The organism is Methanobrevibacter millerae, assembly GCF_001477655.1.
In the GTDB taxonomy this organism is placed as follows: domain Archaea; phylum Methanobacteriota; class Methanobacteria; order Methanobacteriales; family Methanobacteriaceae; genus Methanocatella; species Methanocatella millerae_A.
The window spans coordinates 660,343-718,013 of record NZ_CP011266.1; the positions used below are offsets into that span (position 1 = coordinate 660,343).

A 57,671-nucleotide genomic window follows, 5' to 3' on the forward strand; every position below is an offset into this window, starting at 1 on the left:
ATTATAATGTGCTGGGCCGTAGATGGCTGCACCAATTAGCAGAAATACTAATGCAAGCACAATATTTACAACAGGTCCTGCAATTGAGATTATTCCATTTGTTTTATCGTCTAAGTTATGTCCAGCATAGGTATATACAGCTCCTGGCGCTGCAAATACGAAACCGAAAAATGAGGATATTAAAGCAAATATTAATCCTGTAGGCCATAATTTAAATTCAGCCCAATATCCATAATGCATTGAAGTAAATTTATGTCCTAATTCGTGTAATATAAAACCTAAACCTAATCCGATCATCACGATAGGAAGAATGCTCATTAGTAAGTTTACATTACGGCCTGAGTAAAGAATTGAAAAACTCAGTGAAATAAAAATAAATGCAATAATCAAATCTCTTAATTCACTTGCGGTTACTTTAAACATACTTTTTAAATATCTAATTCTATATATAAAAGTTTTTTCTAAATAATTAAATATGCATATAAAAAATATTTTAAATGATATGGAAAAAGATAATATTCAAGCTTATTTACTTACTCAATTTACTAATGTGGAGTATATTTCTAATTATAAGCCGACTAGCTTTGCTTTTTGTGTAATAAAAGAAAATCCTATTATTTATGCTTCACAAATGGATATGGAAATTGCAAATAGGGATTCTTCAATTGAGGTTAAACAATATGAAAAATTTGAAACTATGATTGAGGAATTGAAAAAAGAGGGCATCAGAAACTTGGCCATTGAACCTAGCCTTGTTTATAGCAATTATGAAAAATTTAAGGATGATTTCAAGATAGAATCTAAAAATTATGTTGATAAACAAAGAATGATTAAATCATCCTCAGAAATTGAAAATATTAAAAAAGCAACACAAATTGCACAAACAGCTTTTAAAGAGTTGGATGTTGCCAATAGGAAAGAAACAGAAGATGTTTTGGCATTTGATCTGGTTCGATTAATGATTGAAAATGGAGCATCAGGCGAATCATTTGATACAATTCTTGTAAGCGGGTCTAATACAAGTCTTCCTCATGCAATTCCTCAATCTAAAACTTTAGAAACACCAATATTGGTTGATTGGGGTGCAAAATATAATGGCTATTGTTCGGATAATACAAGAACTATTGTTTACAACGAAAAGGAACAGGAAATATTGGATATTGTTCGCGAATCTCATGACAAGGCCATTAAAGCTATAAAACCTGGACTTAAATGCTGTGAAATAGATAAAGTTTCAAGAGATATTATTAAGGAATATGGATATGGTGATAAGTTTATTCACTCAACTGGCCATAGTTTGGGTTTGGATATTCATGAAACTCCAACATTCAATGCCCGTGATGATACAATTATTGAAAAAGGTATGGTGATAACGGTAGAACCTGGAATTTATTTGGAAGGGGAATTTGGAGTTCGTTTGGAGGATACGGTAGCTATTGGTAATAACGCTAAAATTATCGGAGATTTGCCTATTGAATTATGATTATTCATTAAAATGTAATTTTTATACATTATTTCTTTTTATTTAAATATAATGTCATGTTAAATATAACTATGTAAAATATTTAATTTATGGGATGTAAAATTATGGTTTCTGTAAATGAGTTTCCAATATCAACTGCAAACAATATTCCAGGATTTCGAATTGTTGAAACAAAAGGTTTTATCTACGGATTAACTGTTAGAAGTAGGGGTGTTGGAGGACAATTTGGTGCCGGTATCAAATCCATATTTGGTGGTGAAATCACTCAATATGTTACTATGATGGAAGAATCAAGAGATGAAGCATTAAATAGGGCAATTCAACATGCAAAGGAATTGGGCGCTAATGCTATTGTTGCTATCAGATTTGATTCAAATGAAATTTCTGATGTAATGCAAGAAATTTTGGTATACGGTACAGCAGTTATTGTTGAAAGAGAATAGGATTATATTCCTATTTTTAACTATTTTTTTTATTCATTAATAATCTTATAATAACCAAATAATTTTGATTTAACTCATAACTAGGGTTTTATATACTTTAAAATTAATAATAAATCTATGAAATTTAAAAGTATAATTGTAATATCTGAAATTTTAGAAAATCAAATTCCTGAAAAATTTTTATTATCTTTAAGGGAATTTTTACTTAGCGGGTCTATTTTTACCGAAGCATCTGAATTTTTAGCGGGAATAATAATTTTCATCATTGTTACTGAAACTGTTCTAGTAACTATTTCTTTTATATTTAATCTGCCATCATCTTTATTATTTGCGCCTTTTTTAATTTTTCCAGCAGTTTATACATATGTTTCTGTAAAACATGAAAAAAATGTGGCGGAAATCGAACAGTCAGCCCCGGATTTCTTAAGGCAGTTGTCTTCGATGTTAAAGGTGGGTCTGAGTTTCGAAAATGCAATGGAAGACATATCTAAATACGGTAAAGGACCTCTTTACGATGAAATGCGTAGGGCAATCTTGGAAATAAGGATGGGAAGAAATTTTGATGAGTCATGGATTGCAATGAGCAAGAGATTGAAGTCTCGGGAACTTGAAAGAATTTTTATCATAATTCTTGATGGCCGTAAAAGTGGATCCAGCATGGCTGATGTAATCATGAATGTTTCTGATGATTTGAGGGAGCTGCTTGCAATCAAACGTGAGAGAAAATCTTCAGTTATGATGGCAGTCATGTTTTTAATCATTTCTGCTGTTATTGCAACTCCATTTGCTTTGGGTATGGTTAGTGTCTATTCCGGATTCATGGAAAGTTTCGGTCAGGTAACTGATTTGGTAGCTATTGCGCCTCTTGCAGGACAATTTTATTTAATTATCCATTCTTTTTTGGTTGGGATGATTATAAGCGTTATCATGTATGGAAGTTTTAGGAAAGGCATTAAGTTTTCTGTACCTATTGTTGTGGTGGCTTATGTAATATTTTATTTTATATCTAATTTTGGCAGTGTAATGCTTACTGGAGGATTTTAATTAATATTACTTTTTTAGGCCAATTTTTATCTAAAGAGGTTATATTGTATCTAAAATAAGCAAAAACTTATATTTTTCTTTTTATTATAATTTATAATGGTGATTAAATGGATAATAATGCTCAAGCTTCGGCAGAATTAATTTTATTATTTGGTGGTATTATGGTGGTGGTATTGCTTGCAGTTTATATGTACAAGAATTACATTAATGATTTGGGTGGTGAAATCCAATCCAGGGAAACTGCTGAGTTAAATAATAAATTAGAAGAAATTTCTGAACTTTTTACCTAAATGCATATTTGCCAATAATCCATAAGGAAGGTATTGAAATTAAACAGAATAATGTTATTGCAGGAGGGTAAACGAAATAACCTAGGATATAACCAATAAGCATTAATGCTAGCATGCAATATAATGATTTATTGTCTTTAAAAGCAACTTGCAAAGCAATATTTCCTTTGTCTGATCTTTTAAGGGCTTCGGCAATGAATATTGATATTATTGCAGTTGTTACAAAGTCAAGGCCATATGCTGCATGCGCGATAAATGAATTGAAGTTTTCTGCGACAAATATTGTTAAATACGGAAGCAATGATAAAACAAATAAAGATAATGCAGTTAACCAAATGACTTCACGACTTACCTTATTTACAATGCTGAATAGGTTGTTGTTATAATTCCAGAAATTAAAAATGACTAAAAAACTTAAAGCATAAATTATAAATTCAAGATGAATTTCAAATAATGCTTGCCAGCTTCCATCAGCCGCCATAGGTATTTCCAGGACTATAATAGTTAATATGATAGCTAAAATCGCATCAATCAACGCTTCGAACCTTTCGCTATTCATTGTCCTGACCTCCATCCAATAATTATCCAGAATATTATGGAAAGTAAGCATGAAATGTAGATTCCTGGTCTATAAACTGTGTATGTTAATATAAAACCTATTATAATTATGAATAGTGGGGAAATCTGATAGTATATTTTTGAATTTGTTTCTTGCAGTTCTTTATTGTATGGATTGCTTCTGTAAATTGCTTTGACAGATAATATGTAAAGAATATTTGTTATAATAAATAACAATCCAAACATTGTTTCTGCAGCAATTGAATTAACATTTCGTGCCACCCATATTGTGAAATATGGCACTAATGAAATAATAAATGTCATGATTCCAAAAATCCATACTGCAGTATTGTCAATATTATTTACTTTTTTGAAAAGGTTGTGGTTATTATACCATATATTGAATAATGTTAAAAAACTTATTAAATAAGCCAGATAAGATACTCTCAAAGCCCATATTGCAGATAATGTTGGTTCTGCAGGTTGGGATATTTTTAACACTAAAACAGTCATTATGATTGCTATTATCGCATCAAAAAATGTTTCGAATCTGTCGGTTTCCATATGATAATATTTTAATTTTAAAATATAAATAGTTAAAATAAAGGTGATAAAATGGATATGCTAATTGATGGTGAATATGTAAACGACATGGATAGGGAAGATGTAATAAATCCTTACACTGGTGAAGTAATAGATACGGTTCCAATTTCTCATTTAAATAATGTTGATAAAGCTATTGAAGCAGCAAATAATGCTAAAAAATTTTTACAAGAAATGTCTGCTTTTAAAATTTCAAATAAACTGTTTAATGTATGTGATAAATTAAAAGAAAATCGTGATGATTTTGCAGAATTATTGACAAAAGAAGTTGGAAAGCCAATAAATGAATCTTATGTGGAACTGGACAGATCTGTTGAAACATTAAAGCTTGCGGCTGAAGAAGCTAAAAGAATCTATGGTGAGTCTGTACCTTTGGATGCGGGGTTAAATGGGAAAGGATTTTTCGCATTCACTCAAAAATTGCCGTTGGGGGTAGTTGCAGCAATAACTCCATTTAATTATCCATTAAATTTAACTATTCATAAAATTGCACCTGCAATCGCAGCTAAAAATACAGTTATCATTAAACCTCCAACAAATGCACCACTGACAGTCATGAAATTTGCCGAGCTTGTAAATGAGGAGTTTCCTGATGGAGTAATTAACGTAATAACAGGATATGGCTCTGAAGTAGGTGATGCATTGGTTGCATCAGATAAAATTGATAAAATTTCATTTACTGGAAGTGTTCTCACAGGTTTATTGATAGCTCAAAGAGCAGGAATGAAAAAAGTAACTCTGGAACTTGGTGGAAATGATCCTCTGGTTGTTTTGGATGATGCAAATGTTGATGCTGCGGTAAAAGGAGTAATAAATGGAGCATATTTAAATGCGGGTCAAGTATGTATGGGTGTTAAAAGAATCATTGTTCAGGAAGGAATTTATAATAAATTCAAGACTAGATTGGTTGAAGAAACTTCAAAAATTAAGATGGGAAATCCAATGGATAAATCAACCCAGCTTGGAACATTAATCAGTGAAAAAGCAGCTATGCAAGTTGAAGAAACAGTAAATAATGCTGTTAATGCCGGTGCGGAAATTTTGACTGGTGGAAAAAGAAATGGTGCATTCTATGAAGCTACAGTAATTGACAAAGTAACTCCTGATATGGATTTGGTTGTTAATGAAACATTTGGTCCTGTAGCCCCTTTAATCAAAGTTAAGACAGTGGATGAGGCAATTCAAATTGCAAATGCAACTGAATACGGTCTTCAGGCGGGTGTATTTACGGAAAATTATATGAATGCTATGCGTTGTGCAAATGAAATTGAGGCAGGAACAGTATTTATAAATAAACAATCCACTTTCAGAACAGATAATATGCCTTTTGGTGGATTTAAAAATAGTGGCTGTGGAAAAGAAGGAATAAAATATGCTGTTGAAGAAATGACAAAAACAAAATTGATAGGGTTGAATTTAAGATAGTTTTCACTATCTTTTTTTTAATTTTTCGAAGCTTAATCAAGATAAGCTTCTACTAAATTGCGTGTTTCGTTTAATGATTCCATAGGAATTCCTTTAGGCATTCCACCAAGTTCACCATCAACTTCTTTTAGGATACTTCCATCCATTCCTAAAAACATTCCTTCACTTACAGTATCCATAAAGCTTTGTGGAGGTAATAATGAGACACCTACACGATTTTCTTCTTTCACATTCAAATCGTTGGTAACAACTGTAATTGCACGCTTACCTAAATTGACGTTACATATCATTAGAGAATCTGCTTTTGGATGTTTTGTAACACTCATTACCTCTCCGACTTTAATATCAATTCCAATAATCGGGTCGTTAATAGGTCCAAGTGCTAAGCGGTCTTTAAGGCCTAATAATGTATCAATAAAGAATCTTACTTTTGCAATGTTTTCTGCAGTTTTTTCTCGTTCTTCTTTAGGTGCTCCATTTAAAAATGTTTTATTCCAACCTTCTCCACCTAAGCACTCTACAATCTTTTCTGTTTTTTCAGTTAAACTCGCAACATCTGGTGAGTTGACGAGGTCTTCTCCTTCAAGATAAGAATAAAGTAATGATTGAAAATCACTATTCATTTGTTTTCCTGTTTCAACAGCAAGTTTCTTATTCCAATTTCCTCTAAATGATGCAGTTGGAATAAGATTCAAATAATTTTCTCTTGCCTTATTTGCTACTAAAATTCTATAATCTTTCGTTGTATCCCACAATGTTTAATCTCCTTAAAATATAATTAATATAATATTTGACTCGAAGTTTTATAAGTTTTATTAATTTTTTCTATCTAATAAATGTATTTTATAATAATTCGCTAGTTTTTTAATTGTAATTAGCTTTTAAATCACAAACTATTTATATAAACAAATAATATAAAGTTATACATATTTATTTAATTATATTAATTATTAATTAATCTGTGGTGTTATAATGGTAGAAGTTTCAAATTTACGTAATTTAAGTATATATACAAACACTGGTCATTATGTAGGTCAAGTAGAAGACATTGTTTTAAATATTAGATTAGGAACTATTTCAAAATTACAAGTTAGGGCAGTCGAACCAGAAAGAAAACAAATTGGTTTACTTGATAATATTAAAGGTGCTTTTCAAGGAATTCCTGAAGAAAATGTTGGTGCAAGGTCTTTCCAACAGGATTTATTAACCGTTGATTTTGATAAAGTACAAGCAATTGGAGACATTATGTTAATCAATCCAAGAGATATTAAAAAAGTTAATCCTGAACCACCTATGCCTGACACAGTTGCTCCAAATCATGCTCCACAACAACCTCCAAAACCTGAAACTCAACCACAATTTGAAGATAAACCTAATTTTGGCTCTGAAAGATTATAATTTCAATCTTTCAACTTTTTTTATTTAATTATTTTTTTGCAGTGATTTTAATGAATGTAGGAATTATAGGCTGTGGAGCTATTGCTAATATTATTGCAAGTAGAATAGTTCCTGAAGACAATAATATTGAAATTAAATACTTTTATGATAAAGATGTGGAAAGAGCAGAAAATTTAGCTACCTTTGCTGGGGGTGTTGCTGTTCTTGATTTTGATGCGATGCTTGATGATGTTGATTTAGTATTGGAATGTGCTTCTCCGGATTCTGTTAAACTATTGGCTCCTAAAGTATTGGAAAAAGGAATTGATATGATTGTTATGAGTATTGGGGCTTTTATGGATACTGGCTTTTACACTAAAGTATTAAATATTGCTCGTGAAAATGATGCGCACATTCATTTGCCTTCCGGTGCTATTGTTGGATTGGATGGTATTAAGGCTGTTGCAGATTTCGGTTTAAAAGAGGTTACATTAGTTACTCGTAAATCCCCAAAATCTTTGGGTAAAGATATTGGTACTGAAGAAATATTATTTGAGGGTAAGGCTTCACAGGCGGTGAAAGAATTTCCATTAAATATTAATGTAGCAGCAACAATCAGCATGGCATGTAATCGTGACATTGATGTTAAAATCATTGTTGATCCGAATGTTGACCGTAATGTTCATGAAATTACTGCAAAAGGAGATTTTGGTGAGTTTAAAACAATCACTATGAATCATCCGTGTGCAGCTAATCCAAAGACCAGTATGCTGGCTGCAATTTCTGCAATTAAATTGCTTAAAAGTTTTGATGAAACTATATCTGTTGGATTATAATGAAAGAATATGAAATTTTCTCTGATTTGAGAGTTCCTGTTAATTCTAAAATCATTGTTCGGTTAGATGGTAGAAGTTTTCATTCATTTGCAAAAAAGATGGAACTTGTAAAGCCATATGATGATGCTTTTTATAATGTAATGGTGAATGTTTCAAAGGAACTGTTTGAAGAGTTTTCACCACTTTTTATTTATACTTTTTCTGATGAAATCAGTGTTCTTTTAGATAAAGTTCCTTTTAATGGTCGTGTTGAGAAAATAAATTCTGTTTTTGCCAGTTTCGCTTCATCTTCATTTACATTAAACTATGATAAAAAGTTTTCCAAGCCAGTTGCTTTTGATTCAAGGGTTATTCCCATTAATGATGATGTTTATGATTACTTCAAATGGAGGCAGGATGAGGCTTGGAGAAACTGTGTTAATGGATATGGAATTCATTTTTTAAAGTCCAAATACTCTTCTGATGAAGCAAATCAAAAGATTAATGGTTTAGGATTATCGGATATTCATGAATTATTGTTTCAAAACGGTTTAAATTTGAATGATGTTGAAACATGGAAAAAAAGAGGTATAGGTGTATATAGGAAAAATAAGGAAGTGATTGGATTCAATAAAAAAGAATCAAAAGAACAAATCTCATATCGTAGTTTTGTTCATGTTGATTGTAATCTTCCGATTTTTTCAAAAGATTTCTTTAACAGTCTTTTTTGAGGTGATTTGGTGGGTTTTTTATCAAGGATATTTAGCAGTGATGGTGATGAGGAATTTGATGAAATATGTGTTGATAGGGAAGTTCTTGACGCTGTAATTTATTATGCTAAAAAATCTTATCCAAATGAGTTTTTATCATTTTTTGATGGGGAAATCATCGATAAGAAACTTTATATTAATAGTCTTATTTTTATTCCTGGTGAAACAGGTGCTACTGGTGCTGTTGTTCACACAGAAATGTTGCCTCCAACCATGAAGTATTGGGGTTCTGTTCATTCACATCCAGGTCCTAGCGCTCAACCTTCTGGTGCTGATTTAAAAACTTTTTCAAAACATGGGGTTTTTCACATGATAGTATGTTTGCCATATAGCTATGATACTTTCAAATCTTATGATAAATATGGTAATCCTTGTAAATACACTGTAGGTGATTACAGCAGCATGTTCGATGATGACATTGATGATTTCTTTGATGAAAGTGATGTTTTAAAAGAAGGTGAAGTTATTAAGCCAGGATTCTTTGATGAGGATGCAAACTTTGATGATGATCCAAATACTGCATATGAAGAATATGAAAAAAGACAAAAACCTAAAAACAATCTTAAGATAATTTCTAATAATTCATTAGAACCGATATTCATTACAAATGATTCTTCTCTTAAAATAGAATTTGATGAAAACGGCAACATTAAAAAGATTCATAAAAAATAGTTTTTTTGATGGTTAGGGTGTCCGCCAAAATTAAATTTTAGTTTTGAACCCTATTTTTTTTAGAATATGGTTGCTGTGAGTTGTAATTGATTTTTAATGGATGTACTTTCACAGAAATCTTCTAAATCTTCCGTTGTATTTTCTATTTCTTGTTTTATGTTGTATAATCTGATTAGATTGTATGCTAATGCATCTAGGTTTATTCTTTCTTCTGTTTTTATCATTCCGACGACTACTTCTTTTTCTATTTGGAATTGTTCTTTGAATATTCCGAATGGTCCTTCAACGCTTGATCTTTTTGCGTATTCGTCTTTATATTTTTGTTTTTCCATTTTGTGGTTCATTGCTTTTTGTAATTCTGAACCGTATTCTGTGATTGTTTTGTGTGTTTGTGAGGATGCACAGCATTTTGTTCGTGCATTACAGTTTTTACATGCATTGTAATTGTTGTATATCCTTTTTACTTTGACTGGTTTTTTTGAATCTTTGTGTGGTTCTGTGTATTTCGCGTAGAAATGTAAGTATTGGTTTTCTGGGCATTTAAATGCATCTTGTTCATAATCGTATTCAAAGTGGTCTTTATGGTATGGATTTTCGTTTAATTTTCCTATTTTTTCTTTTGATTGTTTTCTTGTTGGTATTAATCCTTCTATTTTTTCATCTGCTAGGTATGATAGTGATATTTGATTTAAATATATTGTATCTGCGCTTATGTATTTTGGTTTGGTGTTTACGTTTTGTATTGCTTTTTTAGCGATTGCTGGTAGTTCATAATGGTCTGTTGGGCTTTGTGTGACGTTTATTGCGCAGATTAGTTTGGTGTCGTAATCGACTGCAGATTGGATATTGTAGGCAACCATGTAATTTCCTTTCTTTCCTTTCATAAAACGTGCTTCAATATCGTTTACTGGTATTCTATCTTGTCCTGTGAATGTGAATTGTGTTTCTATTCCATACAATAGTTCTAATTTATCTTCATCACTCATGTCCTTTTTTTCCAATATTCTTTGGGCAGGTTTATGGAGTTTTTCAAGGCTTTCAGGACTAACTGGGCGTCCTTCGTAGTAATCAACTAATATTTTGGTTTCTTTTTTGGAGATTGTGTTGTTGTTGGAATTATATGCTTTTTTGATGGTTCCATCAATAGCAACGTGATTAAATTCCGTAAAACCTTCATCAAATGCCTTTTTCAATGTCATTTGTAATAATACTTCGAAATAACGACCGTATTCTCTTCGATACCTTTGAATTGAACGTTCAGATGGTCTAATATCGTCACAAACGAACCTAAAAATATCATGGTACCTTGCCATGTCCGCAATTATGGATGTTCTATCAATATGCTGGATTTTAGCATAAACAAGCAATTTTAACATTGAATCTAGAGGTAAAGGCTCTCTTCTTTTCTTTTTCTTAGGTTCATCAATTTCCAAAAGAGGAAAAACATCTTCAATAAAATCACCGACAAAACGAGAAATATGATCCTTCGGAACATTCCAATCTAATGTACTAATGCCTAATTTCGTTTGATTCTTGTCAAATTTTCTTTTAACCATAAACAACAACACCAAAATAACTTATACCTAATATAAAATATGTATAACAAAGTATATAAACTTAACTATTTAAAAAACAGTTAAATCCAAAACAAAAACTCATAATTAATTAAAAACAAATAAAACAAAAATTTAATATATAAAATTAAAATTTAAGAATAATGAATTAAAATATTTAAAAAATAGTATAAAATAATGTTAAAATTTTTTTGCACAAAATTCAAAAATTAATTTTGGTGGACACCCGTTAAAAAATAAAAATAAAAAACAATATGGTGAAATTGTTTTTTATAATTCTAATCCAATAGCTTCATATACATTTTTTAAAGCTTGAATTTCTTTGATTACATCAGTTGGAATTTCTTTATCGAGAGTTAAAATCATAATTGCTCTTCCACCTTTTTCGTCTCTTCCAACTTGCATAATTCCGATATTGACGCCGTATTCTCCTAATTTTGTACCGATTGATCCGATACTTCCAGGAACATCTTCATATTTTGCAATAAACATGTGTCCTTCAGGGATAACATCGACCCAATAATCATTAACTTTTAATATTCTTGCTTCATGTAATGTTGTTCCTTCAGCAGAGAATTCATCATTTTCAGTTTTTGCTTTTACTCTGATTAATGAATCATAACCTTTTGCGTTAGTTTTTCTGCCTTCGGTTATGTTAATTCCACGGTCTTTAGCAACAAGTGATGCATTAACTGTATTTACTGGTGAGCTCAAGAACGGATTAACAACACCCTGAATAACTGTTCTTGTTAAAATTTCTAAGTTATCTATTTTTGAGAGTTCTCCACTGTAAACAATTTCCAAATCTTTGATTTTACCATTCACTGCTTGTGAAATGAAACTACCTAATTTTTCACAGATTTCAAAGTAGGGGGATAATTCTTGATAAGTTTTATTGTCAATTCTTGGCATGTTTAAAACATTTTTAGGAGTTCCGCCTTTGAATAATTCTATGATTTCATCAGCAACAATAATTGCCGCATCTCTTTGAGCTTCTTGGGTTGATGCTGCAATATGTGGAGTTAATACAATGTTGTCTAATTCAAATAATTTTGAATCTTCTGCAGGTGGTTCTTCTTCATATACGTCTAAAGCTGCTCCACCAATCTTTTCATTTTTCAATGCATCATATAATGCATCTTCATCAATGATTCCTCCACGTGCACAATTTGTAATAAATGCGGAGTCTTTCATTAATTCAAATTCATCATGTGAAATTAAATGTTTGGTTTCGGGAGTTAAAGGTACGTGAATTGTAATGAAATCTGCTTTTTTAAGTACGGTTTCTAAATCTGTTAATTCCACACCCATTTGTGTAGCTACTTCTTCTGGTAAATATGGGTCGTATGCGACTGCATCCATTTCAAATGCTTTACATCTGTTAACTACTTGTGAACCGATTCTTCCCATTCCGATTACACCAAGAGTTTTGTTTCTAAGTTCGACTCCCATGAATCTTTTCTTTTCCCATTTTCCTTCTTTTACAGATTTGTCTGCAATTGATAATTTACGGGCCATGGAAAGTAATAATCCCATGGTATGTTCAGCTACAGTAATGGAAGTTGATTCTGGTGAGTTGACTACCATGATACCTTTTTCAGTAGCGGCATCTAAATCGATGTTGTCCACTCCAACACCTGCTCTTGCGATAATTTTTAAATTATCTGCATTAGCAATTACTTCTTTTGTAACTTTTGTTCTACTTCTTACAATAATTCCATCATATTCCTTGATGGTTTTGACTAAATCTTCTGGAGTAATGCTGGTATCTACAGTAACATCAGCTACTTCCTTTAAATTTTCTATTCCTTTCTCATTAATTGCATCTGCAACGAGTACTTTCATTATTTCACCATATTATATAATTTTTTAAATATTATCATTAATACTAACTAAATATATATATCTCTTTATATTTAAAATTATAATTAATTAATTATATAAAGGTGAAAATTATGGTTTCTGTTGATGAATTTCCAATTTCAAGTGCTAATGAAATTCCGGGTTATAGGATTATTGAAACTAAAGGTTTTGTATATGGTTTAACTGTAAGAAGTAGGGGTGCCGGTGGACAAATTGGTGCTAGTGTAAAATCCCTATTTGGTGGAGAAATCAAACAATATGTGACAATGATGGAAGAATCTCGTGATGAAGCTTTAAATAGGGTAATTGAACATGCAAAAGAATTAGGCGCAAATGCAATTGTAACTATCCGCTTCGATTCGAATGAAATATCTCAGGTCATGCAGGAAATTTTAGCTTATGGAACTGCTGTTGTAGTTGAAAAGGAATAGGGGCGGTATTATTTTTGATAAAAATTTAGATTTTAAAGATAAATCAATTCCTGAGACTATTCTGGGTTATGGTCCGTTTATGGCAGAACCTTATTATGGCCATAGGGCCAGGTTATACTATGAGGATTTGTACACACAGCCTGAAAAAATGGCTGAAATTATTCTAAAGGCTAATGATTGTGGTGCAGGAGCAATTAATCTGGTTAATGATAAGAATATTTTAAAAGCTTTTGATTTGGCATGTGATAATGGTTGTGACATGAAGGTAATTGCAACCATTGGCAAATCTGATGTTGATTATTTAAATCCTAATTATGATGTTGCATGTGAAGTTGACTGGGAAGAGGATATTGAATTATTTTCTGCTTATGATACTCCAGTAATGCTAGTTGATGAGTTCATTACTGATGCTTATAAATGGAATTTGACTTCAAAAATCTTAACACATATTAATGATATCGGTTCATTATCAGGTATTGTAACCGCATTTCCTTATCGTACAACAGATCTGCTTAAAGATAATATTGATATGGATTTATTTGATTTTTATATGATTCCTTTAAACAGTTTTGCTTATATGATGGATACTCCTTCATTTTTAAAGGCACAAAGAGAGGAGTTCAGACAAAAAATTTTGGATTTAAACAAAAAAATAATTGCCTGCCGTGTTTTAAGCGTTGGCATTCAAACGCCGCAGGAGGGTTTCACTTTTCTTAATTCTTTGGATTTTGTTGATTTGATGACATTTGGTGTGGCTAGTGTTGATGAAATAAAAAAAGATATGGAAGTTTTAAAAGGTCTTTAGAATTTAATAACATCATATTCTTCGAAAGGAACAATATTCATTATTTTAAATTCTTCATTTAAACTTTTTAATCCTTCATTTAAATCTTTTACATTTTTATTTGATGGTTTTTTCCCAGTAATCTGCAGATATTGTCTTGGTGTTATTTCGCAGTATTTGCAATCAAAATTGCAGCATCTGTCTTTTTCTTCACATCCGTAGCCTTCCAAATCCTCATGTGTTCCGATTACAATATCCTCTAAAATTCTAGATACTCTTTCATCGGATGCAAACATTGCTATTTTTTGTGAATAGCCACATATTCCGATAGCTTTCTGACCTCTAAAATTACAGACCCATTTAATTGGATAATTTTCCATATCAGGAATTCTTAAATCTTCCATATTATCACTGATTTTCCTTTCTTTCTTTAATAAGTTTTAATAATTCTTGTGAACGTTCAAATTCTTTCAATTCCCAGGATTTGATTACTGGAATTGTTCCCAGAGATTCTTTAATTTTGTCGTTGTTTATAATGAATACCGGTTCGGATGAAGTAATCATTGATAAGTCTTTTAATGGAACCGCCATTCTTTTTAAAGTTTTCTGACTTCTATTTTTTTCGACATTTGCTATCAATGAGGAATTTTTATCTTTTGCAACTGCATCGAATGGACTTTTGCTAGTAGAAACAACTCCATATCCGAGTTTTGATAAATCTTCAGTTCCTTCACCAGTTGTTTGAAATTGAATTTGATCTTCGGGGTTGTATTTTAATATATCGATATCAAGAGTGACTTTTGTATTCAATATTTCTTCCAGTATCATAGCGGTTTCAGCATTCGCCCTAACTATTTCATTTTCATATTTATACATTGTAGCTCTAGAAACATGGGCCAAATCTGCAAGGTCTTTAAGTGAAAGTGAATACTCTTCTCGGTATTGTTTAATAACATTTCCGTCAATTTTAACAAAGTATCCCCCTCTATCAGCCAATATTTCAGGATATTCTTTGTACAAAATCATATTTTTTAGAGTTTCAAGCCCTATTGTTGGAATATCGTATCTTTCATAGATTACTCCTTCTTCCAAAAGACCGTTCCTTGATTTTGCTCCAACTATTATTGGTGATGCTAAGAATATGTTGGCTAACTGTTTCATTTCATGAGCATTTTTCTCATTCACACTATCAATATTAACAAATGTTTTTAAAAGTAAAATCAGTAAGTTTTTACGAGCAACAATATCAAAAGAACCTTGGTCATAGATATCTGATGTTTTATATCCCTCAGATACTAACAATCTTTCTATTTCTTGCAACATTCTACTTCGAGTTAACATATTGATACAACCATTTCTACTTTGTTTAAAAAATTATATATTACTTTTTGTTAAAATAATTTAATGTAGTAAAGGTGATTAGAATTAATTATTTATATATTGGGATTGATGATACTGATTCTCCGGACGGCATGTGTACAACTTATTTGGCATGTCACATTATCAAAAAATTAAAAGACAATGGGATTGATCTTGTTGATTATCCTCGTCTAATAAGACTAAATCCTTTTGCCCGTTTCAAAACTAGGGGTAATGGTGGAGTATCATTTAAGATTATTAATGATGAAAAAGCATCTCTAGCAAAGAAAATTGTCTTGGATGAAGTGTCCAAACTTTCCATGTTTGACTGTGACAATACTAATCCTGGTGTGATTTTTTATGATGGCGAAATTACAAAGGAAATGGAAGATTATGCATTTAGGGCTATTTATTCATTTATAACTATAGATGAGGCTGAAGAATTTGGCAAGTCTATTGGATGTGAAATTCATAAATTTAAAAAAGGTAGGGGCATTATTGGCTCTATTGCAGCTATTAGCTTGCCTTTAGATGATTATACCTATGAATTGCTCACTTATAGGGTTCCTGAAAATTATGGAACCAAACGCCAAATTGATTATGATTCCGTAATTAAAATGGATAAGGAAACTTATCCGGATACTTTTGAAAATGTTGATTATTCTGAAAATTATATCGCTATTGAACCTAAAACTCCTTGTCCGGTTTTATATGGTGTCAGATCAAATAATGTTTCAGTTTTGGATAAAGTACTTGAAATTGTAAAAGTATCTGAACCGATTGAAGATTATTGTATTTTTTTAACCAATCAGCATACTGACATGCATATTCAAAAGGCAGATAATATTTCTCAGATGAATCAGTTTGGATGTTATGAAATCACTGCTACCGTAAAGGATAATCCTCATGTCATCGATGGAGGACACATGTTTTTCACAATTTTCGATAAAAGTGGTGAAATCGAATGCGGTGCTTATGAACCGACTAAAAACTTTAGAAAAACTGTTTCTCTTTTACGTTCCGGTGATATAATAAAGTTTTATGGTGGAATCGGTGAGCATAATACATTCAACATTGAAAAATTCCAGGTCATAGAATTAAATGATGTTGAGTATAAAAATCCAATTTGTGAATGTGGAAAAAGGATGACCTCCGCAGGAAAGAATAAGGGTTTCAAATGTAAAAAATGTGGAAATAAAATTAAATCTTCACAAAAAGTGATGATAAAAATTGAACGTTCATTGAATAATGGTGAATTTTACGAAACTCCGGTTAGTGCCCGCAGACATTTATCAAAACCTCTTTGTAGAATGTAATTTTTATTTAATTGATTTTTATTCTTTTATTTTTAAAAATTATTGATGATTAATCCTTTAATTTTTTTCACTTTTTAGGAATTAATTTGATGAAAATTTCCTATTTTTATTCGTATTTGATGAATTTTTAACTTTCAAATAATACTCATTTAAATAGTAGTAAATTAGTATTATAATTTATGGGAATGATGTTATGGGGGGATGTTTATTTCAAAGGAGAATAAACAAAATGTTGAACACATTTATCGTGAAAAGACAGATAGGCGAATTTTAAAGAAGAATCCTTGGAGAGATTATAGATTACATGGTACTGTTCTTATTTTGGTTATTATTGCTCAAATTATTGGTCCTAAACAGATTCCTATTGCAAATGGTGTTGAAGTTTCAATAATGCCTTTGCTTTATACAATGGTTTTGGGTTTGATTTTTTATTTAGCCAAGCCTATTACTTGGATTCAAAGAAGACAGGCCCGTATTGCTGAAGGAGCAATGATGCTTTTTATAGGTATATTGATTGCTAAACTGGCAGTGGCTAGTGGTCAATCTATTCATCTGATTTTTGAAATGGGTCCCGCATTGTTATTGCAGGAATTCGGACACTTGGCTACAATTCTTATTGCACTCCCTGTTGCTTTGATTTTAGGATTTAAAAGAGAATGTATCGGTATGACTAGTTCTATCGGTCGTGAACCGGAGGTTGCAGTCATTGTTGATAAATATGGATTTAACTCAGCCGAGTCTAGAGGAATATTTGCACTTTTTATTGTTGGAACTATTATTGGTACGGTATTCATTAGCTTTTTGGCTAGTATTTCTGTTTCACTTATTCCATTGCATCCGTTTGCTTTTGCTATGGCTAGTGGTGTTGGTAGTGCTAGTATGAATGCTGCTTCATTGGGTCCTACTCTTGCAGCATTTCCTGCATTGGAAACCAGTATTGAAGCATTTGCGGGATTCAGTAATCTCCTTTCATTTTCTATTGGTATTTATATAGTAATTTTTATTGCTGTTCCTTTAACTGAAAAATTATATTCTTGGTTAGAGCCTAAAATTGGAAGGAAAGCTATCGTTGAAGAAGATGGGGGTGATGAATAATGCCTGATTTGATTGATGGATCTGAAAATGTTTCTGTTCATGGTATTTTCAATTGGATTTTATTATTGGTTATATTTTCAGTTATCACAGTTATTGGGAATTTTATTGGATATAAACATCCTATGACTGATTCATTGGTTGGTATGGGTATATTGTCTCTTATTACTCTTATTGGTGTGTGGTTAGAGAGATATTTGCCATTTAACATTTCATCTATTCTTTATATAAGTGTAATCGGTATAGTGATTGCATTGCCTGGAATGCCGACATCTGATTTTGTTCTTTATTATGTTTCCAAAGTTGAACTTTTATCTATCGTAACTGTATTTTTGGCTTATGTCGGTATTGGTATGGGTAAAAGTTGGGATGAATTTAAGGCATTAGGTTGGAGAGCTGTAGTTGTGACTGTTTTAGTTATTGCAGCTACTTATTATGGTGCAGCAATCGTGGCGCATGTCGTGCTTGTTGCAACAGGTGTGCCTGCAATCTAATTTTTATTCTTTTTTTGTGAATTTTATTATTCTTTTTTATTCTCATTTTATGAACTTTTAAAAATTAAAACTTAATAATTTATATAATATTTTTAAGAAAAATAAATTCAATGAATAATTGTGGAATTTTTGGGGATGATTTGTATTCCTAAAAGAGCTGATGATGGTCATGTTGAGCATATCTATCGTGAAAAAACTGATAGAAGGATTTTAAAGAAGAATCCTTGGAGAGATTATAAACTACATTTGACCGTGTTTTTTTTAGTTGTTATTGCTGAATTAATCGGAACTATTTATATTCCTATTTCTAAAAATGTTACCATAACAATAATGCCCTTGATTTATACTATTGTCTTGGGTTTGATTTTTTATCTGGATAAACGTATTACTTGGATTAAAAGAAGGCAGGCTCGCATTGCTGAAGGGGCAATGATGCTTTTTATTGGTATTTTAATTGCAAAATTGGCTGTGTCCAGTGGTCAGTCAATTCATCTGATTTTTGAGATGGGTCCTGCATTGATATTGCAGGAATTAGGACATTTGGCTACAATTTTAGTTCTTCCAATTGCTTTGCTTTTAGGATTTAAGGAAGAATCTATTGGTATGACAAATTCTATAGGTCGTGAACCAAATGTTGCTGTTGTTGTAGATAAATATGGTTTTAATTCACCACAATCAAGAGGTGTATTTGCAATATTCATTATTGGTACTGTGATTGGAACAATTTTCATTAGTTTCCTTGTTACTTTTTCATTATCTTTCTTGCCATTGCATCCTTATGCATTTGCTATGGCTAGTGGTGTTGGTAGTGCCAGTATGAATGCGGCTGCTATTGGACCTACTCTTGCAGCATTTCCTGGATTGGAAACTAGTATTGAAGCATTTGCCGGTTTTAGTAATTTACTGTCTTTCTGTGTTGGTATCTATATAGTTATTTTTGTAGCAATGCCTTTGACAGAAAAATTATATTATTGGTTAGAACCTAAAATCGGAAAAAAATCTGTTGTTGAAAAGAAAAATGGGGATGATGAATAATGCCTGATTTGATTGATGGATCTGAAAATGTTTCTGTTCATGGTATTTTCAATTGGATTGTGTTATTGATTATATTTTCAGTTATCACAGTTATTGGGAATTTTATTGGATATAAACATCCTATGACTGATTCATTGGTTGGTATGGGTATATTGTCTCTTATTACTCTTATTGGTGTGTGGTTAGAGAGATATTTACCATTCAATATTTCATCTATTCTTTATATAAGTGTAATCGGTATAGTGATTGCATTGCCTGGAATGCCGACATCTGATTTTGTTCTTTATTATGTTTCCAAAGTTGAACTTTTATCTATTGTTACTGTATTTTTGGCTTATGTTGGTATTGGTATGGGTAAAAGTTGGGATGAATTTAAGGCATTGGGCTGGAGAGCAGTTGTTGTTACGATTTTGGTTATTGCATCCACTTATTATGGGGCAGCAATTGTAGCACATATTGTGCTTGTTGCAACAGGCGTGCCTGCAATTTAAATTCCTTTTTTGTTTTTTAAAGATAAGTATTTATTCTATTTTATACATACTTATTGTTGAGATTATTATGTTTTTGCAAGATATTTCAAAATTTATTTCAAATTATCGTTATGAACAGGCTACTGTAGAATCAATCAATACAGTAAAGGCAGCTTTTTTAGACTTTTTTGGCGTAACGTATAGGGGAGCTAATGAAAATTCTCCAGTAATTGCTTTTAATACAATTAATGAAATATTTCAAAAAAACGATGATGTTGGTTTGCATGCATCTATTATCGGAAAACCAAATGTAAAAACAAATGTATTAAATGCTGCTTTTTTAAATGGTATTTCAGCACATGTTTTGGAATTGGATGATGGTCACAGACAAGCACAAGCCCATTTGGGTGCAGTAATTTTTCCAACTGCATTAGCATTGGCTGAAGCTTATGGATTAGGTGGAAAAGAATTTTTTGAAGCGGTTATTGTTGGTTATGAAGTTGGAATTTTGTTTGGAAAATTGGTTAATCCTAAACACAGGGATAATGGTTTTCATACAACTGGAACTATTGGAACTTTTGTTTCCGGTGCCGTTGCATCCAAACTACTTAAACTTGATGAGACACAAATTTTAAATGCATTGGGGCTATGTGGAACCCAGGCAGCAGGTCTTTTGGAATCGGATCATGCCGGAAGTATGGGCAAAGTTCTCCATATTGGTAAGGCAAATTATAATGGGATGCTGTCTGCATTTCTTGCAAGAAATGGATTTACTGGTGCCGAAACAATAATTGAAGGTTCTGAAGGGTTTTTAAAAACTATGGTTTTTCATGATGAGTTTGATAGTGATGATTATTCTTTTGATTCAATTTTAGAAGATGTGGGTACTGTAAAAGTTAGGGATATCTATTTTAAAAAATATCCGTTTTGCAGGCATTTGCATTCATCAATAGACACTGCATTAAAGTTAAGGACTAGTTTGGGGGAGGAATATAATCATATTGAAAATGTGGCTGTTAAAACATATGATGTTGCGGCAGACCATAATAATTTCAAACCTAAAAACATTGAAGAATTAAAGCAGAGCCTTCCTTATGCGGTTGCCATTACACTTGTTATGGGTGAGGTAACTATTGAAACATTAGACATGCTAGTTGAATATGGGTTATTTGACAATTATTCTACTGTGGATAAAGTAAACAGTATAAAAAATCTTGTAAATAAGATGATTATTCTTAAAGATGAAAAATTGAATGATTTGTATCCAAATAAAAGACCTTCTAATGTTATTATAAAATTGGATGAAAGTTTTAGAAATGGGGTATTTCAAAATATTACTTTTATTCCGAAGGGAGACTTTGAAAACCCTTATGATTTAAGTGAATTGATTGATAAATTCAAAAGTTTAAATCCTGATTATAATATAAATAATTTAGTTATAATTGATGAATTGGATAATTATTCGATGACTGATGTTGTTGGGGTTTTAAATGAAAACTAATGATTTTTTAAGTCAAATTGGCATTAATGATGTTGATTCTAATTATGAGTCTGAAAAACGCTTTGGCGATGGTGGCCAATTTAGATTTGAGGTTCCGGGTATTCAGTCACCAAAAACAATGAAAGCACTTTTAAATGAAGCAAAAAATCAGGAATTGGTCATTCACAGGGTAACTCAGACGAAAGGAATAATGCTTTTGACAGATGAAGAAATTATTGAAATGGTAAATTTGGCTAAAAATTATGGATGTGAATTGTTTTTATCTGTCGGTCCAAGAGCAACTTATGACACATCTGCAACCGTTCATACTAAAGAGGGCAGCAGAATTGGTTATCGCTTAAGAGGCTATGATAATTTAGTTTATGCAATTGAAGATGTGAAAAGAGCTGTAAATTTAGGTGTTCGTGGAATTTTACTGTATGATGAAGGTTTATTATATGTTTTAAACCAAATGAGGATTGATGGCGAACTTTCAAATAACCTACATTTTAAGATGTCTGCCCATGCAGGTCATGGAAACCCCGCTTCAGCAAAGCTTTTGGAATTAATTGGACTTAATTCATTTAATCCTGTTCGTGATTTACAAATTCCAATGCTGGCTTCCATAAGAAATGCCATTGATATTCCAATTGACTTGCATACTGAAAATCCAAAATCAACAGGTGGTTTTATAAGGCATTATGAAGTTCCTAAATTCATTAAAGTAGCATCTCCTGTTTATTTAAAGACTGGAGGTTCTGTTGCAGCTAATCACAATTGGGATACTACAGAAAAAGAAGCTATTGCCAGAATAAAACAAGTCAAATTGGTTGAAAGGATGATAAGACAATATGCACCTGATTCCACCATCTCACCAAAAAATTCTAATGATTTGTCAATTCCTGAGTGATTATATGGACATTATTGATAAAGTATCGGATTCGATAATTAAAGCCAGCACTAATTTGTCTGTTGATAAAGAAAATGCTTTAAAGCTTGCTATTGAAAATGAAACTAATGAAAATGCTTTATGGGCATTAGAACAAATTTTAGAAAATTATAAAGTCGCTCAAAAAACCAAGTTTCCATTATGTGATGATACAGGAATTCCTCATGTTGTTATAGAGTTGGGATCTAATCGAGAAATCACGTCTGATTTGATATCTCAAATTAATGAAGGAATTTATCAAGGTTTGAATAAACTTCCTGCAAGGCCAATGGCTGTAAAAGGTAATCCTATTGAGAAAATTGAACAATCAAAAGGTTTATTTGATGATCCTGGTTTAATGAAACCCGCTTCTTTTTTAATAGATAATGCTGATAATCCCGATACATTGAATATTCATTTTCTGCTGCAGGGTGGGGGTCCTGAAATAAGGGCAAAAACTTATAGGGTATATCATAAGCGTTCTTTTGAAATTGTAATCAATGAAGCTATTGGTTGGCTAAATGATTCATTGAAGCTTTTAGGCTGCACTCCTTCAATTCCCGCAATAGGTATTGGAAGAACACATTATGAAGCATCTTCGTTGATGTTAAAGGCAATGGTATATGGAAATCTTGATAACATGTCAAATGAAGAAAGATATATAACTCAAAAACTAAATGAAACGCAAATTGGTCCTTTAGGTTTTGGTGGAGATACTACTGTTTTAGGAGCATTTTTAAAAATCGGAAATCAAAGAGCCAGCGGAGTTCGTATTGTTTCTGTCAGACCGTCTTGTTTTGTTGAGCCAAGAAAAGCAACTTTAATATTATAATTTTTCTTTAACTTTATTGTGCAAGAATTCTCTGGCTTCTTTAAGCCAGGGATGAATTGCACATTTTAGTGGATAGTGTCTATATTTTTTTTATGTGGATGGAGTGATGAGATTACTTTTCAAATGCTCTCGGATAAATGCCATATAATATGTAGGTTTATAATATGTAATATAGAAAGATGTGGGGAAAAACTTCAATAAGTTAATTTTTTTCCTTTCTTTTTTAATCACGGTTTCATAATAATATTCTAAAAAAACAATCCTTTTAGTGTATTATATTTTTTTAGTCACTAGGATGATGTTTTTTTTAGGTTTTAATAAAATGTGAAAAAAAAGATGTTGAAAAAAAATGTGCGATAAAACTTTTATTTTAACGGATAAGGTTGAATTTGTTCCTGATGAAAAGATGGAAAAGGAATTATGGTTTAATATTAATGCCAGTGCTTTTGTATACAATAAAACATTGGAATATAGTATTTACCGTGAAAATCTAGTTAAAGAATTCGCAATAGGCAACAAATTTAAAGTAAACCGCACATACACACAAAAAATAGTTAAAACATTAAAAAAACATTATCCTTTTCTAGAAGATGCTGATTCTACCTGCCTTCAAGCATCCACTGATAGACTAATAAAAGCCTATGAAGGATATTATGACCACAGAACCGGCGCTCCAAGATTTAAAAAACGTAAAAAAAATCCTGTAACTTCTATTACTCTTCGAAACAATTTTTATGATACCAAAGAAGGTAATGTAGGGGCTATTAGGTGGTTGTCTGAAAATGAATTACGAGTGACTAAACTGGGAAAAATAACCGTTAAGCATAGAAGACACATCAAAGGTAAAATTAAAGAGGCTACATTAAAATATGAAAACGGACGCTGGTACGTATGTATAGTATACGAATTAGATGAAAATAGACATGGTGAATTTTCCTATGGAGGATTATATGTCGGAATAGATGTTGGAATAACTGACTTTTTAACATTTTCCAACGGAAAAGTGATAGCCAAACCTGACCTGAAGAAAATAAACGGAAGAATACAGTATTACCAACAAAAACTCGACGGCAAAAAAGAAGGCGGATCCAACTGGAAAAAAACACTAAAAAAACTCCACAAATGGATAAGAAAGAAAAACAACGTAGTAAACGACTATTACCATAAAATATCCTATAATATAGTCAAACACTGCCAATTCATAGCCATGGAAACACTCAACATTCGAGGAATGATTAAAGGTAACTTAAGCCGAAGCATACATGAAATCGGATGGGGAAAACTCATAGAAATGATAAAATACAAAGCAGAATTATATGGTCGTGAATTCGTACAAATCGATCGTTGGTTTCCATCGAGCAAAAAATGCCATGTTTGTGGAGAAATCAATCACGACTTAGGTCGTGAAGAAAGAGAATGGGAATGTCCCCATTGTCATGCAGTACATCAAAGAGATGTAAATGCTGCAAAAAACATTTTAGACGAAGGTCTACGCGCCACTGGTTCAATGGTGCTATGCTTAGTAGATTTCATGCCTAATAGTCAAGGAAAATCCATATATTATTATGAATGGAAATGCTTTGACGAAAAAATAGGCATGGCCTAAGAATCTCTGGCTTCTACAAGCCGGAGAGGTTCAATTTTACTATAACATTTATAAATAAATTAAATTATATTTTAATCATGCAAAAAAATAATTTTCATGTTAATGAGCACTCTTTAAAAACTGCTATTTCTAATGTTGAACCTAATAAGTTAACTACACGGGGGTATAATCAGCAAGACTTAATCGAAAAGATTAGGTATGGAGATATGATTTTTCTAATTTTACGAGGAAGATTACCTTCAATTAAGGAGAGCAAAATGTTTAATCATGTTTTAGTTTCTTTCTGTGATCATGGCGTAACTCCTCCAAGCACTCAAACTGCAAGAATCATAGCTTCCTCAGGTTCACCGCTAAATTCAGCAGTTGCAGGTGCTTTGCTTTCTTTTGGCCATAAGCATGCGGGTGCCATAGAAAAATCAATGGAATTATATCAATCCAGTGTCAATTCACTAATATTAACAGAAGATGCAGATTTGGATAATAAGCAAATTGCAAGTTTGGCTATTGACATTTATAATAATCATATTTCCGGAGATGAAAAAATTCCCGGTTTTGGGCACCGTTATCATACTACCGATCCAAGAGCCGAAAAATTAATTCAAATAGCAATTAAAGAGGGTTTTGTCGGCCCACATATTAAACTGGCTGTAGCTATTGAAGATTTATTAAGTCAAAATAAAGGAATTAAATTAAATGTGGATGGAGCTAATGCGGCTATTTTATCTGATTTAGGTTTCACTCCAGATTTAGGTTTGGGTATTTTCATAATTGGCCGTATTCCCGGAATCATTGCTCATATTCATGAAGAAAAAATGGATGAAGATGAATTTAGACGTTTTTGCGATTTAGATGATATAATATATGGAGGTCATTAAGATGGATTTTGATGATGTAATCAATAAAAGATATAGTGTAAGAGGATATTTGGATAAAGATGTTGAACAGGAAAAATTGGATTATGTTTTAAATGCCGCTACTCTTGCTCCAACAGGTGTAAATTACCAGCCTTTTAAGGTTTATGTAATTGATACTAAAAAGAATAAAGAGGCATTATCTGAAATTTATTCAGCTAAATGGTTTACACAAGCACCATATGTATTGTGTGTTGTGGCACAAACCGACAAGTCTTGGGTTAGAAAATGGGATAATAAAAACATTTCAGACATCGATGCTACTATTGTAATGGATCATATTATTTTAGCAGCTACAAATGTGGGTCTTGGAACATGTTATATTGCAGCATTCAAACCTGATAAGGCAAGAGAACTTTTGCAATTGGAAGATTCTGAGGAACCTGTATTATTCACACCTTTAGGTTATGGTGATGCCGAACCTAGGGACACTCCAAGAAAAGAAATTGATGAATTTGCCGTTTATTTATAGATTAATATGGATTTATTTATATTAAAAGCAGATAATTCAGATGAAATGAATAGAATTTCAGAAGAGTTATCTGAAAATAAATTTAAAAAGATACAGGAAGAAGACCATTTTATCTTAATGAAAAAGAAAAGGTATGGTAATTATTATGTCCATATCTTATTTTTAATAATAGGTTTGTTATTTATTTATTTAGTATTGTTATTAAATGTAATTTACTTTACTTACAGTTATTTATGGGCTTCCCCACATGTTTTAATAACAACTGAACTAAAAAGTAGTGATGGCGAACCATTGGAATATAATACAATGGATGAAGTTCTTGAAAAGGCAAATAAACAATTTTAATTAGTCTATTATTTCATCAACATCATATTCTTCTATTTTTCTTATTATTAATGGTGTTGATATGTTTGGATTGTCATATTCAGATTCTTCACCTATTTTGGCATTAATGAATACTTCATTGACTTGAGGCTCTAAAAATAACGTTAAGATGTCTTCTCTAAACTCATCATATTCTCTTTGTATGTTCTCATCAGATATTCTTAATAATGGAAGCTCTTCTGTCCATATATCTCCGCCTGGTGAGAATTTTTTATCCTGCAACTTGTTTTTATAAACTTCTCCATCTAACATCATTTCAAAATTTCTATTTAAAATTATCCAAACACATCTATTCATAATTAATAGTATTTATATTAAGATAGTTAAATATTGATGTATGTCTCGTATTAAAACTTTTAAAATGCTGGGTATAGTTTTAGCCATAGTGTTAATAATTGTTGGAATCCTTCCAATTATTAGGGGAGATGTATTAACTAACGATACTGTTGCTACATCAATTATTCTTATACTTTTAGGTATTGCATATATTATTATTACATTCAAGCCAGAATGGACAAAAGCAGTCTTTTTCTTTGAAGGTATTGTTATTGGTGTTGTTGGATATATGGTACTTGCATCTCCATATAATATTGGCTTTGCTATAATTGGTCTTTTTATTATTGTAATAGCTATTTTGGCTTATTTAATGAAATTACCTAAAGGAATCCTTAAATTCTTTTATAGGTAATCTTTTTTTCTTTATTTTTATAAATTCTTTTTTTTAACATATTAATTCATAAAAATATAATTTTTTTGTTATCATTTTTTATTTTAAGTCATGAATTGTTTTATTTTTCATGAAAATATAGTAAAAGATATATATTAAGCAAAATAAAAATTAAATATACCATGGTGATTAATTATGGCAGAGATATCAGACGCAATCGCAATGATAAAAAAAGCTGAATCTGATGCTGAACAACTTATCATTGATTCCGAATCACAATCAAAAGATTTAATCAATGAATCCAAAGTTAAAGCTGAAGAAATCATTTCCGAAGCTAAAAAATCAGCAGAAGAGGAAGTTAAAAATACTGTTTTTGATGCAGAAGATAAAGCTAAAGAAGAAGCTAAAACAATTGCTGCTAACTCTGATAATGACGTAAGCGCATTAAAAGATAAGGCTATGGCAAATGTGGATGAAGCTGCTTCTATTATTGTCAAAAATATTTTGTAGTGTGAGATTATATGTTCAAGACAGCTAGAATGCGAAAAATTAGAATAGTTACACTGGATAAGTATGTAGCTCCTACAGTGGATGCTCTCCACGAACAGGGGTTAGTACAAATCAGTGATATTTCTGATAGTATTCAGCAAGATCCTGAATTAGCGGAATTAGTTACTCCTGCAAAAGCTACTCCTTACACAGGTAAATTATCTTCACTTTTAATGAAAACAAACGGTATATCTGAACTTTTGGGAAATTCTTTATCAGAAGGCCATGGGATTAAAGATACTTTAATGTCTTTCATTAGTCCAGATTTGCCAGTTCAAAAAAATGTTGAAGATTTAGACACTGAAGCTTTCATAGCTAAAGCTGAAGAAACTTTATCTAAGGTAGAGAGTAAGACACATGTTATTGAGGGAAAACTATCCGCTCTCGACTCCGAAACAAGTGAATTAAAGTCTAATAAAAGTTTAGCTAGACACTTATCTAATTTTGACATGGATTTAGCTCTTTTAAAAGATTCTAAGTACACTTCTACAACTGTTGGAAGGATTAATGTTGAATCTGCTTCAGAAATCAAAACTAAATTAAGTAACTTGACTGATGAATTAGATATGTTTACAGTCCCGAGCGATGATAAAGATTATGTCAACATCGTTGTGGTGACTTTAAAAGAATTTAATGATGATGTCTATGCGACACTTCGTAAATTCGACTTTGAGAAAATTGAAATAGGTAATGTTGAAGGTACTCCTCAACAGATTATTTCAAATGCTGATGCAAGATTAAATGCCATTGAATCAGAACGTGCAACTGTTAAATCAGAATTAAGAGTTGTCGCTGAGCAATGGGATGATGAAATATTAGCACTCAAAGAGCAAATAGAAAATGAAAAAGAAAAGAATGAGATTCTTTCTGCATTTGTTCAAACTAAAGATGCTTATATGCTTGAAGCATGGGTACCTGTAAAGGATACTGAAAAAGTTGAACAATTGGTAGAAACAACCTCAGACGGTCACTGTGCCTTTGAATTAATTGAAATTGAAGGAACAGATGATGAAGATGTACCTATTTTACAACAAAACGGATGGTATGCAAAACCTTTCGAATACCTTGTTGATATGTACTCTCCAGTACGTTACAATGAAATCGATCCAACTATATTTGTTGCTATTATGTTCCCTATTTTCTTTGGGTTCTGTTTAACTGATGCATTTTATGGATTATGTGTAGCTTTAATAGGTGTTGTATTATTAAAAGGATTAGGTAAAATTAAAGAATCCATGCATTCATTTGGTTGGATTTTAATTTGGTCCGGTCTGTGGGCAGTTATCCTGGGTCTTTTAACAAATGGTCTTCTTGGTGATTTCTATGATAGGATATTGCATTTAGGAAAAGCTTTACCTACAGTATATGAACCTGTAAATGCATTTGGCCACCCAGATAAAATTTTAATAATTGCTATCGCTATTGGTGTAATCTATACTAATATAGCTTTCATTTTAGGAGCTATTAATAACTTTAGATATGGCAATAAAAAAGAGGCTATTGGATCTCAATTATGTTGGTTTGTTTTAGAAGCTGGTGTTATTTTCCTCGCTTTAGGTTATTTAAACCCTGCAATCGGTATGATTGGTTTTATTATTGGAGGAATTTTAGTAATTGCATGTATTGGAATGTTAGTTTATGCTAATGGTGCATATGGAGTAATGGATATTTTCGGATTCATGGGTGATGTATTATCCTACGCTCGTTTATTAGCATTATGTTTGGCTACCGGTGGTATTGCTATGACAGTTAACATTTTAACCAATATGGTAAATGATATGATTCCTTTTATTGGAATAATTCTTGCAATTGTCATATTTATAGGCGGTCATATTGCAAACTTCGCTTTCCAAGTATTGGGTGCATTTATTAACGCTTTACGTTTAAATTATGTTGAATTCTTCTCTCAATTCTACATGGGAGGAAAAGGCAAATTTGAAGCTTTTAAAGCAAGTAGAACATTTACTAAAAAATAAAATTAAAAATTTTTCATTTATATATAAAATAAACAAAATTAAAAAAATATTATTATAAAGGTGAATTAAATATGGTAGAAATTGCTTTAGGTACTGCTTTAGCAGCTATTGGTGCTGGAGTAGCAATTGGTTTTGCTGGATTAGGTTCCGGTTTAGGGCAAGGTATGGCAGCTGCTGGATCTGTAGGTGCAGTTGCAGAAGATAACGATATGTTTGCTAGAGGTATTATTTTCTCTGCATTACCAGAGACTCAGGCTATTTACGGTTTCTTGATTGCAATCTTATTACTCGTATTCTCCGGATTATTAGGTGGAGGAAAAGGTTTAAGTATGGAAGCTGGTCTTGTAGCTATTGGTGTAGGTGCATCCATTGGTTTCGCTGGATTAGGTTCCGGTATGGGACAAGGTATTGCTGCATCCTCATCTGTTGGTGCAATCGTAGAAGATAATGATATGTTCGCACGTGGTATTATTTTCTCTGCATTACCAGAGACTCAGGCTATTTACGGTTTCTTGATTGCTATTTTACTCATGGTATTCGGTGGAATCTTAGGTTAAGGAGGCATTTTTTATGAGCTCAGGCACAGATAAAATTGTTTCAAGCATTATGTCTGAAGCCCAAGAGAAAGCTGATACAATCATGCAAGAGGCAAATGCAGAAATTGCAACAATAAATGCAAATGCTGAGAAAACTGCAGAATCAGAGAAAAATAAAATTTTAGATAATGGAAAAAAACAATCTGATATGAGATATCAGCAAATTATCTCTGAAGCTAAGATGAATGCTCGTAGAGCAGAATTAGGCGCTAAAGAAGAAGTTATCGAAGCAGCTTTTGATAAAGCTAGTGAAGAATTAAAAAGTATTGCTTCTTCTGGTAGTGATGAATATGATGATTCATTGAGTAAAATGATTAAAGAAGCTGTCGATGAACTTGGTAGCAATGATTTAATCATTCAATTAAATGAAGCTGATACAAATAAATTTAAAAGTCAACTTGATTCATCTTCTACTTTCCAAATTGACGATATCAAATTCCAATTAGGTGAACCTATCGATGCTATCGGTGGAGCTATTGTTAAAACTAAAAGTGGGGACATTGAAGTAAACAACACTATTGAATCTAGATTAGAAAGATTTAGAAGTGTTTTACGTAGTGAAGTTGCAAATGTTTTATTTAAATAAATTAGGAGGGAGAAATTATGGCAGATGAACTTGCATCATTAATAACAGCTCTTGGATTAACACAAGAAGTATTTATTGTATTCGTTATTCTTGCTGTTATTATAATAGGTGCTGTAGTTGTAATTATCACATCTAGACCAATATTGGATATTTATCCTTATCTCAATCCTAGTTCAAGAGTTAGAGCAAGAAAAGGAAGACTCTTCGATGAAAAACAAATGTCTGAAATTGTTGAATCCAACAATGTTGAAGAAGTAGAAAATTATCTTAAAGGCGTTCCTGAATATGCTGATGTTTTAGATGACTATCCTTTAGACAAAGCATTAGATGTTCAACGTGCTAATACTTATGATTTTATTGCAAGATTAGCTCCTAAGGAAGTTAAAGATCCATTTGTTGTAATGTCTAAAAAAACAGATATTAACAATATTAAAAGTCTTATAACTGCAAAAGAAGTTGGTCTTAATGCTGAAGAAACCAAAGAATTATTAATTCCTTGCGGGTCATTATATGATGATTTAAGTTCTTTAGTTGACACTGATAGTGTCACTGATATTATCACTAGTTTAGATGGTACTGAATATGCTACTGCTTTAGAAGATGCTCTTCCACAATATGAAGAGAAAAAAATGACTCTTCCATTAGAATCTGCTTTAGATAAATATTACTTAGGCAAATTATTACACTCTTCAGATGTTCCGGCTGATGAAAATAGACAAATAGTATATTCATATGTAGGAACTCAAGTAGATGTTGATAATCTTAAATTAATTTTAAGAGCTAAAGAAGATGGTTTAACTTATGATGATATTTCAGAATATATTTTAGCTGATGGTTATCAATTACGTGAATGGAAACTTAAAGATTTAATGGATTCTCCTGATGTTACTAATGTAGTATCTGGTTTAGAAGGTACTAAATATTCAGAGGCTTTAACTGATGTTGTTCCACAGTACAACGAGACTGGATCTGTTGCTGTGTTTGAAAGGGCATTAGATGTGTATGTCGCAGAACATGCAAAATCATTAGCTTCCAAAAAACCATTAGGTGTTGGTCCAATTATTGGTTATTTAAGTCAAAAAGAAGCTGAAATTAAGAATTTAAAAATTATTGCAAGGGCAAAAAGAGAAGCTGATTTCCCTAATTCTAAAATAATGGAGATGTTAATATGAGTTCAGTCGCTATTATAGGAGATATAGATACTGTATCTGGATTTAGACTTGGTGGAGTTAAAGAAGCAGAAGTTGTTAATACTGCTGAAGAAGCTATTACTGCTTTTGATAAATTTTTAGATGATGAAATTTCAATCATTATAATAACTCAAGTATTAGCTAATGAAATTAGAGAACATATTAATAGGAAAATTGGTTCTAGTGTATTACCAATGATAATTGAAATACCTGATAAAGATGGGTCCTCCGAAGGGTCATCTGATCAAATGAACGATCTTATTAAAAGAGTTATCGGGGTAGAGATGGTTAAATGATTATTGAAGGAAAAATTATTAAAATTGCTGGGCCTGTTATTGTCGCAGATGGTATGAGAGGAGCCCAGATGCTTGAGATGGTTAGGGTAGGTGAACAAAAGCTTATTGGAGAAATCATCGAATTAGAAGGTGACACCGCAACTATCCAAGTATATGAAGAAACAGCAGGTATTCAACCTGGTGAAGTTGTAGAATGTACAGGAGGTCCTTTGTCTGTAGAACTCGGTCCTGGAGTTATGAGTTCTATTTTTGATGGTATTCAAAGGCCTTTAAGAATTATTAGAGAAGAATCTGGTGACTTTATTGCAAGAGGTATTGATGTAGACTCTGTAAACAAAGAGAAAAAATGGGAATTCAAACCTGTTGCTAAAGTTGGGGATAAAGTAGTTGGTGGAGACGTTCTTGGTGAAGTACAAGAAACTACTGCTGTATTACACAAAATCTTAGTTCCTCCAACAATGGAAGGTGAAGTTACTAGCATTGCTTCTGAAGGAGAATATACTGTACTTGAAGACATTGCAGAAATTGATGGGGAAGCAGTTCAAATGCTCCAAAAATGGCCGGTAAAAAGAAGCCGTCCATATGTAAGAAAATTAGACCCAGATATACCATTGGTAACTGGTCAAAGAGCACAAGACACTTTCTTCTCTGTAGCTAAAGGAGGAGCAGCAGCTATTCCAGGTCCTTTCGGATCAGGTAAAACTGTTACTCAACAACAATTAGCTAAATGGGCAGACGCAGATATTGTTGTTTACATTGGATGTGGAGAACGTGGAAACGAAATGACTGAAGTACTTACTGAGTTCCCATTCCTTGACGACCCTAAAACAGGAAACCCATTAATGGACAGAACTGTTCTTATTGCAAACACTTCAAACATGCCAGTAGCAGCTCGTGAAGCATGTGTATATACTGGTATTACTATTGCTGAATACTATCGTGACCAAGGTTACGATGTAGCACTTATGGCAGATTCAACCTCAAGATGGGCTGAAGCTATGAGGGAGATTTCAGGAAGATTAGAAGAAATGCCTGGGGAAGAAGGTTACCCAGCATATTTAGCATCTAGATTAGCACAATTCTACGAAAGAGCAGGAAGAGTAGAAACTATTGGTAGTGAACCTAATGTTGCGTCTATTTCTGTAGTTGGTGCAGTATCACCTCCTGGTGGGGACTTGTCTGAACCAGTTACACAAAACACTTTACGTATCTGTAAAGTATTTTGGGCTTTAGATGCATCTCTTGCAGATAAACGTCACTTCCCTTCAATTGACTGGTTACAAAGTTACTCATTATATGTAGACAGTATTGAAGGATGGTGGGCTGAAAATGTAGCAGCAGATTGGAGAGCTACTCGTGATAAAGCTATGGGTCTTTTACAAAAAGAATCAGAACTTCAAGAAATTGTTCAATTAGTAGGTCCTGATGCTTTACCAGAGACCGATCAGGCTACTTTAGAAACTACCCGTATGTTAAGAGAAGACTTCTTGCAACAAAATGCATTTGATGATGTAGATACATACTGTGCTCCAGAAAAACAATACAAAATGTTAAAAACCATTCTTCAGTTCTACGATGAATCTCTTGCAGCAGTTAACAGAGGTGCTCCTATTGCAAATATTGTAGCATTACCTGTAAAAGAAGAAATCGGTAAAATGAAATATGTCCCACAAGAGGAATTTGATGCTAAAATTGAAGAAATTCAATCAGCAATTACTAAACAATGCAGTGAGGCTTAAAAATGAATACAAATATTAAAACTAGAGAATATACTACTGTATCTGAAGTCTCAGGTCCTTTGATGATTGTTGAAGGAGTGGAAGGCGTTGGTTACAATGAAATTGTAGATATTGAAACACCTACTGGTGAAAAAAGAAGCGGTCAAGTTCTTGAAGTAACTAAAGATGTTGCTGTTATCCAAGTATTCGAAGGAACTAACGATTTAAACACCAAAAACACAAAAACCAGATTCACTGGTGAAACTGCAAAAATTGGTGTTTCAAGAGATATGATGGGTCGTATCTTTAACGGTATCGGTAAACCTATTGACGGTGGACCAGAAATCATTCCTGACGAAGAATTGGATATTAACGGTGCTCCAATGAACCCGGCTTCTCGTGAATTCCCAGAAGAATTCATTCAAACTGGTATCTCTACCATTGATGGAATGAACACTTTAGTAAGAGGACAAAAACTTCCTATTTTCTCAGGATCAGGTTTACCTCACAACGATTTGGCTGTACAGATTGCAAGGCAAGCTAAAGTATTAGGTGCTGACGATGAATTTGCAGTAATTTTCGCAGCAATGGGTATTACAAACGAAGAAGCAAACTTCTTCATGAGAGACTTTGAACGTACTGGAGCTTTAGAAAAATTAACAGTATTCATGAACTTAGCTGACGACCCAGCTATTGAAAGAATCTTAACTCCAAAAATGGCTTTAACTACTGCAGAATATTATGCATTCACCTTAGGTATGCAAGTATTAGTTATCTTAACAGATATGACTAACTACTGTGAAGCTTTAAGGGAAATTTCCGCAGCAAGAGAAGAAGTACCTGGAAGAAGAGGTTACCCTGGATACATGTATACTGACCTTGCAGGTATTTATGAAAGAGCAGGACGTATTGATGGTAAAGAAGGTTCAATTACTCAAATGCCTATCTTAGTTATGCCTCAAGACGATATTACTCACCCTATTCCGGACTTAACAGGTTATATTACTGAAGGACAAATTGTATTAAGCAGAGAAATCTCCAGGAAAGGTATTTACCCTCCTGTAGACGTACTTCCTTCACTCTCTCGTTTGATGAGTGGTGGTATTGGTGGAGAAAAAACTCGTGATGACCACAGTGGAGTATCTGACCAACTTTATTCTGCTTATGCAGAAGGTCGTGAATTAAGAGACTTAGTAGCAGTAGTAGGGGAAGAAGCTCTTACCGAAAGGGATCAAAAATTCTTGGAATTTGCTCAAGCATTTGAAGATAGATTCATCACTCAAAGTAAAGACGAAGACAGAACTATCTTTGAAACTTTGGATCTCGGTTGGGATTTACTTAAAATCTTACCTAAAACTGAACTCAAAAGGGTTAAAGAAGAATTTATCGAACAATACCTTCCAAAAGAATAAATTCATTTGCTTAAAACAGGTGATTGAATGGCACAAGATATTATTGATGGAATTAATCCAACAAGGATGGAGTTATTATCTCTTAAAAACAGGACTAAACTAGCTGTTAAAGGGCATGGTTTACTCAAAGAAAAAAGAGATGCTTTAATCAAAGAGTTTTTTGATATCTTGGATCGTGTTAAAGGTATTCGTGAAAATGCAGAGAAAAGTTTAAAAGAAGCTAATGAAGCATTAATTGAAGCTCAAATTGCAATGGGTGATTTGGCTGTAAGAAAAGCATCATTATCAGTTAAAGAATCTATTGATGTTGATATTACTTCAAGAAGTGTAATGGGTGTTAATGTACCTGTAACCAATATTCAAATGGAAGAAAGATCCATTGTTGATAGGGGTTACGGTTTTTCAGACACCACTATCCAATTAGATGAAGCTGCTAAAAAATTCGAGGAATCTCTCAAGTATTTAATTGAACTTGGTGAAGTAGAAAAAACAATTTTCTTATTGGCTGAGGAAATTGAATCCACTAAACGTAGAGTAAATGCTTTAGAACATATTATGATTCCAAGATTCCAAAATACTGAAAAGTATATTGATATGAGACTCCAAGAAATGGAAAGGGAAAACTTTGTTCGTTTGAAAATGATTAGGTCTACTATTGAGAAAAATGAAAAAGCTCAAGCTGCAAAAGAGGCTGCAGAATAAGATTTTTATCTTATTCTAATCATTTTCTATTTTTTTTAAAAAACTTATTTTTTTATGGTGTATTAATGAAAAGAAATCCAATAGACCAATTTTTAGCTGATCCAGATAATAAAGCTAAACTATTTAGATGGATGACTTATGGTATGATTATTACTACTTTTTTAATTACAGTAGGGTTTTTATTTTTTATAATTCATCTTGTTGGCATTATATAGTTTCTTGATTTACAATTCGAGAGCTATTTTCTACTTTTTCATATAATTTTTTAAAATCGGTATCTTTGTCGATTATTGTAAGCAATGGTTCTGATTTTTCTGTTATCGTTCCAATATGTGGCAGGTCATAAATATTGTCTAAATCTATTTTTGAATATTTGTTTCTGCATGGTGAATAGATTATTTTTTTATATGAGTAATATTTTGCCTTTGGGATTTCGACAGATTCATTCATGCAACTTTTTATATGTGCATCTAGCATATTAATCTGAAGTGACTTTTCCACACATTCAAATGTACCCTGTATTCTTGGATTAACTTCAATTACATATAATCCGTTTTCATTTAATATGTAGTCCACACCATTGGAACCTATTAAATTGAATTTATATGCTAAATTCTGTGATGTTTCTATCATTTGTTTATTTATTTCATCGATATTTCCTATATTTGAAAGAATGCTTTCTTTTGTTAAAGGCAGGATGTTTCCAATGTATATGTAGCTGTTATTATTTTTAAAATCATTTTCAGTCAACAGCCTTGAGTTCATTATGGTTTTTTTGATGTCTTTTCTTGCAAGGATTGATGAACTTAGATTTATTCCATCAATATATTCCTGCAAGATATAATTTTCACTATCATTTAATTGAATAGTGCTATCATTATTTAAAAGATTAATATCATAACCACCTGATCCTTTAACAGGTTTTATTATATATTTAACCTCAGGTTTATTTTCACTAATTTCAATTGCTTCATCTACATCTTTTATTAAAAAAGTCTCCGGAACAGTAAATTCATCTTTGATTTTTTCATAAAACTTGAACTTATTTTCTATTTGGCTAACGTCTTTATTTCCTAAAATCTTTTTTTGATCTTTTTTGGAAAATTCGCCAGGTGAAATTCCGGAAATTGGGATGATGTAGTCTGCTTCATCAATAAAATCTTTTGAAGTCTCCAGAATATAAGAACTGTTAAAATTGTCTTCAAAAATGCCTGAACTTTCATTATTCTTTTCTTCAAGAATTATTTTCTGGTTTTTTATTTGTGGTGTGTCTGATGTAGAAAAATAACTTGTAGAAAAGATTTCATAATCTAATTTCAACGCACTATTAAGCATACTTCTTGTATTTATTCCAATAAGCAGTAGCTTTTCCATAAAAAATCTCATAAAAAAAGTTAGTTAGAATAGTCCCGAGCGGAGTCGAACCGCCGTCTCCGGGTCCAAAGCCTAGAAGGATTACCACTACCCTACGGGACTATGTTGTAATATAACAACATGTTAATATATGAGTTAAGTAGTATTTAAAGGTATCGTTCATTTTAATTTTTTGTAAAATAAACATTTTTCCGCCCATTTACAATCATTGCAAATATTTTCAACACTTTTTAATGTATTGAATTTTAAAATTACTTCATTAAATAAATCTATTGCATTATACTCTTTATTAATATCAAATTCGGATAATACTTCTTCATCCATTTTTACAATGGTTTCATTTTGCATTTCGTTTTCGCACAGGTCATTTTTTAAATTCGGACAAGCGGAACAAATGTCGTCAGAACTATTAATTAATTTAATGGTGGTTTTATCGGTTTTTCTTAATTCATTAATTCGGGTCATATTCAAAACAAAATCCTCACTGTAGCCATAACCCTGAAAACCTAAAATGCATAATAAATGATGACCTCTTAATTCCATATCAATCAATAAAAATATAGTAAAAAGGTTAAAATTAACCTTTAGTCTTTTGGTAAGAAAACTTTGGATAATCCAGCTGCACCTGCAACTTTAACAAGGTCTCCGAAGATGAAAGGAACAAGACCCATCATTAAAAGATCTGCAATTCCAACAACAGTACCTTGAGCAAAGTACATCCATAATGCTAAACCTAAAAGTCCTGGAATATAAATTAATGCAAAGTTAGCTACACAAATAACTGCAAACATACGGGTAAAATTACGTGCTTTTGCATATTTGTCAGTAATATAACCAATAAAGTATGATGCAATAATGAATCCGATTAAATATCCTCCAGTAGATCCGAGCAATACATCTAATCCACCAGTCATTCCCCCAAACCATGGGACAAATGCAATTCCTAAAACAACATACATTATTTGGCTTAAACATCCATATCTTTTACCAAGGAATAATCCTGAACATAAAACTGCAAATGTTTGGGCAGTAATTGGGACAGGAGTCCATGGAAGAGGAATGATTATTTGAGCCATTAAACCTGTAATACAAGCCATTAAAAATGAAAAAACAATTTTTGTTATTGTACTAGATTCGTTAAATCTTTCAAAGACATTTTTTCTAGCAGTATAATAATTTTCAATGTTTATATTCATTAAATTTCCTCCTTATTTAATTTCCTTATTAATATTTATCTTTATTAATATTTATAATTATAGAAAATTTATAACATTCAAAAAGAGTATGGATATAATTGGAAAAAATAATAAAAAATGAGGATGGGTAATCCTCTATTCGATGGTAATAATTTTTAAGTTGTATGGTTTTTTGACAATGTTTGATCTGAAGGCAACTAATTTTTTAATTCCTTTTTGGGATGATACGTCAACTAATCTTTGGCTGATAATACCGTCAAATATCACAGTATCCGCACTTCCTTCAATATTTTTGATTTCTTCATAGATATCTTCGATGGATACTTCTTTAGTTATATTTAATGCTTCATCCAAGATTGCTCCGCATCCTGTGCCTTCAAATTCTTTTAACATGTCTTTCATTAAACTTACTTCATCATCTTCAATTTCAACTTTTGGTTCCTTGTTGTATTTTTGTTTTTTGTGATGAGTATGTTTGTCATGTTTTTTGTGATGGTGATTGTTGTTGTTTTCTGAAAGAATGTTGTGACTTGCTAAAAATTGTGCAGTAGGAACTTTGTCTCTGAGTGCAACTAAAACCTCATCTTTTTCCAAGTCTTCAACTTCTTTTCCTTTAGGAGCACGTGTAATATAGTCAACATCACCGATTTGTAAAAGTTCTTTTAAGATTAATTCTCCACCACGGTCACCATCTACGAATGCTGTGGTAGTTCTTTTTTTACTTAAATCGCCGATAGCCTGTGGGACACTGACTCCTTCAACAGCAACAGTATTTTTAATTCCGTATTTGAGTAAATTTAAAACATCGCTACGTCCTTCAACAACAATGATTGCATCTGAAGTGTGTATGCTAGGACCTGCAGGTAACCTGTCGTCCCCATATTCTGAAATTTCATGAATACGCATTGCTTCTCTCACTTCTTCAATCATTTTCATGCTTGCCGGACCAACGCTTTCGACCATGTTTTTATAGATTTCTTTTGCACGGTTTACAACTTGTTCTCTTTTTACAGCACGAACATCTTCAACTTTTAAAGTTTGGATTTCGGCTTCACAAGGTCCAACACGATTAATTGTTTCTAAGGATGCTGCGAGAATAGCAGTTTCAACTCTGTCTAAACTTGAAGGAATTACTATTTCTCCTTTGGCTCTTCCACTATTAGAATGAATATTGACTTGGATCCTACCTATTCTACCAGTCCTTTGAAGTTCTCTTAAATCTAAATCATTACTTAATAAACCTTCAGTTTGTCCGAAAACTGCTCCGACAACATCAGGTTTTTCTACAATTCCATTTGCATTAATTTGTGCATGGATTAAATATTTTGTTGTAGTTAATTCTTCGCCTTTTCCCATATTTAAGCCTCCTAGCTTATTAATCGGGTTAATTTATATTTTTCTAAAAATCATAATTATTTTTAGGCAATAAATAAATTATACGATAAACATGTTTTTGATTATAAATCTATTATATACTAAAAAGAGTAAAAGTGCAAATGAAAATTTAATTATTCGGGTTTAAATTTTGTTTTAATTGTTTTAAATTTGTTATTTTCTTTTATTTTGTTTTAAATCCTTTTTTAATAATTAAATTTTCTCCTTTTCTGTTAATCAAATAAATGATAAATTAATAATAATGAATAAATTAACTCTTAAGCATATAATAAATAAGTATTGTTCAAATACTACAATTATTATTTTGGTTAAACTAATATATAAAATATTGTTTATAGAAATTTTTTTATTTGATAATTCCATATAAATTAATACAATGGTGATTTAATGTCTATAAAACCTCAAGACTTATTACATAATAAAAAAGATTTAACTAAAATAAAAGATATAAAAGATATTTCATTAGATAATATTACAATTGATGATTTAACATATGATGGTCAGAATTACGATGAATACATTAATCTGAATTCATTTCTAAATCAGGTTTCAAGTTGTCAGATTTCCGATGCATATAATCAAATTGCCCGCAGATCAGGAGTATTATATAACTTGAAATCTATCAATAACTTAAAGACTTGGGGTAGGATTACTACTTCCAAAACGAATAGTGATGACTGGGGAACTATCACTTTAGCTATCGATGAGGCGAATGATGGTGATGTATTGCTTGTTGAAACCAGTGATATGGATGCGGCAATCTGGGGCGAACTGGCTTCCACATGTGCAAAGAATAATGGCCTTAAGGCGACACTGGTTTATGGATGTGTGCGTGATTTGGATGCATTGTTATATATGGATTATCCTATTTTTGCATGTGGTTTTAGACCAAATGCAGGGTCTGCTTTGGGATTGGGTGAAATTAACATTGATTTGGAATTGGAATCTATTAAAATTTCTCCTGGCGATTTCTTATATGGTGATGAAACCGGCGTGGTTATAATTCCTAAAAAATTGTTCAATGAAGTCATGAACAAAACCTTGGAAATTAAGATTAAAGAAAAAAATATTGTTGACATTTTAAATTCAGGCAAGTCTTTATCTCAGGTGGCAGGGTTGAGATAAAAATATAAAATTATTTAAATAAGTTTATATTTCCATATATAAGTATATCATTCCTAGAAACTTAATATATTTTTGGATGAAATTTTTCATCATAATTGGTTTTTAATAACATTGTTATATTATTTTGGTATGGATAATTGATTTTTCGTAAGTTTTTTATATTATTTGTGAACAAAAAATTAAACAAGATTTAAAAACTCACTAATTTTTGTGTGTTGAATTGTTGATTAGAGTGTTTTTTTCTTGTTTCCCGGATGTTTGTTATTAACATCTGGGGTTTTTCGCTCTTTTTCATCATATTGATGTTCTTCGTATTGTGTTAGTTCTTTGGATGCTTCTTTTATTATAAAATCGATTATTTCTTCTCTTTTTGTTCTCGATCCAAATAGTATGTCAAAGAAGAATAAATAGATATTTCCTATTATTTTTGCGAAATTCGACTGATAAATTATTTTTTTATCTTTATTTCTGGGTGTTCTTGTTATATTGTTTTCTGCGTGGTTTTTTATGGTTATTGCTAGGTTATAAACGAATATATGTGCGTAAAAATCTTGTTCGATTATTTGTCTTCGTATTCCGCTGAAATCTTCGATTTCGATGAGATTTTTTAATCTATCGAATCCTGTTTCTACTGTCCATCTTTTTGCATATAATTCTTTTAAATCTTCTGTTGAGAATTCTTCTGGTGTTAAATTTGTTGCTAGTATTTCTGGTTCTTCATTTCCAATATCTATTAATGCTATTCTTATTTCTAATCGTCCCATTTTTCTTGCTTTTTCTTTTAAATTTTCATCATCAAATTTCTTTAATCTGTTGTTTGTCATGTTGATTTGTATTATTTCATCATTGGTTTTCATTTGTTTAATTTGATGTGCAAATACGTTTTTTGGTAGTCTTATTAAAAATTTTGAGTTCAAATCAATAGTTTTTGCCATTAATTCGATTGATGGATAACCCCTGTCATAAATTGTAATTAATTTTGTGATGTCTAATCGTTGTTTTAAGTTATTTAGATGTTCTATTGCTAAATCAATTTCATTTACTACTGTTTCAACAATTTTTACAGTTAAAATATGTTTGGAATGCACATCCAATACGCATGAAACTCTTGCACGAATTCTTTTTTCTTTTAACAAGTTTTCATCACCAACAGGAAATTCTTCACGTGTTAAAGTAACATTTGGAAGATCAACAATACTCCCATCACACGCACTGACAATATATCCTTTAAATTTTGAAAATCCTGGAAATTTGTTATATAATTCATCAATAAAACATTCATACATGTCAATAAACACTTTAGGGTCAATAAACATTCTCTGTTTTCCAATTCCCTGACTCGAAATCGTTTCAAAATCTTTCTTCATCCACATAGTAAAAAATCTAATCGTTTCAATATAACTAGTACAGCTCCTTTGGGAAAGAATAAATGCAGTATATTCTTTTTGAGTCATTTTTCTATCCCTAATAAATCGATTATCTTCAGTAATATATCTTTTTGATATAAAACACTCAAATAATCGAAAAAAATTTTTGATAAACCTATCAAAAGAATACATAAAATACTCCTCCAATTAACTAAATTCGTAATCAAAAAACTTCAATTACATATATAATTATATATAACTCATAATATTTAAAATAAACTATTAATAATTATTAAAATAAGATATAAATAAATTAAAAGTAATTAAACAAGTATTAAAATAAATAACGTTTGATTCAATTAAAATAAATAAAAATTAGATGTTTTCAATATTGAAAACATAGTTAAAAATAAGTTAAATCCTTAAGTTTCTAGGAATGATAAGTATATCGATACCTTTATATATGGGAATATTCTAAACATATAAACGATACAGATTTAATTTTTAGTTTGATTATATGAAATTCTTAGGAAATAGTTTGCATATTGCAAACTCTGGTAAATTGATAGCAAGGTCTTCCCAAACACCAACTAGTGGTGGTATAGTTTTTGACAGTAATAAAAATAAAATTGGGAAGGTGGGCTATGTATTTGGACCTACTAAACAACCATACATTTCAATTCGTTTATTTAAGTCAGCAGATTATGACAGAATAAAAAGAAATTATGGTGAGAAACTGTTTGTATCAAAACCAAAATCTAAAAAACGTAAAAAACGGAGGATGAAAACATTTCAGAAGAAGTAAATCAGGCTCCTAGACGCAGAAAAAGATCAGATAGGACTGCAAGAAAAAGTGAAGAAGAAAATAAAAAGGCTGCTGTTTGTCCTGAATGTGGTTCTACAGAATTAATAGGAGATTATGAAAGAGCAGAAGTTGTTTGTTCTCATTGTGGATTAGTTATTGATGAAAATTTAGTAGATATGGGTCCTGAATGGAGGGCATTTGACCACGAACAAAGAGATAAACGTACAAGGGTTGGTGCTCCGATAACATACACTATTCACGATAAAGGTTTAAGTACCATGATTGACTGGAGGAATAAGGATATTTATGGTCGTGATATTCCTGCAAGAAATCGTGCTCAATGGTACAGATTAAGAAAATGGCAAAGAAAAATCAGAATTTCCGGTGCTACTGAACGTAACTTGGCATTTGCATTATCTGAATTGGATAGGGATTCATCAAGATTGGGTCTTCCAAGAAGTGTAAGGGAAGCAGCATCTGTAATCTACAGAAGTGCAGTAGATAATAAGTTAATTCGTGGAAGAAGTATTGAAGGTGTGGTTGCAGCTTCATTATATGCTGCATGCAGACAATGTAACGTCCCACGTACATTAGATGAGATTGCTGAAGTTTCTAGAGTAACTAAAAAAGAAGTTGGTAGGACTTACAGGTTCCTTACAAGAGAATTAAATATTAAATTACCACCAACATCTCCAGTAGATTATGTTCCTAGATTTGCAAGTGAATTAGGTTTGTCTGGTGAAGCTCAATCTAAAGCTATTGAAATTATTGAAAAAGCAATGGATAAAGGTTTGACTTCTGGAAGAGGACCAACCGGTGTAGCGGCTGCTGCATTATACATCGCATCTGTTTTATTGGGTGAGAGAAAAACCCAAAGGGATGTAGCTGACATTGCTGGTGTTACTGAAGTAACTATCAGAAACAGATATAAAGAATTAACTGAACAGTTAGATATGGGTGTAACTTTATAGTTCACCTAAAACTTATTTTTTTATTTAGAATATTTTTCGATACGGTATTTTAATTCTCGTATGATTAAATCATTGCTGTATATTTTAACATTATTTAATTTGTTTTGGTATTTGTCAAGTCTTTTTAGGAATCGTTTTATCTTTTTAACACTCATTTCTTCGTGGTATTCACCGTATCCTAATTTTTGAACATAAAATCCGTTTAATGTTTGCTCAAAGTTTCCAATAGCCGGAACACTGAAAATTGGTTTTTTAAGTGTTATGGCTTCGGTTATAAATGTAAATCCACCATTACATATTACTGCTTTTGAACTGGCCAAATCATCATAGAATTCATCTTCATTGAATGGTTTGTATGTAAGATTTTCATCAACTTTATCCTGATTAAATCCATAAACGATAAATTTTTCATCAATCTTTTTTAATCTTTCAACCAGATTAACACTTTCCTTACTGGTTTGATAGACTATTATATGATCTCCTGTCGTTGGCTTTAATTTCAATATGTCATCACGGACTACGGGAGGATAAATCACAGCCTTTTTTCTGGACTTGACTTTTGGGTAGAAAAAGCTGGTCATGATGTGGAACTTTGGATTTACAACATAACCTTTTATCACTCCTTTTGCCTTAAGCATTTCGGCCTGATGATGTTTGGGATAGTCAATTTTTGTTTGAGTAATCATATGGATATTATCTAAACTTATTAATGGAATTTGCAGAAGTTTAGATACAATTGTCGCATATGGCTCAAAATCAGTAACGATTATATCAGGTGATAATGCTCTTGCCTTTTTATATAATTCATGATATCCTACCTTGATATTGGTTGGATTTCTTTTAATGGCTGAAATTAGTGTTTTTAAATTATTCACTTTGTTGTTAATATAAACAGTGTTGAATCCGCCGATTTTATAAACATGATCAAATTTCTCATTCAGGTATTCATATGCACGGTCATGTGAGAATATGTAAATATCATAATTTTCTTTGATTTTGTCTATTATTACTCCTGATCTTATTGCATGACCCATTCCTTCACCACAGACACAATAAAAGACTATTTTTTTGGACCTATTTTTTTTCATTTGTGTCTTTTTGAAATAAGTTTTTGCATTGTTTATTTTTTCTGCAGACTTATCATAATTTTCAAACATTTTACTTATTCTTTCAGATTCAGTAGCAAAATTATCTAATTTATTTTTATCTAATTGTTCTTTATCATGTCCAAAATTATAATTTAAATCATCTGCATCAGTTTTTTTACCGACAAAATCATTTAGAGTACTTTTTCCATACTGCTGTATCAGTGTTTGAATGCCCTCTTCTTCAAGTCTTCTTGTTGACACACCTATTTTCGCCTTTCTTAAAACCTTGAATTGTTCAACATGTCCCAGACGATTTATATAATCGCTGTCTTCTCCAAAATTTAATTCTTCATTGAATCCTCCACATTTTTCATGGAGTTCTTTTTTTACGATTATTCCATAACATCCTGCTCCGTGAGGTTTGATTTTTTCAACACTTACCATAAATAAATTTGCTAAATCATGCCATATCTTATCCTCTGATTTTTTTGACAATGGTTTCATCTGTGTAATAGCAATTCCAAGTCTTTCCATTTGGAATTCATAAAGGACGTCTCTTAGATAATCATCAGTAAGTTTCAAATCAGAATCTAAAAAAAGTAAATAGTCTCCTTTCGCAACTTTAGCACCATTATTCCTACCGACCGCAGGCATACCGCCATCAACGATAATGCATCCGTATTCTTCAGCTATTTCTCTGGTTCTGTCTGTTGAGTTGGCATCAGCAATAATTATTTCATAATCATCGAAGTTTTGCTTTTTTATACTGTCCAACAGTGTCGGCAAATATTCTTCTTCATTATATGTTGGAATAATAATACTAAAAATCATATTAATTAATATTTTATCTTTAATAAGTATAAAAATTTTTATATAGATTTATAATTTCAGTTAATATATTGGTTATTGGATGATTAGGTTCTAAATATGAAACTATGTTCCACGATACGGTATAATAATCACATGAATTATTCAGAGGCATTTTCAAATCATTCAGCAATTCCATTTCATTATAATTTGAATTCATGATGTATGTTGTTTTGTTGTTGCTGTGGCTTATATTTTCTATTGGGAATCCGTTCAGTTCTATATTATCTGCAGGATTAACAACATTCACTTCATAATATTCAGTATTTGCTCCAATTATTGCAATTGAAAACCTTAAAGCTATTATAAATCCTGCTACTATATATGGAAGGTATCTTTTTATCAGGGTAATGATTACATATTTGAAATTTTTAAATTCCGGTAGAATTTTACATTTTTCACACAGGTTTCTGTCAATGTTTAGGATATAATCGACAATCTGTTCTATGCAGATTCCGTTTCTTAAAATTAAAAATACTCCACATATTCCTGTAATTCCTGGTGTTGAGAATAATCCTCCATCTAAAGCTCCAATCAACAGGCAGCATCCGAAAAATGAAAGCAGTAATGTTTGGACAAATCTTCTGTTTCTGATTGCCAGCAATAATGTGATTCCTGTTATAGGTATTAGTAAAATTATGTATTTTCCAACTTCTGGAATGTATTGATATAGTCCAATACCGGTATTAATCTCTTTTCCAATAAATGGTCCTATTAAATTGGTTATAAAGTTTCCGAAAACAGATTTTAGCAGGTGTGTATGCAGAATGCTTGTTGATGAAATACTTTTTCCGATAGTCATGAAAATGGTGTTGAGACCGATTCCCATCTGGTATCTGAACAGGACTTCTAATAGTATTCCCAATGTTAATGTGATTGAACCTAAAACCAATGTAATTTTTAGGAACTTATCTGAATCAACTTTTAAATCTTTAAATATCTGTGTTGAAATTAAAAAAAATCCCATCAATCCAAAAAAGATTATGTCTTTTCCTTTAGATGATCCCATTAAAAATAAGTATGTTATTGGATGAACAATTGGGTTTAAGATATTGCTTATAAAAAGCACACCGGCAATTATTATAAATAGTATACCAACTAATATAGATTTGTTTATATTCATTATAAATAACTTTTAAATTAATAATATTTAAATTATTTACTAGATGTGATTTTAACATGTTTGCAATAGAATATTATATTGGCTTGATTTTGATAGGTATTGTTGCCGGCTTTGCATCAGGTCTTTTGGGTGTTGGCGGTGGTTTTTTAATCGTTCCATTCCAATATTTTCTTTTAAAATATATTGGTTTATCTTCTGACCTTGCAATGTTGATTTCATTGGGTACTAGTTTGGCAATCATTATTCCAACTGCATCAAGCGGTGCATATAAGCATGCTCAAAAATTGGACAATATCATTGAGCCGGGGATAAAACTTGGAATCTTTGGTATTATTGGAAGCTTTTGCGGAGGTTTTGTCGCTTCCATGTTGCCATCTAATATATTGGAAATAATTTTTGGCGTTTTATTGTTATTCATAGCTATTAGAAACATTATTTCAAAAGATAAAAAGGAAAACAAAGCCAAATTCGATTTTAATTTCATAACTATAATGTTAACAGGTTTATTTGTCGGATTTTTCTCAGGATTATTGGGTATCGGTGGTGGAATCTTTTTGATTGTCATTCTAACGATGCTTTTAGGATTCCCTATGATTAGGGCAATAGGTACTTCATCAGTATTTATTTCTCTAACTGCAATCGGAGGAACAATATCATATATTATTTCGGGTTGGGGAGTTAACACATTCCCATTTTCCTTAGGTTATGTCAGCATTATCAATTTTATTTTAATTGCATGCTTTTCAGTTCCGTTAGCACAAATCGGTGCGAAATATGCACACAAATTACCTGAAAAACGTTTAAAACAAGTATTTGGATTTGTTGTATTATATATTGCTCTTAAGATGTTGGGTATTCTTCCTTAATCTTTATACCCATTCCACGAGCGATAATCTGAAATTCAGACCCTCCAATTCCATTTAAAAAATATATAATATCTAAATCAACAACACCATTTCCACCATTTTTTTTAATTTCAGATGCTAATCTGATTAAACATTCATCCTTACCTTTTTTTAATTCGTTAAGATGTTCTTTTTCCACATTTTCCGGGGATAAATGAAGAATATGTGTATTTCTGTCTATATTTTTTGTCGCATAATGAAATCCGATTATGTCATAATCCAAATCTTTGGGGTCTGTACTTGTTATGAAAATAAATTTCTGTGAATTTATTATATTATTGCTTCTGGTTTCGTTGAATTCCTCTACAGTTTCAATAACTTCAAGTTCTGGTTTACCAATAAGTCTTCTTACATGATTTCGAAGTTTATCAGTCAAATTTTTAAAGAATCCTGTAAGATATGATAATGTTCCAACTACAACAACAATTCCAAAGTAGTTGATGAATGTCGGAATGGCTGCTTGGATAATAATAACTATTGATCCGAATGTTATGATGTTATATCCCAATGTTGGATTGTTTATAATAAATCCGTAAGCGACGGTTACAATAAATAAAATGAATGCACTGATTGCACCGATATCCTCACCGATAAAATGCTTTGCGAGTATTGTTTCAACATAACCTGCAGCCAATGGTGCAAATATAAGACCTAAATTCCATCCGAAAATATCAATATGGAAATATAAAAAGAAGGCATAAACTGCAAGACCAGATGCTGTACCTAAAGCAATGATATTGAATGCTTTTTGTAAGTTTCTTAGTCTTTGTTTATCGATTTTCATTTTCTTCACAGAATATTGCAGTACCATATGCAGTAATTAAAATTGTATTTCCCATGGTACCGCCAAGATTGTCATATGAAATTTTTAGCCCGATAACTGCATTTGCATTTAATTGCTCTGCTTTTTCGGTCATACTCTTAAGTGCAATGTCCCGAGCTTTCTTTATCTCATCTTCATATCTGGAGGTTCTACCACCTACAACATCACGAACACCAGAAAATAAATCTTTATAGATATTAGCCCCTATTAATGATTCTCCAGTAACAAGGCCTTTATATTCTATTATTTTTTTATTTTCCAGTGTATTTGCGGATGTTAATATCACATTATCACATCTATTTCATGAATGTCATTACCGCCCAAATTATTAAGAATATAGCTATCACTACATATAATATGAGTCTACTTCTTTTTGTTTGACTTAATCTTGCATCCCATACTTTCTGACAGTCTGGGGAGCATACAAGTTCGTCTAAAGGAATCGGAGTTCCGCAAATTGGACAATGTTTGTGTGGGTCTACTGCCATATTATCACCTATCTTATATTTTAAAAAATTCTTTTGTATTTGAAGTTACTTGCAATGCAAGTTCTTCTACATCCATACCCATACAAAGAGCTATTGTTTCGAGTATGTGGGGTAAATATTTTGGTTCATTTCTATTTTTCTTAGGTTTTTTATCAAAATTTTTAGGAATTAAAAACGGTGCATCTGTTTCAATCATTAACTTTTCTGGAGGAATTACACAAACAGCCTCCTGTAAATCCCTTCCTCTTTTCATATCACAAATCCATCCGGTAACACCTATATAACAACCTAAATCAATATAATTCTGTGCTTCATGTTTTGTTCCAGTAAAACAGTGAACAACACTTTTTGAAGCAATTTCATCATGCTTTTTTAATATTTTATATAAGTCTTCATGAGCTTCTCTTTCATGTAAAAATAAAGGCATATCTAAAGTCTCTGCAAGTTCCACTTGAGCTTCAAACCATTTTCTTTGCAAATCCTGTGGAGAAAAATTTCTATTGTAGTCAAGACCACACTCTCCAATAGCCACTACACAATCAGCATCAGCTATTTTTTCCAGTTCATTTATTGTGTGTCCATTGCATGTTTTAGCGTCATGGGGATGAACTCCTGATGTTGAAAACAATGTATCCAGATATTTGGATGCATAATCTTGAGCCATATGGCTTGAATGTATATTGGTTCCTGTAATGATGAATTGCTTTACACCAACCTTTTTTGCCTCTTCAATAATTTCGACTCTATCTTTTTTAAATGAAGAATGCATCAAATTCAAACCAATATCGATTAAATTATCCACTAAATCACCTATTTATTCGTTTATGACTTTAGTACCTATGTCTTCACCATTAATTGCTTTAATAAGATTTTCTGGTTCATTACCATTTGCAATAACGGTTTCCAAATTGGATCTTTTAATCATTTGAACTGCTGTCGTGTCAAAGAATTCGTAGGTTCCTGCCTTCATGTCTTTTCCATTAAGGAAATCAAGCAAGTCTGTAGCTGTAATTTCACTTACAAGTTCAGCATCGTCATACTTGTTGGGATCTTTTGTATACATTCCATCTACTGAAGTTAAATTAATCAATTTGTCTGCATGTACATATTCCGCTAGAATAGCAGATACTGCATCAGTACTGTGTGCAGGTTCAGTTCCACCCATGACAATGATTTTGCCACTGGATGCAAATTCCAATGCTTCTTGGAAATTATGAGGTACTCTTTGATACGCTACATCTCCAAGTGCAGACAATAATAATTTAGCATTAATTCTAGTAACTTCAATTCCAATATCATCACATTGAGCTTCACCAGCTCCAAAATCACGAACAACACTGATATATTCTCTTGCAGGTTTTCCTCCCCCAACAACAATGAATAATTCATGTTCTTCTGTTAATTCTTTTAAAATTTCACTGTATTGTTTGAATCTTGTACTGTCGTAATCTTTTAATAGAATTGATCCGCCAATTGCAACAACTATTTTCATATATTCACCTTATATATTAAATATCAATTCTATTATATTTAAGTTTTTAAAATGATGGTTGGGTTAAAAAAATAAAAAAAGAGGAATAATCTATTCCTCTGTGTATAATCCTTTGTGTGCTAAACCAGCAATGACTGCACCGATAATTGGGGCTACGATAAATACCCATACTTGTTGGAGAGCTACTCCGCCCATGAATAATGCTGGTGCTAAACTACGTGCAGGGTTAACTGATGTACCTGTTAATGGGATTCCCATAATATGTACGAATGCAAGGGTTAAACCAATTACGATTCCTGCAATAACGCCGGTTTTTTCACTTCTGGTAACTCCAAGTACAGTAAATACAAATACGAATGTTAAAATTATTTCAGTAATTAATGCACCGTATAAGTTAATTCCAACACTTGAAGCCGCTCCAAATCCGTTTTGACCTAATCCAGTTGCCATGTATCCGCCAAGGGATGGTGCGGAGTTGATTAACATTGCAAGGATTGCAGTACCGATAATCGCACCAATACATTGGAAAATAATGTACATGATTAAATCTTTTAATTCCATTCTTCCGTCAATCCACATTCCTATGGATACTGCTGGGTTAATGTGGCATCCTGAGATGTCTCCAATAACATAAGCCATAGCTACAATGGATAAACCAAATGCCATAGCAATTCCTAAGTTACCGAGTACTGTACCTGCGATAGCGGCACTTCCACACCCGAATAAAACTAGAACCATTGTTCCGATTAATTCGCTTATATATCTTTTCATAAATTCACCTACATTATAAAGGTTGTAATTAACTTATATATTTATTTTCGCCTAATTCTTCTTAATCCGGCACATGCTAAAATCAAAACAATAATTGCACAGATATAAGGGAACATTGTTAATATTATTGGTTCATTAATTTTGTCAAAGTGATACTGTCTTGCAAAATCCATATGGGTATTGTCTGTATGATTTTCAGTAATTTTTGCAAAATTGTATTGCAAATCATAATAACTGAGTTTGGCGCCGTTGTATTCTATGTAGTCTGGAGCTCTTCCGTTTTCATCCATATATTGTTTTACAATTCCTCCCATTTTGACATAATCATTAATTGAATATGAATTTTTTGCAAATGTTGAATATTGTTCTGGATTTGTTGGAGCATCGTATTGTTTGGGGTTTTCAAGACCATTGCCGTTTAAATATGAACTTGTTAAGTATAAGACTTGCGGGGCAGTATATGAATTATATGTTCCATTCATATTAGTATCTCCGCTTTCATATAATTCCTGACTTGCTTTGGCCATTTTGGATGGATCCAGTTTATGTGTGACTACTAAATCATTATCATAGTTTTTAAATGAAATATTACCTATATTTTTTACTATTTCTTTGGCAATGTATTTATTCACATCTTCGCTATATTTATCCAAGTTTCCATTTTTGCCTGCATCGGGGAACTCTTTTAGTGGTTGAATGTATGCAACACCAGCATCTTTAAGAAATGTTCCTGGGGAATTCAGTCCTGCAAATATTTTTGATGAATAATTGTCGTCCCATGCTCTTCTCAGGTACTTTTCTGTATCCAAATCAAAATTTCCTGTATTTACATAGATTAATGGCTTTTTAGTATTTGCTGCAAATTTTGCCAATACCAAAAGGTTTCCGGGGTCTGCCGCTGCAAGGTTTACACTTACATTGGCACCACTTTCTATCCCTCTTGTTGCTTCTCCAGGATTTGGTGATTCACTATCAACAATTACTTGAATTTCTCCATTGCTTAACTCCTCTACATAGTTTTTTATGGAGTTTAACATTTTTTTATCATTATCTTCTCCCATAATGTTGTCTGAGGTTAGAAATACCGTTGTTGCAGCACAAACCTGTCCAACACTGGAGGATAATAATAAAAATATAAAAATTAAAATTATGCATTCTTTTTTCATCATGTTCATCCTTTTTAAATGTTATAATTAGTTTTAGTTTTACCTATTAATTAAAGTTTTCATGGGGTAGGGTTAAATTCTTATTAAAATAGAATATTTTTTTATAAAGTAAATTTATATTCAGTTTTAACCAAAAATATAAATATTAAAGCAGATTAATTAGATTTAGAGGATTTATAAAGATTATCTTTTATTTTAGTACAATATTATAAAATTTTGATAAAATTTTTATCATATTGAAAAATTGTACAAAATTGATGAATTATAATCTTATATTTGTCCTAAATTATGAGGTGTAAGCTGGCTACATAGATAGTCAGCTTTTGATTCATTATATTTTGCATAAATTTTAGATTCAGATAATTATTTTCGGAATTTATGTTAAAATAAAAAGGTTAATTGCTTATTAATAGCTTTTTGTTAATTAATGGTGGTTATCAATTTCCTCAAAAGGAGACAAAATATGTTTAAAAATAAGATAGCTATTAGCAAAAATTTTTTAATTGCCATATGCTTCATTTCTTTAATTCTGTTTGCAGTTAATACAGTTAATGCAATAGATTTAAATGATGTTGTATCTTGTGGTGATACATTAGGTATTGAAGCAAACAGTGGTATAAATGCAATTGATAAAGATAAACTAGAAAATTCTCAGCAAGATATGCTTTCACAAGCAAATACAATAACTTTAAATAATGGTAAATTTTCAGATATTCAGGAAGCTATAAATTCTAATTTAAATGATGGGGATACGCTTGTTTTAAATGGTGAATTCACAACCAATAAAGCGGAATCACATATTATTATTTATAAAAATATAACTTTTACTTCAACATCTAATGGTATTTTAAATGGAAAAAATTTATCAAGTATTTTTATTGTTGAAAATGGTGGATCTGGCTCTTCATTTTCAAATCTGGTATTTAAAAATGGAAATGGTTTGTATGGAGGGGCTATAAGGATTCTTGCAAAAGATGTAACGATAGATAATTGTCTATTCCAGGATAATTATGCTTCACGGGGTGGTGGTTCAATTTATACAGAGTATAATATTGAAAATAACCCTGATTTTGGACGTAATCTTTTAATAAAAAATTCTCAATTTAAAAATAATAGGGCAGAAATTACTGCTGGAGCTATTGGTGCTTATGGTTATAATACAAGGATATTGAATTGTTTATTTGAATCAAATTCAGTTTATAACAGAAATGGTGGAAGCGTTTATGGAGGTGCAATACAAGTTGGAAAAGAAGAATATATTACAAATTCAATAATTAAAGATTGTAAATTTATTAACAATAAAGCAATTTCCATAACTGGAACTAAATTATCTCATGGCGGAGCAAGCTGTTTAAGGGATGGTGTAACATATGAAAATTGTTTGTTTGAAAGAAATTCTGCAGATTTTGGAGGAGCATTAACCGCTCATTTTTCAGGTACAATTAAAAACTGTACTTTCAATTCAAACACTGCAAATGATTATGGAGGAGCAATTTCTAATATGGAGGGTGTTAAATCAATAAACCTTAAAATCATTGACTGTGACTTCAATTCCAATAGTGCTCCTTATGGTGGTGCTGTAAGATTAACCGGTAACAGTGTAACTATTGATGATTGTAACTTTGATAAAAATTATGCATCTATTGATGGTGGTGCAGTATTTGTAGAAACGAAAATAATTGATGTTGTGGACTCAAATTTTAATCATAATAGTGCTGAAAATAATGGTGGTGCAATATTCATAAATGGTGAATCTACAAATGTCCAAAATTCAAATTTTACATATAATACCGCGATTGCTAATCCAAAAGTTAAAAATGATGGATTGGGTGGAGCTATTTATATTAATAGTAGTTCCGATACTGTGAATAATAATAAATTTGAATATAATGTGGCAAGAAATGGTAGTGCAATTTATTATGATAACTCAGGTAAAAATTTAAAAATAACAAATAATGTAATGTTTAAAAATCAGGCATGGGTTTATGCACTTCCTATTTATGCAAATGATATTTATTATGGAGAAAATGTGGATGTTGGTGCGATAATTTATGGTGGAAACAATATTGCGGATTATGATAATTTGGCTGTTTCAAATTCAATTTATAATGCGGCCTCTAATAAATATATTGTTGTCAATGGTGAAATTCCTGTTTTGGGAGCAACAAATAGTGGTCAATTATATCAGGATGCTCGTGAATATAATATTGATGTGCTTTTAACAGTCAAACACTCAGACGGGACTGTTGTTTTTAATAATACATTAAAGTCAAATTATCTTGGTGAAATCACAACTAAATTAAATAATTTAAAAGTTGGAACATATACAGTTACTGCAATGCATTTTGAAGATAATTACTATAAAGCTATTGTAAATCAAACAACATTTGTTGTTAATCCAAAAATTGATGTTTCAGTAAGTAAAAACACCCAATATTCAGAATTCAATTATCGAGATCAGGTGGTTTGGACAATAAACGTAGTAAATAATGGTCCAAGTGATGCATCCAATGTTAAAGTAAATGATGTTTTGCCGGATGGTTTGATTTATCAGTCTTCTTCTGCTTCTGTTGGTAATTATGCTAATGGAGTTTGGAATATTGGTAATTTAGCTAAAGGTAAAACTGCAACCATTAAAATAACAACTTTAATTAATAAAACAGGTGATATTACAAATAAAGCAACAGTTGATGCTAAGGAATTTGATTGGAATACAACAAATAATCAGGATTCACAGAAAATAACAGTTCCTAAAGCAATAGATTTATCAATTGCTAAAATTGCTAATGTATCTAATCCGAAATATGGTGATTTGGTTAAGTGGACTTTGACTGTTAGGAATAATGGTCCTGATATTGCTCATGATGTAGTTGTTAGTGATGTTTTACCTATGGGTTTACTATTTAAAAGTTCAAATGGAAATTATGCTGATTCCAAATGGTCTGTTGGCACGTTAAATCTAGGTCAATCTAAAAGTTTGGAAATTATAACTTCTGTAATTGCAACGGGCAATATTGAAAATACTGCTACTGTTTCTGGTAAGGAATATGACTATAACTTAGCTAATAATAAGGTATCTAAAACTATAAATGTTGATAGGGCTGCTGATTTGTCTGTTATAAAATCAGTTAATGAAACAAGGCCTAATTATGGTGATTTGGTTAAGTGGACTTTGACTGTTAGGAATAATGGTCCTGATGCGGCTAGTGGTGTTAATGTGGGTGATGTTTTACCTGTAGGTTTGGTTTATCAGTCTTCTTCTGCTTCAGTTGGTAGTTATGCTAATGGTGTTTGGAGTATTGGTAATTTGGATAATGGCAAGACTGTTACTTTGTCTATTGTTTGTAAAATTAATAAAACTGGTTTGATTAAGAATGTTGCTTCTGTTTCTGGTAATGAGTTTGATATTGATTTGACTAATAATAGGGGTGATGCTTCTGTTAATGTTGCTAAGGCTGCTGATTTGGAGGTTATTAAAACTGTGAATAATGGTGCTCCTAATTATGGTGATTTGGTTAAGTGGACTGTGACTGTTAGGAATAATGGTCCTGATGTTGCTAGTGATGTTGTTTTAACTGATGTTTTGCCTGCTGGTTTGGTTATTAAAAGTGCTACTGGTAATTTTGTTGATGGCAAATGGGTTATTGGATCTTTGGATTCCGGTAAGTCTCAGAGCTTTGAAGTTGTTACTTTGGTTAATAAAACTGGTAGTTTAACTAATAAAGTTTCTGTAGTTGGTAGGGAATATGATTATAATCCTAAAAATAATAATGCATCAAAAGGTATTAATGTTGCTAAGGCTGCTGATTTGTCTGTTATAAAATCAGTTAATGAAACAAGGCCTAATTATGGTGATTTGGTTAAGTGGACTTTGACTGTTAGGAATAATGGTCCTGATATGGCTAGTGGTGTTAATGTGAGTGATGTTTTACCTGAGGGTTTGGTTTATCAGTCTTCTTCTGCTTCAGTTGGTAGTTATGCTAATGGTGTTTGGACTATTGGTAATTTAGATAATGGCAAGACTGTTACATTAACAATTATTTCTAAGGTGGATAAAACTGGTTCAATTAACAATATTGTAAATGTCAGTGGAAATGAGTACGATATTAACAAGACAAATAATGAAAATAATAAAATTATAGATGTTCCAAAAGCCTGTGATTTAGAAGTTATTAAATCCGTTAATGATTCTTCTCCAAATTACCATAAACTGGTTAGATGGACAATCATTGTCAATAATAATGGTCCGGACAATGCAACTGGTGTTTTGGTTGAAGATATTTTACCTCAAGGTTTGGTAATAATAAGCAGCAATGCCAATTATACAAATGGCAAATGGTTTATTGGAAATCTAAATGCATTTTCATCAAAAATATTGGAAATCACTACTTTAATTAATAAAACAGGTTTATTGATTAATAATGCTAATATTACTGGAAATGAATATGATTTTAATAAATCTAACAATTATGATAATGCATCTATTGACGTTTTGCCTTCAGCAGATTTAGA

Annotated in this window: 61 protein-coding genes, 1 tRNA gene and 1 pseudogene (2 of these 63 only partly in view); 39 read left to right on the forward strand and 24 right to left on the reverse strand. The window is 31.6% G+C overall.

The window, feature by feature from the left end; all coding sequences use genetic code 11:
• Positions 1 to 423, reverse strand: partial view of a site-2 protease family protein gene (locus SM9_RS02670; protein WP_058738666.1) — the 5' portion only. The gene continues 222 nt to the left of window position 1, outside the view; the window shows 423 of its 645 coding nt (coding positions 1–423); its start codon is at positions 421 to 423; its stop codon lies off the left edge, out of view.
• A 52-nt stretch (positions 424 to 475) separates the two neighbouring features.
• Between SM9_RS02670 and SM9_RS02675 the strand changes: the two genes are divergently transcribed.
• The 4 genes from SM9_RS02675 (at position 476) to SM9_RS02690 (ending at position 3,260) form a co-directional block, all read left to right on the forward strand.
• Entirely contained in the window at positions 476 to 1,483 is a 1,008-nt protein-coding gene (locus tag SM9_RS02675) for a M24 family metallopeptidase (RefSeq protein ID WP_058738667.1), read from the forward strand.
• A 104-nt stretch (positions 1,484 to 1,587) separates the two neighbouring features.
• Entirely contained in the window at positions 1,588 to 1,926 is a 339-nt protein-coding gene (locus SM9_RS02680) for a heavy metal-binding domain-containing protein (protein WP_058738668.1), read from the forward strand.
• A gap of 117 nt (positions 1,927 to 2,043) precedes the next feature.
• On the forward strand, positions 2,044 to 2,970 hold the full coding sequence (locus SM9_RS02685; protein ID WP_058738669.1) for a type II secretion system F family protein: 927 nt from the start codon (positions 2,044 to 2,046) through the stop codon (positions 2,968 to 2,970).
• Positions 2,971 to 3,077: 107 nt separating this feature from the next.
• Positions 3,078 to 3,260 (forward strand): class III signal peptide-containing protein, encoded by a 183-nt coding sequence (locus tag SM9_RS02690; RefSeq protein ID WP_058738670.1) that lies wholly within the window; start codon positions 3,078 to 3,080, stop codon positions 3,258 to 3,260.
• On the opposite strand, the gene SM9_RS02695 is transcribed toward SM9_RS02690, so the two are convergent.
• On the reverse strand, positions 3,253 to 3,819 hold the full coding sequence (locus SM9_RS02695; protein ID WP_058738671.1) for a TMEM175 family protein: 567 nt from the start codon (positions 3,817 to 3,819) through the stop codon (positions 3,253 to 3,255). The genes SM9_RS02690 and SM9_RS02695 overlap by 8 nt on opposite strands.
• Positions 3,816 to 4,382, reverse strand: a complete 567-nt coding sequence (locus tag SM9_RS02700; protein WP_058738672.1) for a TMEM175 family protein — start codon at positions 4,380 to 4,382, stop codon at positions 3,816 to 3,818. The genes SM9_RS02695 and SM9_RS02700 overlap by 4 nt, the downstream gene beginning before the upstream one ends.
• A 51-nt stretch (positions 4,383 to 4,433) precedes the next feature.
• Here SM9_RS02700 and SM9_RS02705 point away from each other — a divergent pair, with 51 nt between their 5' ends.
• Positions 4,434 to 5,846, forward strand: coding sequence for a lactaldehyde dehydrogenase (locus SM9_RS02705; protein ID WP_058738673.1), 1,413 nt, complete (start codon positions 4,434 to 4,436; stop codon positions 5,844 to 5,846).
• A 32-nt stretch (positions 5,847 to 5,878) separates the two neighbouring features.
• Here the strand turns inward: SM9_RS02705 and SM9_RS02710 are convergent, their stop codons facing one another.
• Positions 5,879 to 6,601, reverse strand: a complete 723-nt coding sequence (locus SM9_RS02710) for a tRNA-binding protein (RefSeq protein ID WP_058738674.1) — start codon at positions 6,599 to 6,601, stop codon at positions 5,879 to 5,881.
• A 217-nt stretch (positions 6,602 to 6,818) separates the two neighbouring features.
• Here SM9_RS02710 and SM9_RS02715 point away from each other — a divergent pair, with 217 nt between their 5' ends.
• From SM9_RS02715 to SM9_RS02730, 4 genes are read left to right on the forward strand one after another with little or no spacing between them, the layout of a single operon-like run.
• Positions 6,819 to 7,244, forward strand: coding sequence for a PRC-barrel domain-containing protein (locus tag SM9_RS02715; protein ID WP_058738675.1), 426 nt, complete (start codon positions 6,819 to 6,821; stop codon positions 7,242 to 7,244).
• Positions 7,245 to 7,294: 50 nt separating this feature from the next.
• The gene (locus SM9_RS02720) at positions 7,295 to 8,059 is read left to right on the forward strand and encodes an aspartate dehydrogenase (protein ID WP_058738676.1); all 765 of its coding nucleotides are present in this window, start codon (positions 7,295 to 7,297) and stop codon (positions 8,057 to 8,059) included.
• Positions 8,059 to 8,769, forward strand: coding sequence for a tRNA(His) guanylyltransferase Thg1 family protein (locus tag SM9_RS02725; protein ID WP_058738677.1), 711 nt, complete (start codon positions 8,059 to 8,061; stop codon positions 8,767 to 8,769). Before SM9_RS02720 ends, SM9_RS02725 begins: the two co-directional genes overlap by 1 nt.
• Positions 8,770 to 8,778: 9 nt before the next feature.
• The gene (locus SM9_RS02730) at positions 8,779 to 9,480 is read left to right on the forward strand and encodes a Mov34/MPN/PAD-1 family protein (protein WP_058738678.1); all 702 of its coding nucleotides are present in this window, start codon (positions 8,779 to 8,781) and stop codon (positions 9,478 to 9,480) included.
• 59 nt (positions 9,481 to 9,539) lie between these two features.
• Here the strand turns inward: SM9_RS02730 and SM9_RS02735 are convergent, their stop codons facing one another.
• Complete coding sequence (locus SM9_RS02735) at positions 9,540 to 11,036, reverse strand: transposase (RefSeq protein WP_058738679.1); 1,497 nt, start codon at positions 11,034 to 11,036, stop codon at positions 9,540 to 9,542.
• 288 nt (positions 11,037 to 11,324) lie between these two features.
• Entirely contained in the window at positions 11,325 to 12,899 is a 1,575-nt protein-coding gene (serA, locus tag SM9_RS02740; protein ID WP_058738680.1) for a phosphoglycerate dehydrogenase, read from the reverse strand.
• A 110-nt stretch (positions 12,900 to 13,009) separates the two neighbouring features.
• Between serA and SM9_RS02745 the strand changes: the two genes are divergently transcribed.
• Together SM9_RS02745 and SM9_RS02750 are read left to right on the forward strand one after the other, a co-directional pair.
• A complete protein-coding gene (locus SM9_RS02745) occupies positions 13,010 to 13,348 on the forward strand; it encodes a heavy metal-binding domain-containing protein (RefSeq protein ID WP_058738681.1) in 339 nt (112 codons plus the stop codon).
• Positions 13,335 to 14,153, forward strand: a complete 819-nt coding sequence (locus SM9_RS02750) for an aldo-keto reductase family protein (RefSeq protein ID WP_232299164.1) — start codon at positions 13,335 to 13,337, stop codon at positions 14,151 to 14,153. Before SM9_RS02745 ends, SM9_RS02750 begins: the two co-directional genes overlap by 14 nt.
• Here SM9_RS02750 and SM9_RS02755 read toward each other — a convergent pair.
• Both SM9_RS02755 and SM9_RS02760 read right to left on the reverse strand, forming a co-directional pair.
• Entirely contained in the window at positions 14,150 to 14,536 is a 387-nt protein-coding gene (locus SM9_RS02755) for a hypothetical protein (RefSeq protein WP_058738682.1), read from the reverse strand. The two genes, SM9_RS02750 and SM9_RS02755, sit on opposite strands and share 4 nt — an antisense overlap.
• A gap of 4 nt (positions 14,537 to 14,540) precedes the next feature.
• On the reverse strand, positions 14,541 to 15,473 hold the full coding sequence (locus SM9_RS02760; protein ID WP_058738683.1) for a transcriptional regulator: 933 nt from the start codon (positions 15,471 to 15,473) through the stop codon (positions 14,541 to 14,543).
• Between the two features lie 74 nt (positions 15,474 to 15,547).
• Here SM9_RS02760 and SM9_RS02765 point away from each other — a divergent pair, with 74 nt between their 5' ends.
• From SM9_RS02765 to SM9_RS02820, 12 genes are all read left to right on the forward strand, one after another.
• Complete coding sequence (locus tag SM9_RS02765) at positions 15,548 to 16,807, forward strand: tRNA(Ile)(2)-agmatinylcytidine synthase (protein WP_058738684.1); 1,260 nt, start codon at positions 15,548 to 15,550, stop codon at positions 16,805 to 16,807.
• Between the two features lie 201 nt (positions 16,808 to 17,008).
• Positions 17,009 to 17,902 (forward strand): DUF3100 domain-containing protein, encoded by an 894-nt coding sequence (locus SM9_RS02770; protein WP_058738685.1) that lies wholly within the window; start codon positions 17,009 to 17,011, stop codon positions 17,900 to 17,902.
• Positions 17,902 to 18,393 carry a hypothetical protein gene (locus SM9_RS02775; RefSeq protein ID WP_058738686.1) on the forward strand — a complete coding sequence of 164 codons (492 nt, stop codon included), beginning with the start codon at positions 17,902 to 17,904 and terminating at the stop codon, positions 18,391 to 18,393. Before SM9_RS02770 ends, SM9_RS02775 begins: the two co-directional genes overlap by 1 nt.
• A 135-nt stretch (positions 18,394 to 18,528) precedes the next feature.
• The gene (locus tag SM9_RS11905; protein WP_058738687.1) at positions 18,529 to 19,428 is read left to right on the forward strand and encodes a DUF3100 domain-containing protein; all 900 of its coding nucleotides are present in this window, start codon (positions 18,529 to 18,531) and stop codon (positions 19,426 to 19,428) included.
• Complete coding sequence (locus SM9_RS11910) at positions 19,428 to 19,919, forward strand: hypothetical protein (RefSeq protein WP_058738688.1); 492 nt, start codon at positions 19,428 to 19,430, stop codon at positions 19,917 to 19,919. Before SM9_RS11905 ends, SM9_RS11910 begins: the two co-directional genes overlap by 1 nt.
• A gap of 67 nt (positions 19,920 to 19,986) precedes the next feature.
• Entirely contained in the window at positions 19,987 to 21,399 is a 1,413-nt protein-coding gene (locus SM9_RS02790; protein WP_058738689.1) for an MmgE/PrpD family protein, read from the forward strand.
• Positions 21,389 to 22,288: a hypothetical protein gene (locus SM9_RS02795; RefSeq protein WP_058738690.1), complete on the forward strand. Its 900-nt coding sequence runs from the start codon at positions 21,389 to 21,391 to the stop codon at positions 22,286 to 22,288. Before SM9_RS02790 ends, SM9_RS02795 begins: the two co-directional genes overlap by 11 nt.
• Before the next feature lie 4 nt (positions 22,289 to 22,292).
• Entirely contained in the window at positions 22,293 to 23,138 is an 846-nt protein-coding gene (locus SM9_RS02800) for a fumarate hydratase (RefSeq protein ID WP_058738691.1), read from the forward strand.
• Positions 23,139 to 23,487: 349 nt separating this feature from the next.
• Positions 23,488 to 24,744: an RNA-guided endonuclease InsQ/TnpB family protein gene (locus tag SM9_RS02805; protein ID WP_058738692.1), complete on the forward strand. Its 1,257-nt coding sequence runs from the start codon at positions 23,488 to 23,490 to the stop codon at positions 24,742 to 24,744.
• Positions 24,745 to 24,821: 77 nt separating this feature from the next.
• Positions 24,822 to 25,619, forward strand: coding sequence for a citryl-CoA lyase (locus tag SM9_RS02810; protein WP_058738693.1), 798 nt, complete (start codon positions 24,822 to 24,824; stop codon positions 25,617 to 25,619).
• Position 25,620: 1 nt separating this feature from the next.
• Positions 25,621 to 26,127, forward strand: coding sequence for a nitroreductase family protein (locus SM9_RS02815; RefSeq protein WP_058738694.1), 507 nt, complete (start codon positions 25,621 to 25,623; stop codon positions 26,125 to 26,127).
• Between the two features lie 6 nt (positions 26,128 to 26,133).
• Complete coding sequence (locus tag SM9_RS02820; RefSeq protein ID WP_058738695.1) at positions 26,134 to 26,472, forward strand: hypothetical protein; 339 nt, start codon at positions 26,134 to 26,136, stop codon at positions 26,470 to 26,472.
• Here the strand turns inward: SM9_RS02820 and SM9_RS02825 are convergent, their stop codons facing one another.
• Positions 26,473 to 26,808, reverse strand: coding sequence for a hypothetical protein (locus SM9_RS02825; protein ID WP_058738696.1), 336 nt, complete (start codon positions 26,806 to 26,808; stop codon positions 26,473 to 26,475). It abuts the gene before it with no gap.
• Between the two features lie 40 nt (positions 26,809 to 26,848).
• Here SM9_RS02825 and SM9_RS02830 point away from each other — a divergent pair, with 40 nt between their 5' ends.
• The 11 genes from SM9_RS02830 (at position 26,849) to SM9_RS12150 (ending at position 36,418) form a co-directional block, all read left to right on the forward strand.
• A complete protein-coding gene (locus tag SM9_RS02830) occupies positions 26,849 to 27,199 on the forward strand; it encodes a hypothetical protein (RefSeq protein WP_058738697.1) in 351 nt (116 codons plus the stop codon).
• 174 nt (positions 27,200 to 27,373) lie between these two features.
• Positions 27,374 to 27,688: an HrpE/YscL family type III secretion apparatus protein gene (locus tag SM9_RS02835; protein WP_058738698.1), complete on the forward strand. Its 315-nt coding sequence runs from the start codon at positions 27,374 to 27,376 to the stop codon at positions 27,686 to 27,688.
• Positions 27,689 to 27,699: 11 nt separating this feature from the next.
• Positions 27,700 to 29,703, forward strand: a complete 2,004-nt coding sequence (locus tag SM9_RS02840; RefSeq protein WP_058738699.1) for a V-type ATP synthase subunit I — start codon at positions 27,700 to 27,702, stop codon at positions 29,701 to 29,703.
• A gap of 71 nt (positions 29,704 to 29,774) precedes the next feature.
• Positions 29,775 to 30,260, forward strand: a complete 486-nt coding sequence (locus SM9_RS02845; protein WP_058738700.1) for an ATP synthase subunit K — start codon at positions 29,775 to 29,777, stop codon at positions 30,258 to 30,260.
• 13 nt (positions 30,261 to 30,273) lie between these two features.
• A complete protein-coding gene (locus tag SM9_RS02850) occupies positions 30,274 to 30,885 on the forward strand; it encodes a V-type ATP synthase subunit E (protein ID WP_058738701.1) in 612 nt (203 codons plus the stop codon).
• 17 nt (positions 30,886 to 30,902) lie between these two features.
• Complete coding sequence (locus tag SM9_RS02855) at positions 30,903 to 32,057, forward strand: V-type ATP synthase subunit C (protein WP_058738702.1); 1,155 nt, start codon at positions 30,903 to 30,905, stop codon at positions 32,055 to 32,057.
• Entirely contained in the window at positions 32,054 to 32,371 is a 318-nt protein-coding gene (locus SM9_RS02860; RefSeq protein WP_058738703.1) for a V-type ATP synthase subunit F, read from the forward strand. The genes SM9_RS02855 and SM9_RS02860 overlap by 4 nt, the downstream gene beginning before the upstream one ends.
• Complete coding sequence (locus SM9_RS02865) at positions 32,368 to 34,110, forward strand: ATP synthase subunit A (RefSeq protein WP_058738704.1); 1,743 nt, start codon at positions 32,368 to 32,370, stop codon at positions 34,108 to 34,110. Before SM9_RS02860 ends, SM9_RS02865 begins: the two co-directional genes overlap by 4 nt.
• Positions 34,111 to 34,112: 2 nt before the next feature.
• On the forward strand, positions 34,113 to 35,501 hold the full coding sequence (locus tag SM9_RS02870; protein WP_058738705.1) for a V-type ATP synthase subunit B: 1,389 nt from the start codon (positions 34,113 to 34,115) through the stop codon (positions 35,499 to 35,501).
• A gap of 27 nt (positions 35,502 to 35,528) precedes the next feature.
• Positions 35,529 to 36,203, forward strand: coding sequence for a V-type ATP synthase subunit D (locus tag SM9_RS02875; protein ID WP_058738706.1), 675 nt, complete (start codon positions 35,529 to 35,531; stop codon positions 36,201 to 36,203).
• A 65-nt stretch (positions 36,204 to 36,268) separates the two neighbouring features.
• Positions 36,269 to 36,418, forward strand: coding sequence for a hypothetical protein (locus SM9_RS12150; RefSeq protein ID WP_198144421.1), 150 nt, complete (start codon positions 36,269 to 36,271; stop codon positions 36,416 to 36,418).
• Here the strand turns inward: SM9_RS12150 and SM9_RS02880 are convergent.
• From SM9_RS02880 to dnaG, 5 genes are all read right to left on the reverse strand, one after another.
• Positions 36,411 to 37,577, reverse strand: coding sequence for an ATP-grasp domain-containing protein (locus SM9_RS02880; protein WP_058738707.1), 1,167 nt, complete (start codon positions 37,575 to 37,577; stop codon positions 36,411 to 36,413). The genes SM9_RS12150 and SM9_RS02880 overlap by 8 nt on opposite strands.
• A 30-nt stretch (positions 37,578 to 37,607) precedes the next feature.
• A tRNA-Gln gene (locus SM9_RS02885) sits at positions 37,608 to 37,679 on the reverse strand.
• A 57-nt stretch (positions 37,680 to 37,736) separates the two neighbouring features.
• Positions 37,737 to 38,120, reverse strand: coding sequence for a DUF1284 domain-containing protein (locus SM9_RS02890; protein WP_232299194.1), 384 nt, complete (start codon positions 38,118 to 38,120; stop codon positions 37,737 to 37,739).
• A 41-nt stretch (positions 38,121 to 38,161) separates the two neighbouring features.
• Positions 38,162 to 38,767, reverse strand: coding sequence for a biotin transporter BioY (locus SM9_RS02895; protein ID WP_083495916.1), 606 nt, complete (start codon positions 38,765 to 38,767; stop codon positions 38,162 to 38,164).
• A 141-nt stretch (positions 38,768 to 38,908) separates the two neighbouring features.
• On the reverse strand, positions 38,909 to 40,129 hold the full coding sequence (gene dnaG / locus SM9_RS02900) for a DNA primase DnaG (protein ID WP_058738709.1): 1,221 nt from the start codon (positions 40,127 to 40,129) through the stop codon (positions 38,909 to 38,911).
• A 426-nt stretch (positions 40,130 to 40,555) separates the two neighbouring features.
• Between dnaG and SM9_RS02905 the strand changes: the two genes are divergently transcribed.
• Positions 40,556 to 41,293 carry an RraA family protein gene (locus SM9_RS02905; RefSeq protein ID WP_058738710.1) on the forward strand — a complete coding sequence of 246 codons (738 nt, stop codon included), beginning with the start codon at positions 40,556 to 40,558 and terminating at the stop codon, positions 41,291 to 41,293.
• A gap of 227 nt (positions 41,294 to 41,520) precedes the next feature.
• Here SM9_RS02905 and SM9_RS02910 read toward each other — a convergent pair whose 3' ends face one another.
• Positions 41,521 to 42,852 carry an IS4 family transposase gene (locus SM9_RS02910; protein WP_083495816.1) on the reverse strand — a complete coding sequence of 444 codons (1,332 nt, stop codon included), beginning with the start codon at positions 42,850 to 42,852 and terminating at the stop codon, positions 41,521 to 41,523.
• 325 nt (positions 42,853 to 43,177) lie between these two features.
• Between SM9_RS02910 and SM9_RS02915 the strand changes: the two genes are divergently transcribed.
• Entirely contained in the window at positions 43,178 to 43,465 is a 288-nt protein-coding gene (locus SM9_RS02915) for a Gar1/Naf1 family protein (protein ID WP_058738712.1), read from the forward strand.
• 71 nt (positions 43,466 to 43,536) lie between these two features.
• Positions 43,537 to 44,436: pseudogene (locus SM9_RS02920) on the forward strand (transcription initiation factor IIB); the annotation flags it as partial.
• Positions 44,437 to 44,456: 20 nt separating this feature from the next.
• Here SM9_RS02920 and SM9_RS02925 read toward each other — a convergent pair.
• Together SM9_RS02925 and SM9_RS02930 are read right to left on the reverse strand one after the other, a co-directional pair.
• Positions 44,457 to 46,355 carry an MJ1255/VC2487 family glycosyltransferase gene (locus SM9_RS02925; protein ID WP_058738714.1) on the reverse strand — a complete coding sequence of 633 codons (1,899 nt, stop codon included), beginning with the start codon at positions 46,353 to 46,355 and terminating at the stop codon, positions 44,457 to 44,459.
• A 19-nt stretch (positions 46,356 to 46,374) separates the two neighbouring features.
• Entirely contained in the window at positions 46,375 to 47,514 is a 1,140-nt protein-coding gene (locus SM9_RS02930; RefSeq protein WP_232299165.1) for a hypothetical protein, read from the reverse strand.
• Between the two features lie 56 nt (positions 47,515 to 47,570).
• Here SM9_RS02930 and SM9_RS02935 point away from each other — a divergent pair, with 56 nt between their 5' ends.
• Positions 47,571 to 48,380 (forward strand): sulfite exporter TauE/SafE family protein, encoded by an 810-nt coding sequence (locus SM9_RS02935; RefSeq protein ID WP_058738715.1) that lies wholly within the window; start codon positions 47,571 to 47,573, stop codon positions 48,378 to 48,380.
• Here SM9_RS02935 and SM9_RS02940 read toward each other — a convergent pair.
• The 7 genes from SM9_RS02940 to SM9_RS02970 all read right to left on the reverse strand — a co-directional run bounded on the left by SM9_RS02940 (position 48,355) and on the right by SM9_RS02970 (position 53,159).
• A complete protein-coding gene (locus tag SM9_RS02940) occupies positions 48,355 to 49,203 on the reverse strand; it encodes a hypothetical protein (RefSeq protein ID WP_058738716.1) in 849 nt (282 codons plus the stop codon). The two genes, SM9_RS02935 and SM9_RS02940, sit on opposite strands and share 26 nt — an antisense overlap.
• Entirely contained in the window at positions 49,190 to 49,528 is a 339-nt protein-coding gene (locus SM9_RS02945) for a heavy metal-binding domain-containing protein (protein ID WP_058738717.1), read from the reverse strand. Before SM9_RS02945 ends, SM9_RS02940 begins: the two co-directional genes overlap by 14 nt.
• Before the next feature lie 10 nt (positions 49,529 to 49,538).
• The gene (locus SM9_RS02950) at positions 49,539 to 49,730 is read right to left on the reverse strand and encodes a DUF2116 family Zn-ribbon domain-containing protein (RefSeq protein WP_058738718.1); all 192 of its coding nucleotides are present in this window, start codon (positions 49,728 to 49,730) and stop codon (positions 49,539 to 49,541) included.
• Positions 49,731 to 49,743: 13 nt separating this feature from the next.
• A complete protein-coding gene (locus SM9_RS02955; protein WP_058738719.1) occupies positions 49,744 to 50,532 on the reverse strand; it encodes a TatD family hydrolase in 789 nt (262 codons plus the stop codon).
• Between the two features lie 12 nt (positions 50,533 to 50,544).
• Positions 50,545 to 51,222, reverse strand: coding sequence for a UMP kinase (gene pyrH, locus SM9_RS02960; RefSeq protein WP_058738720.1), 678 nt, complete (start codon positions 51,220 to 51,222; stop codon positions 50,545 to 50,547).
• 90 nt (positions 51,223 to 51,312) lie between these two features.
• Positions 51,313 to 51,993 (reverse strand): MIP family channel protein, encoded by a 681-nt coding sequence (locus SM9_RS02965; protein WP_058738721.1) that lies wholly within the window; start codon positions 51,991 to 51,993, stop codon positions 51,313 to 51,315.
• Positions 51,994 to 52,034: 41 nt separating this feature from the next.
• On the reverse strand, positions 52,035 to 53,159 hold the full coding sequence (locus SM9_RS02970; protein ID WP_058738722.1) for a hypothetical protein: 1,125 nt from the start codon (positions 53,157 to 53,159) through the stop codon (positions 52,035 to 52,037).
• Positions 53,160 to 53,622: 463 nt separating this feature from the next.
• Here SM9_RS02970 and SM9_RS02975 point away from each other — a divergent pair, with 463 nt between their 5' ends.
• Positions 53,623 to 57,671 carry the 5' portion of a DUF11 domain-containing protein gene (locus SM9_RS02975; RefSeq protein ID WP_058738723.1) on the forward strand. It continues 1,609 nt past the right edge of the window, so the window shows 4,049 of its 5,658 coding nt (coding positions 1–4,049); it begins with the start codon at positions 53,623 to 53,625; the stop codon falls past the right edge of the window.

Excerpts from the sequence above, each read along its gene's own strand:
- SM9_RS02720 (WP_058738676.1), top strand. The coding sequence starts at position 7,295 with ATGAATGTAGGAATTATAGGCTGTGGAGCTATTGCTAATATTATTGCA.
- SM9_RS02930 (WP_232299165.1), bottom strand. The coding sequence starts at position 47,514 with ATGAATATAAACAAATCTATATTAGTTGGTATACTATTTATAATAATT.
- SM9_RS02675 (WP_058738667.1), top strand. The coding sequence starts at position 476 with ATGCATATAAAAAATATTTTAAATGATATGGAAAAAGATAATATTCAA.
- SM9_RS11910 (WP_058738688.1), top strand. The coding sequence starts at position 19,428 with ATGCCTGATTTGATTGATGGATCTGAAAATGTTTCTGTTCATGGTATT.
- SM9_RS02700 (WP_058738672.1), bottom strand. The coding sequence starts at position 4,382 with ATGGAAACCGACAGATTCGAAACATTTTTTGATGCGATAATAGCAATC.
- SM9_RS02950 (WP_058738718.1), bottom strand. The coding sequence starts at position 49,730 with ATGGCAGTAGACCCACACAAACATTGTCCAATTTGCGGAACTCCGATT.
- SM9_RS02880 (WP_058738707.1), bottom strand. The coding sequence starts at position 37,577 with ATGGAAAAGCTACTGCTTATTGGAATAAATACAAGAAGTATGCTTAAT.
- SM9_RS02840 (WP_058738699.1), top strand. The coding sequence starts at position 27,700 with ATGTTCAAGACAGCTAGAATGCGAAAAATTAGAATAGTTACACTGGAT.
- SM9_RS02745 (WP_058738681.1), top strand. The coding sequence starts at position 13,010 with ATGGTTTCTGTTGATGAATTTCCAATTTCAAGTGCTAATGAAATTCCG.
- SM9_RS02790 (WP_058738689.1), top strand. The coding sequence starts at position 19,987 with ATGTTTTTGCAAGATATTTCAAAATTTATTTCAAATTATCGTTATGAA.
- SM9_RS02690 (WP_058738670.1), top strand. The coding sequence starts at position 3,078 with ATGGATAATAATGCTCAAGCTTCGGCAGAATTAATTTTATTATTTGGT.
- SM9_RS02770 (WP_058738685.1), top strand. The coding sequence starts at position 17,009 with ATGTTTATTTCAAAGGAGAATAAACAAAATGTTGAACACATTTATCGT.
- SM9_RS12150 (WP_198144421.1), top strand. The coding sequence starts at position 36,269 with ATGAAAAGAAATCCAATAGACCAATTTTTAGCTGATCCAGATAATAAA.
- SM9_RS02860 (WP_058738703.1), top strand. The coding sequence starts at position 32,054 with ATGAGTTCAGTCGCTATTATAGGAGATATAGATACTGTATCTGGATTT.
- SM9_RS02905 (WP_058738710.1), top strand. The coding sequence starts at position 40,556 with ATGTCTATAAAACCTCAAGACTTATTACATAATAAAAAAGATTTAACT.
- SM9_RS02875 (WP_058738706.1), top strand. The coding sequence starts at position 35,529 with ATGGCACAAGATATTATTGATGGAATTAATCCAACAAGGATGGAGTTA.
- SM9_RS02850 (WP_058738701.1), top strand. The coding sequence starts at position 30,274 with ATGAGCTCAGGCACAGATAAAATTGTTTCAAGCATTATGTCTGAAGCC.
- SM9_RS02735 (WP_058738679.1), bottom strand. The coding sequence starts at position 11,036 with ATGGTTAAAAGAAAATTTGACAAGAATCAAACGAAATTAGGCATTAGT.
- SM9_RS02965 (WP_058738721.1), bottom strand. The coding sequence starts at position 51,993 with ATGAAAAGATATATAAGCGAATTAATCGGAACAATGGTTCTAGTTTTA.
- SM9_RS02695 (WP_058738671.1), bottom strand. The coding sequence starts at position 3,819 with ATGAATAGCGAAAGGTTCGAAGCGTTGATTGATGCGATTTTAGCTATC.
- pyrH (WP_058738720.1), bottom strand. The coding sequence starts at position 51,222 with ATGAAAATAGTTGTTGCAATTGGCGGATCAATTCTATTAAAAGATTAC.
- SM9_RS02940 (WP_058738716.1), bottom strand. The coding sequence starts at position 49,203 with ATGAAAATCGATAAACAAAGACTAAGAAACTTACAAAAAGCATTCAAT.
- SM9_RS02725 (WP_058738677.1), top strand. The coding sequence starts at position 8,059 with ATGAAAGAATATGAAATTTTCTCTGATTTGAGAGTTCCTGTTAATTCT.
- SM9_RS02715 (WP_058738675.1), top strand. The coding sequence starts at position 6,819 with ATGGTAGAAGTTTCAAATTTACGTAATTTAAGTATATATACAAACACT.
- SM9_RS02795 (WP_058738690.1), top strand. The coding sequence starts at position 21,389 with ATGAAAACTAATGATTTTTTAAGTCAAATTGGCATTAATGATGTTGAT.
- SM9_RS02705 (WP_058738673.1), top strand. The coding sequence starts at position 4,434 with ATGGATATGCTAATTGATGGTGAATATGTAAACGACATGGATAGGGAA.
- SM9_RS02915 (WP_058738712.1), top strand. The coding sequence starts at position 43,178 with ATGAAATTCTTAGGAAATAGTTTGCATATTGCAAACTCTGGTAAATTG.
- SM9_RS02810 (WP_058738693.1), top strand. The coding sequence starts at position 24,822 with ATGCAAAAAAATAATTTTCATGTTAATGAGCACTCTTTAAAAACTGCT.
- SM9_RS02685 (WP_058738669.1), top strand. The coding sequence starts at position 2,044 with ATGAAATTTAAAAGTATAATTGTAATATCTGAAATTTTAGAAAATCAA.
- SM9_RS02815 (WP_058738694.1), top strand. The coding sequence starts at position 25,621 with ATGGATTTTGATGATGTAATCAATAAAAGATATAGTGTAAGAGGATAT.
- SM9_RS02755 (WP_058738682.1), bottom strand. The coding sequence starts at position 14,536 with ATGGAAGATTTAAGAATTCCTGATATGGAAAATTATCCAATTAAATGG.
- serA (WP_058738680.1), bottom strand. The coding sequence starts at position 12,899 with ATGAAAGTACTCGTTGCAGATGCAATTAATGAGAAAGGAATAGAAAAT.
- SM9_RS02845 (WP_058738700.1), top strand. The coding sequence starts at position 29,775 with ATGGTAGAAATTGCTTTAGGTACTGCTTTAGCAGCTATTGGTGCTGGA.
- SM9_RS02855 (WP_058738702.1), top strand. The coding sequence starts at position 30,903 with ATGGCAGATGAACTTGCATCATTAATAACAGCTCTTGGATTAACACAA.
- dnaG (WP_058738709.1), bottom strand. The coding sequence starts at position 40,129 with ATGGGAAAAGGCGAAGAATTAACTACAACAAAATATTTAATCCATGCA.
- SM9_RS02820 (WP_058738695.1), top strand. The coding sequence starts at position 26,134 with ATGGATTTATTTATATTAAAAGCAGATAATTCAGATGAAATGAATAGA.
- SM9_RS02970 (WP_058738722.1), bottom strand. The coding sequence starts at position 53,159 with ATGAAAAAAGAATGCATAATTTTAATTTTTATATTTTTATTATTATCC.
- SM9_RS02760 (WP_058738683.1), bottom strand. The coding sequence starts at position 15,473 with ATGTTAACTCGAAGTAGAATGTTGCAAGAAATAGAAAGATTGTTAGTA.
- SM9_RS02935 (WP_058738715.1), top strand. The coding sequence starts at position 47,571 with ATGTTTGCAATAGAATATTATATTGGCTTGATTTTGATAGGTATTGTT.
- SM9_RS02825 (WP_058738696.1), bottom strand. The coding sequence starts at position 26,808 with ATGAATAGATGTGTTTGGATAATTTTAAATAGAAATTTTGAAATGATG.
- SM9_RS02680 (WP_058738668.1), top strand. The coding sequence starts at position 1,588 with ATGGTTTCTGTAAATGAGTTTCCAATATCAACTGCAAACAATATTCCA.
- SM9_RS02775 (WP_058738686.1), top strand. The coding sequence starts at position 17,902 with ATGCCTGATTTGATTGATGGATCTGAAAATGTTTCTGTTCATGGTATT.
- SM9_RS02910 (WP_083495816.1), bottom strand. The coding sequence starts at position 42,852 with ATGTATTCTTTTGATAGGTTTATCAAAAATTTTTTTCGATTATTTGAG.
- SM9_RS02805 (WP_058738692.1), top strand. The coding sequence starts at position 23,488 with ATGTGCGATAAAACTTTTATTTTAACGGATAAGGTTGAATTTGTTCCT.
- SM9_RS02890 (WP_232299194.1), bottom strand. The coding sequence starts at position 38,120 with ATGGAATTAAGAGGTCATCATTTATTATGCATTTTAGGTTTTCAGGGT.
- SM9_RS02870 (WP_058738705.1), top strand. The coding sequence starts at position 34,113 with ATGAATACAAATATTAAAACTAGAGAATATACTACTGTATCTGAAGTC.
- SM9_RS02835 (WP_058738698.1), top strand. The coding sequence starts at position 27,374 with ATGGCAGAGATATCAGACGCAATCGCAATGATAAAAAAAGCTGAATCT.
- SM9_RS02830 (WP_058738697.1), top strand. The coding sequence starts at position 26,849 with ATGTCTCGTATTAAAACTTTTAAAATGCTGGGTATAGTTTTAGCCATA.
- SM9_RS02925 (WP_058738714.1), bottom strand. The coding sequence starts at position 46,355 with ATGATTTTTAGTATTATTATTCCAACATATAATGAAGAAGAATATTTG.
- SM9_RS02800 (WP_058738691.1), top strand. The coding sequence starts at position 22,293 with ATGGACATTATTGATAAAGTATCGGATTCGATAATTAAAGCCAGCACT.
- SM9_RS11905 (WP_058738687.1), top strand. The coding sequence starts at position 18,529 with ATGATTTGTATTCCTAAAAGAGCTGATGATGGTCATGTTGAGCATATC.
- SM9_RS02865 (WP_058738704.1), top strand. The coding sequence starts at position 32,368 with ATGATTATTGAAGGAAAAATTATTAAAATTGCTGGGCCTGTTATTGTC.